This is a genomic window from Arthrobacter sp. 18067 (genome assembly GCF_902706295.1).
Taxonomy (GTDB): Bacteria; Actinomycetota; Actinomycetes; order Actinomycetales; family Micrococcaceae; genus Arthrobacter.
Genome location: NZ_CACSJJ010000007.1, coordinates 106,687 through 164,065 on the forward strand (window position 1 = coordinate 106,687; position 57,379 = coordinate 164,065).

Here is a 57,379-nt window from a genome sequence, read left to right on the forward strand (position 1 = left end):
GATCTCGGCAGTTTCGAACTGCCCAAGCCCCGTGAGATCTTCGACTTCCTGCAGGAATACGTCATCGGTCAGGAACCGGCCAAGCGTTCGTTGGCGGTGGCGGTCTACAACCATTACAAGCGCATCCAGGCAGGCCACGCACCCAAGACCGGGAGCCTGGGTGAGGGATCGCATCACGAGGACGTGGAGATCGCCAAGTCCAACATCCTCCTGATTGGCCCCACGGGTTGCGGTAAGACGTATTTGGCCCAGACGCTGGCCCGACGGCTTAACGTCCCGTTCGCCGTAGCCGATGCGACCGCCCTGACGGAAGCCGGTTATGTCGGTGAGGACGTCGAGAACATCCTGCTTAAGCTCATCCAGGCCGCTGACTACGACGTCAAGAAAGCCGAGCAGGGCATCATCTACATAGATGAGATCGACAAAATCTCCCGGAAGAGCGAAAACCCGTCGATTACGCGTGATGTATCCGGCGAAGGTGTGCAGCAAGCACTCTTGAAGATTCTTGAGGGAACCGTTGCGTCGGTACCCCCTCAGGGCGGCCGTAAGCACCCGCATCAGGAATTCATCCAGATCGATACCACCAATGTCCTCTTCATCGTTGCCGGCGCCTTTGCAGGCCTCGAGGACATCATTGGTTCGCGGTCCGGGCGCAAGGGCATCGGCTTCGGTGCGCCGCTCAACGAGGCCCGTGACAATGTGGACACCTACGGCGAAGTAATGCCTGAGGACTTGCTGAAGTTCGGGCTTATTCCGGAATTCATTGGCCGCCTCCCCGTGATCACTACGGTGTCCAACCTGGACCGGCCTGCCCTGATCCAAATTCTGTCCACTCCCAAGAACGCCTTGGTGAAGCAGTACCAAAAGATGTTCCAGCTCGATGGCGTTGACCTGCAGTTTGACGACGACGCCTTGGATTCCATCGCGGATCAAGCGCTCGAGCGCGGCACCGGTGCGCGTGGTCTCCGCGCCATCATGGAAGAAGTGCTGTTGCCGGTCATGTTCGATCTCCCCAGCAGGGACGACATCGCCACCGTAGTCATTACAGCCGACGTCGTAGCGAAGAAGGCGCAGCCGACCATGATCGCCCATGACGTCGTAGCCAAGCGCCGGAATAAGTCGGCCTAGCCTCCTGTTGGCCTAAGCGAGGAGCGGTTCCGCTGGGACCGCCTGCCATGCCATATTTCCCACCCTTCCGAGGAGTTCCCTGTGCCCGATCAGATCGTGTCCGAAGAGACCGTCAACAAAGCCGACTTCTGGTTTGATCCTGTCTGCCCTTTCGCTTGGATCACCTCCCGTTGGATCGGCGAAGTGGAGCAGGTGCGGGGGATTCAGACCGAGTGGCACGTCATGAGCCTTTCCGTGCTGAACGAGGACCGCGATCTTCCAGCCGATTACAGGGCGATGATGGATGACAGCTGGGGACCGGTCCGCGTGATTATCGCCGCACAGGAATTGCACGGCAGCACGTACGTCAAGCCGCTGTATGACGCGATGGGGGAGCAGATCCACCATGAGGGCAACAAGGACCGTGCTTCGGTGATCCAGAAGGCCCTTGCCGAGGTTGGCCTGCCGGCTGACCTGGCACGCTTTGCTGTCTCGGATGAGTACGACGCACAATTGCGCACAAGCCACGAGGCCGGGATCTCCTTGGTGGGGCAGGACGTCGGTACCCCCGTTGTGGCCTTCAATGGAACGGCGTTCTTCGGTCCTGTACTTACGCGTATTCCGCGCGGCGAAGAAGCAGGAAACATCTGGGACGCGACGGTCACTCTGGCCGGATACCCGCACTTCTTTGAGTTGAAGCGCAGCCGCAGCGAACGCCCGGAATTCAACTAGTCCAAACGGCAGCCAACGCTACTTCAAGAAGCGCGACGTCCGACGGTCGGCGAGTATCTTCCCGTTGGTCTGGCAAGTGGCGCAGTATTGCAGGGAGGTGTCCGCAAAGGACACCTCCCTTACTGTGTCCCCACACACCGGGCAAGGTAGCCCGGTCCGGGCATGCACCCGGAAGTTGCTGCGTTTGGTGTCCTTCAGCTCACTGGACGGTTTGCCCGCCGCAGCGTTGACAGCTCCTACCAGGATCTCCTGCATGGCTGCGTAGAGCCGTGCGACTGTCTGTTTGTCCAGCGACTTGGCGCTGGCGAAGGGAGAGATCTTTGCGGCGTGCAGGATTTCGTCACTATAGGCGTTGCCTATGCCGGCAATGACGCCCTGACTGCGAAGCAGTCCCTTGATCTGCTGGGAACTTGCCCCAAGGATCGCCGCCAGCGCGTCAAGGTCGAAGTCGGGGCTGAGGGGCTCCGGACCCAGGGTTGCTATCCCTGGGACGTCCTGCGGGTCCTTGACGACGTAGATTGCCAGGCTTTTCTTGGTTCCGGCCTCCGTCAGGTCGACACCGATGTGGGCATCATCCGCGGGGCGGTGGAGCAGGAGCCGTGCTGAGATGTTGCTCTTTCCCATTCGCAAACCGGCCGAGGACGGATGCTCCGTGTAGCGGACCCAGCCGGCCTTCGCCAGGTGGAACACGAAGAACAGACCGTCAACGTCAACACAGACGAACTTCCCGAAGCGTTGGACACCTTGAACAGTCCGGCCTTCCAGAGCGGTATAGGGAGGGTCAGCGGTCTTGAGTGCTGAGAAGGAATTGATGCGGACCTCGGTCAGCACAGCTCCATGGAGTTGGGTGTCCAAATACATGCACAGGCCGTGCACTTCGGGGAGTTCCGGCATGGACAACACTTTGCCACAGGTAGGTCCTTGGCCGCAGGAAAACTACAGGATTGTAGTTCGTCCGGAAGCCTTGTGCATCTCCGTCAGCGGGACAACAATGGTTCTTACCCACTTCGAAAGAAGAGGGACACGGAAACCAAAGATTCAGTGATATGCAACCAACGCAGCCTTTGGCAAAGTTGGAAGCAAGCTACCAGTGACGAGGTAGGAAGACCTGAAATTCCAAGGATTCCGCCAGACTGTCAAGACGTCACCAGGCAGCCGAAAAGTCGAAGCCCCACCAACGGCAAAACGCTGATGGGGCTTCCCCTTTGCCCAAAATCGTTGGGCTACATACTCCCGCTGCCGGAAAAGGCTAGGACGCGGGCGTTTCCTCGGCCGGTACCAGGACAACATCGCTGACTGTCAGCTCACCTTCGCCGGACTGGAGCGTGATCTCCTGCGCGTTGGCGGCAGCCTTCAAGTCGCCTAGGCCGGCCTTCAACTGGGCGACCAGGACCTCCGAGGCGGTGATGGATGCAGACAGCACCTCTGTGCGCTGCTTGACCTTGGCCTCTGACTTTGCCTTGCGGATACCGCTGAGCGCGATGCCCACAGTGCCCAGCATGGTGGTGTCGCCGTCGGTGATTTCCAGGGCGGCGGGCCACTCTGCACGGTGGACGGATCCTGTGCGCCACCAGCCCCAGACCTCTTCAGTGGCGAAGGGCAGGAACGGGGCGAACAGGCGCAGGAGCGAGTCGAGGGTTGTTGCCAGCGCTGCCAGAACGGAAGCCTGCTCGGTCTCGCCTGCGGCACCATAGGCGCGGTCCTTGATCAATTCCACGTAGTCGTCAGTGAACTGCCAGAAGAACGACTCGGTGATCTGGAGTGCGCGCGCGTAGTCGTAGTTTTCGAACGCCTTGGTGGACTGGGCGACGACGTCGGAGAGTTGCGCGAGCAACGCACGGTCCAGCGGGTTGGTCAGCACCGAGAGGTCGCCGGACACCACGGAGTTCTCGGTGGCGCCAAGGTTCAACACGAACTTGGAGGCGTTCAACAGTTTGATGGCCAGGCGGCGGCCGATCTTCATCTGGGCGATCTCGTACGCCGTGTCAGCGCCGAGCTTGGCCGATGCTGCCCAATAGCGGACAGCGTCTGAACCGTACTCGTTGAGCACATCCGTGGGAACAACAACGTTGCCCTTGGATTTGGACATCTTCTTGCGGTCCGGATCCAGGATCCAGCCGGAGATGGCCGCGTGCTTCCACGGAGCGTTCTTCTGCAAGGCGTCGGCTCGGACGGCCGAGGAGAACAGCCAGGTGCGGATGATGTCGTGGCCCTGGGGACGGAGGTCGAAGGGGTAGACCTTGGAGAACAGGTCCTCGTCACGGCTCCAGCCACCGACAATCTGCGGGGTCAGTGAGGACGTGGCCCAGGTATCAAGGACGTCGGCGTCGCCCGTGAAGCCGTTGGCCTGATCACGCTGGGATTCCTCGAACCCGGGTGCGGCATCCGCGGCAGGGTCTACAGGCAGCATTTCGTCCGAAGGCAGGATGGGGTGGTCGTAGTCCGGATTGCCCTGGGCATCCAACGGGTACCAGACGGGGATGGGCACGCCGAAGAAGCGCTGGCGGGATACAAGCCAGTCGCCGTTCAGGCCGGCGATCCAGTTCTCGTAGCGGGAGCGCATGAAGGCCGGGTGGAAAGTGATTTCCTGGCCACGGCCGATCAGGCGTTCACGGCGTTCTTCGTCGCGGCCACCGTTGCGGATGTACCACTGGCGGGAGGTAACTACCTCGAGGGGCTTGTCACCCTTCTCGAAGAAGTTCACCGGATGCATGATCTTCTTCGGTTCGCCATCCAACAGCTCCGCTGCCTTGAGCAGTTCAACCACGGCTTCCTTCGCGGAGAAAGCGGTCTTGCCGGCGATCGCGGCGTAGGCTTCCTTGCCGGCGTCGGTGGTGATCCAGTCAGGAGTCTCGGCAATGATGCGGCCGTCGCGGCCCATGATGGCCCGGGTGGGCAGCTGCAGTTCACGCCACCAGGTGACGTCGGTCAGGTCACCGAACGTACACACCATGGCGATGCCGGAGCCCTTGTCCGCCTTGGCGAGCGGGTGGGCCTTGACCTCGAGCTCCACATCGAACAGCGGGGACTTCACGGTCTTGCCGAACAGCGGCTGGTACCGCTCGTCGTCGGGGTTTGCCACCAGGGCCGCGCAGGCAGCCAGCAGCTCAGGCCGCGTGGTCTCGATGAAGATCTTCTCGCCGTCTTCGGTGAAGAACGGGTAGCGGTAGTAGGCGCCGGCAACTTCGCGGTCCTCAAGCTCAGCCTGCGCTACAGCAGTGCGGAACGTGACATCCCACAGGGTGGGTGCCTCGGCCATGTATGCATCGCCGGCAGACAGGTTGGCCAGGAAGGCGCGCTGGGACACCGCGCGGGACGTGTCGTCGATGGTGCGGTACGTCAGGTCCCAGTCCACGGACAAGCCAAGGGTCTGGAACAGGTTCTCGAAGACCTTCTCGTCCTCCACGGCGAGTTCCTCGCACAGTTCGATGAAGTTCTGGCGCGAAACGACGTCGAAATCGCGCTGGTTCTTGGCGGGCTGTGCAGGCGGAGCGTAGTCGGCCTTGTAGGGGATGGCGGGATCGCAGCGCACACCGTAGTAGTTCTGGACCCGGCGCTCGGTGGGCAAACCGTTGTCGTCCCAGCCCATGGGGTAGAAGACATTCTTGCCCGTCATGCGCATGTAGCGGGCCTGGACGTCGGTCTGGGTGAAGGAGAACATGTGGCCCACGTGGAGCGAGCCGGATGCCGTGGGCGGGGGAGTGTCGATCGAGTAGACCTGCTCCCGGGTGGTGTCCGGGTTGAACTTGTAGGTTCCTTCTTTCAGCCAGCGCTGCGTCAGGGCAGCCTCGAGGCCTTCAAGGGCCGGCTTGTCGGGAACGTTGATGGGGGCGGTGGCGGGCGTGTCTGTACCCTGCGTTGATTCAGCCATGGACCAATTGTTTCATGGCCTGGCGTTACAGCATGCCGCGGGAGGAGTCCACGCCCCCGATAAGGTGGTGCCATGACTTTGGCAGCGCACAACACCTCCGCAGGACAGAACAAGACGGCCGTCGTTACCGGTGCCAGCACCGGCATCGGCGAAGCGACCGTGAGGGCTTTGGTCTCTACCGGATGGACGGTCTTTGCCGTTGCCCGCAGGGCTGAAAGGCTCGGGGCCCTGGGGGCCGAAACCGGCGCGGTTCCGTTCCCGGCAGACATCACCGACGACGACGACGTTGCAGCGTTGCTCGCGGCCGTCACCAAAGCCGGGGGTGCTGACACGCTGATCAACATCGCCGGCGGCGCACGGGGCGCGGACACCATCGCGAACGCAGACACGGACGACTGGGAATGGATGTACCAGGTCAATGTCCTGGGCACCATGAAGATTACCCGCGCTTTCCTGCCGATGCTCCGGCAGCACGGTGAAGGTACGGTCCTGAACCTCACATCAACGGCCGGGCTCTCGGCCTACGAGGGCGGTGCCGGCTACAACGCGGCCAAATTCGCCCAGCACGCCATGACCAATGCCCTGCGCCTGGAAGAGGTAGGGAACAACATCAGGGTCATTGAGGTGGCTCCGGGGCTCGTGCACACCGAGGAATTCGCCCTCAACCGGCTAGGTGACAAGGATGCTGCCGCGAAGGTGTATGCAGGCGTTGAGAAGCCGTTGACTGCCGCGGACGTCGCGGACGTGGTGAAGTACGCAGTCTCCCTGCCGCATCACATCAACCTTGATGAAATCGTGGTCCGCCCTGTCGCGCAGGCAGCCAATCACAAGTTGGTTCGCAAGGAGGGCTAAGGACGGGCAGTTAGTTGGCGGGGATGACCAGTGTCGCCATGATGGCTGCGTGATCGCTGCCGGGCACCTGGTGAACCGAGTAGTTGCTGCTGCTGATCCGGGGCGTCGTGACCATATGGTCGATGACGATTCCCGGCAGCGGCGGCCCCTCCATCGGCCACGTGGCGGAGAACCGTCCGTTGGAGGCCGTCCCGACATCCACGAGTTTCGATCCACCCTGTGTTGCGCCCGCAGGTACGGAGTCCAACAATTCCCTGAACTCGGAGTGATCAAACGTCGAGTTGTAGTCGCCCATCAGCAGTTGGTTCCCGGGACGTGAAGCCTGGCGGGCCACCTTGGTGAGATCGCTGCGCCACTGGGCGATGCGTTCGTCTACCGGCGGAAGCGCGTGGACATTGGTGAGACTCAGCGTGGCCGTGGACCCAGTCCCGGAGTCCGCCAACTGTACCCGCGTGACGTCCATTCGGAAGGGCGTATCAGGCAAGAGCCCCGCCGCTTCCAGCGGAAATGCGGAATAGACCGCACCCCCGGATGCGTCATCATTGGGTTCGCTCACAAGGTTGGGAAGCATTTCTTCCAAGCCTTCGGAAAGAAGGCGGTCCTCCAGGCTCTGTGTGTGTTCCTGAAGGGTCAGCACTTGGACGCCATTGTCACGGACTAGCCTCACGATGGTGGCCGGGTCCGCCTCGCCATACTCGGTGTTGAGGCTCATGACCTTTACGGAGACGGAGGCAGTCCCTGGAGGCAATGGCTGCACGTGTCCGGTGTCCAGCGGAAACAGCCAGTACAGCTGCACAGCCAGCAGGGCCGCCGTCGTGATAATCGCCCACAGGCGACGACCCAGGGCCGCAAGAATCACTGCCAAGGCCGCAGGCACCACCATCCAGGGCGTGAAGGACAATAGTTGCACCACGATCAGTGGCCACTCCGTTGGGATTGCCCGGAACATCGATACCCCCGCAACTGGCAACACAACCAGCAAAGCGAGCACAGACCACGCCAAGGATGCGCGTCGCCTCGGAGGGCGGGCGTCGGGGATGGCCGGAGCGGGGTGCGTCATGGGGTCGAGTCTATGCATCGCGCGGCGGGCCGGACTCCACCCGGAGGATGAACTCCCGAGTAGAGCCAGACGGCGCGCTGCCGCTAGACTTGGAGGACCAGCTTTGAACCGGCCATCACCGGTGAGCTTCCGGAAGAACAGCACTGATCGCCTATTCGGCGGCCATGGCCCACTAGAACCGGACGGGTAAGCCCGTCACAGCAGTAATGAGAGGCCGGAATCACGTGTTCCGGTAAGTGAGGTGGTACCGCGGTACCGGTGTTGACGCAGGTCAATACCGCAGCCGTCCTCGCATCCTGACAGTCAACCAGCTATCACAGGATATGAGATGACCCACTACCCCAAGGCCTCAGCGTCTTCGTCCGGCACGCACGGCGTGTCCGCCTCCGTGAAGTTCCCGGAAATCGAAGAGCGCATCCTCAAATACTGGGATGAAGACGGTACCTTCCAAGCCAGCATCGACCAACGCGACAGCGACCTTCCGGGTGGGACAGCCGGAAGCAACGAATTCGTCTTCTACGACGGCCCTCCCTTCGCCAACGGCCTGCCCCATTACGGCCACCTGCTGACCGGCTACGCCAAGGACCTCGTCGGCCGTTATCAGACCCAGCGTGGAAAGCGCGTGGAGCGCCGCTTCGGCTGGGACACCCACGGCCTGCCGGCAGAGCTCGAAGCCATGAAGCAGCTGGGCATGACGGACAAGACCCAGATCGAAGCCATGGGCATCGACAAATTCAACGACGCCTGCCGCGCCTCCGTGATGAAGTATGCCAACGAGTGGAAGGCCTACGTCACGCGCCAGGCCCGCTGGGTTGACTTCGAGAACGACTACAAGACGCTCAACGTCGAGTACATGGAATCCGTGCTTTGGGCCTTCAAGCAGCTGCACGAGAAGGGGCTGACCTACAACGGCTACCGTGTTCTTCCATATTGCTGGAAGGACGAGACGCCCCTGTCCAACCACGAACTCCGGATGGACGATGACGTCTATAAGAACCGCCAGGACCAGACAGTTACGGTGACGTTCCCCATCAAGGCGGGGGACTCCGGGCTCTCCAAGGCACTTGACGGCGTGCAGGCGCTCGCCTGGACCACCACGCCCTGGACGCTGCCCACCAACCTGGCGCTCGCCGTCGGGCCCGAGATCTCCTACGCAGTCCTGCCTGCAGGACCCAACGGCGTGAAGGCTGCTTCCGCCGAAGCGCCTGTAACGGGCACCTTCCTGCTCGCGGCTGACCTTGTGGGGTCCTATGCCAAGGACCTGGGGTACGACGACGCCGCTGCCGCCACGTCCGCTGTTGTGTCCACCCACACGGGCGCCGAATTGGCCGGCCTTGAGTACGAGCCGCTGTGGAACGACTTTGCCGACGCTGAAAAGTACGGTACCCAGAACGCCTGGCGTTTCCTGGTGGCCGATTACGTCACCACCACGGACGGCACTGGCATCGTCCACCAGGCTCCGGCCTACGGTGAGGATGACCAGAAGGTCTGTGAAGACGCCGGTATCCCCGTGGTCCTCTCCGTGGACGAGGGCGCCAAGTTCCTGCCTCTGTTCGCGCACGGTGAGCTTGCCTCCATCGTGGGCCTGCAGGTCTTTGATGCGAACAAACCCATCACCCAGGTGCTCCGCGCCGATGGTCGGTTGGTCCGCCAGGCCAGCTACGAACACAGCTATCCGCACTGCTGGCGCTGCCGGAACCCGCTGATCTACCGTGCCGTGTCCTCCTGGTACGTGGAGGTCACCAAGTTCAAGGACCGAATGTCCGAGCTGAACCAGGAGATCAACTGGATCCCCGGAAACGTGAAGGACGGCCAGTTCGGCAAGTGGCTGGAAAACGCCCGCGACTGGTCCATCAGCCGTAACCGCTACTGGGGTTCGCCCATCCCGGTGTGGCAGTCGGATGACCCCGAGTATCCGCGTACTGACGTCTACGGATCGTTGTCCGAGATGGAAGCCGACTTTGGCCGCCTCCCGGTCAACAATGAAGGGCAGGTGGACCTGCACCGCCCGTTCATTGACGAGCTGACCCGGCCGAACCCGGACGACCCCACGGGTAAGTCGACCATGCGCCGCGTCGAGGACGTCCTGGACGTCTGGTTCGACTCCGGATCCATGCCGTACGGACAGGTGCACTACCCGTTCCAGAACGAGGAATGGTTCGACACCCACAACCCCGCGGACTTCATCGTGGAGTACATCGGACAGACACGTGGTTGGTTCTACATGCTCCACATCCTGTCGACGGCGCTGTTCGACCGCCCTGCGTTCCGCAATGTCATCAGCCATGGCATCGTGCTGGGCTCCGACGGCCAGAAGATGTCCAAGAGCCTGCGGAACTACCCGGATGTTTCCGAAGTCCTGGATCGCGATGGTTCCGACGCCATGCGCTGGTTCCTCATGTCCAGCCCGATCCTCCGCGGCGGCAACCTGGTGGTGACCGAGCAGGGCATCCGCGACGGCGTCCGCCAGGTCATCCTGCCGTTGTGGAACGTATATAGCTTCTTCACGCTGTACACCAACGCTTCGAACGTAGTGGAAGGGACAGCGTCCGGATATGAAGCGAAGCTGCGCTATGACGGCTACGCAGACACGCTGGACCAGTACCTCCTGGCCAACACCGGGGACCTGGTCCGCAACATCACTGCCAGCCTGGACAGCTACGACATCTCGGGTGCCTGCGATGAACTGCGCAGCTACCTGGACATGCTCACCAATTGGTACGTCCGCCGCAGCCGCCAGCGCTTCTTTGATGAGAACGTTGACGCCTTCGACGCGCTGTACACGGCCCTTGAGGCAGTGTGCCGGGTGTCGGCTTCCTTGCTGCCGCTTGTCTCGGAAGAGATCTGGCGCGGTCTGACCGGTGGCCGTTCAGTTCATCTGGCTGACTGGCCCGAGGCTTCACTCTTCCCGGCCAACCCTGAGCTGGTGGAGGCCATGGACCGTATCCAGCAGATCTGCTCCACCGGTTCCAGCCTGCGCAAGGCCGCGAACCTGCGCGTTCGCCTGCCGCTGCAGGAACTGACTGTGGTGGCACCCGGTGCCGATGCCCTGGGAGGTTTTGCCGCCGTCGTCGCTGATGAACTGAACCTGCGTTCGGTCCGCCTTCTGGACGCCGCTACGGCGTCGCCCGAGGAGTTCGGAATCGAGCAGAAGCTCGTGGTCAACGCCCGCGCCGCGGGCCCGCGCCTTGGCAAGAACGTCCAGCAGGCCATCAAGGGATCGAAGTCCGGCGACTGGTCCGTGAACGATGCTGGTTTGGTGGTTGCCGGCGGCCTGGAGCTCGAGCCGCACGAATACACGCTGGAGACAGTGGTGGCAGAAGCGGCCGACGGCGGAAGCTCGGCGGTTGCCGTTCTGCCGGGCGGCGGATTCGTTGTCTTGAACACCGAGGTCACTCCGGAACTGGCTGCGGAAGGTCTGGCGCGCGATATGGTCCGCGCCATCCAGCAGGCACGCAAGGACGCAGGACTGAACGTCAGCGACCGTATCCGCACGACGGTGGAGGCCGGGCAGGACGTCGTCGACGCCCTGAAAGCCAACTCGGAACTGGTCCGGACCGAGACGCTGACCCTGGAACTTGAGGTTCTGTTGGCCAGTGTCGACGAACCCCAGGTCACCGTCGCAAAGGCAGGGGCCTGAACCATGACTGACGAATTTTCGGTTGAGAGCGTCTACGCCGAACTCCTGGGCCGTGCGCCGGAAAACAAGATGGAACCGCGTCTGGCTCCGTTGTTCCGTGCCATGGACGTCCTGGGGGAGCCGAACAAGGCCTTCCCGATCATCCACATCACAGGTACCAACGGCAAGACTTCGACGGCCCGCATGATTGAGTCCGGGCTGCGTGCTCATGGCCTCAGCACCGGCCGCTACACCAGCCCGCACCTGTCCAAGGTGACTGAGCGCATCAGCATTGACGGCGAGCCCGTGCCGGACGCTACCTTCGTGCGGATCTGGGACGAAATCCGTCCCTACCTGGAAATCGTGGACAACGAACTTGTTGCCGATAACCAGCCACGCCTGACGTACTTCGAATGCCTGACCATCCTGGGCTTTGCGGTGTTTGCCGATCAGCCTGTCGACGTTGCCGTGATGGAGGTTGGCCTGGGTGGCATCACCGACGCCACCAACGTTGGCGACGGACAGGTCGCCGTCATCACGCCAATTTCGTTGGACCACACGGATCTTCTGGGCGACACCACTGAGGACATCGCCTACGAGAAGGCCGGCATCATCAAGCCGGGAGGGTTCCTGGTGAGCGCGGCCCAACCGGTGGATGCGGCGCAGGTCCTGTTGGAGAAGGCCCGCGAAGCAGACGTACCCTTCCGTTTTGAGGGGGTTGAGTTCGGTGTTGAGTCCCGCGCCGTTGCTGTTGGGGGCCAGGTGATCACCATCCAGGGTCTTGCCGGCCGGTATGAGGATCTGCTGCTGCCGCTGCATGGCGCCCACCAGGCTGAGAATGCGGCAGTGGCCGTTGCTGCCCTGGAAGCCTTCTTCGGTGGGGGAGAGAAGGAACTCGACGCCGAGGTACTCAAGGAAGCGTTCGGTTCCGTGACGTCGCCAGGACGGTTGGAAGTGGTCCGCACGGCGCCTACCGTTGTGGTGGACGCTGCGCACAATCCCGACGGCATCAGGGTTTCGTCCGAGGCGATCCAGGAAGCCTTCAGCTTCAGCAAACTCGTAGTGGTAGTGGGCGTGCTGCGGGAGAAGGACGCTGAGGAAATCCTCAAGACGCTCAAGGAGTCCCTTGGCGGCCTGGCCGGCGAATTCTGCTTTACGCAATCGAACTCTGCCCGTGCCGTCCCCGCAGGAGAACTCGCAGAGCTGGCTGTGGATCTCGGCTTTGGCGAGGACAACGTCCACATCGCGGAGAAGCTCGATGACGCCCTCGAATGGGCCGTGGAGCGCGCGGAATCCAACGACGACCTCGCAGGCGGTGTCCTGGTGACGGGCTCCATCACGGTAGTGGCCGAGGCGCGGATCCTGCTCGGAAAGGCGAGTGCCTAGTATGGCGAAAATGACCAAGGCGCAACGCGAATGGCGGCCGGGAATGCCCAAGAAGCGCCGGTCGACGAAGGTGATGTTTGCCTCCACCGTGCTCCTGCTCGAAGCCTTCGTCGCGTTCTTCGGCACCCTGGCGGTCTTCGGCCTGAAGCGTGGCCAGGTGGACCCCGCCATCATTCTGGGGTTCGGCATCGCCTTGACCGTGGTGCTGGTTTTGGCCTGTGCTGTCTTGTCCAAGCCATGGGGCATCGCGGTCGGCTGGGGCTTGCAGTTGGTGCTGATCCTGACGGGCTTCGCCGAGCCGACGATGTTCATTGTGGGCATCCTGTTTGCCATCTGCTGGTGGTACGGGATCAGGGCGGGTATGAGGATCGACCGCGAAGTTGCCCAGCGCGACCGTGAGCAGGCGGAATGGGACGCAGCCCATGGTGACGAAGCAGACCCGCAAACCCCGTAAACTGGCTGGGAAAACCACCGACCAACCACATTGGAGCAACTGTGAGCATTGAACGGACCCTTGTCCTGGTCAAGCCCGACGGCGTCGCCCGCAACCTTGGCGGAAGCATCCTCGCCCGGATCGAAGCCAAGGGCTACACCCTGGCGGAGCTGAAGAAGGTCAACGCGACCCGCGAGCTGCTGGAGCAGCACTACGAGGAACACGTAGGCAAGCCGTTCTACGAGCCCTTGGTTGAGTTCATGCTGAGCGGACCGGTCATCGCGGCGGTCTTCGAGGGCCACCGCGTGATCGAAGGCTTCCGTTCACTGGCCGGAACCACCGATCCGACGACGGCGGCACCGGGCACCATCCGTGGCGACTTCGGCCGCGACTGGGGCCTGGCAGTCCAGCAGAACCTTGTTCACGGCTCGGATTCCGTTGACTCCGCTGAGCGTGAGATCAAGATCTGGTTCGCAGGCTGATAACGCTTCACCGAAACTACAGAAAAGGCCAATGTTCATCATGAACATTGGCCTTTTCTGTCATCTCGCGAGGGGTTGTTCCTAGGCGGATGACCCCACGAAGACGTGAATGAACGAGAAGAAGATGGTGGCGATGACGGCAACATACAGCAGCGCCACGATAATCCAGCCGGACTCGCCCAACAGCTTTGCCAGGGCCGGTGGCGCCTTGATGACTCCATGGGTGATGTTGCGGATGGTCACCCATACGAACAATGGGATCATGACCGCCCACACCACCATGCAGAACGGGCAGAGTACATGGATGGCGTAGAGGGCCTGCGACCACAGCCAGACAACGAACGCGAAGCCCAGGGTGACTCCCGTCTGGAGGCCCAACCAGTAGCCCCTTGAGTACTTTGCGCCCGCGAGAATGCCCATGGCCGTTGTGATGATGACGGCAAAGGCAACGATGCCAATGAACATGTTGGGGAACCCGAACACGGAACTCTGAGGTGTCTGCATCACGGCACCACAGGAAACCCAGGGATTCACATCGCAGACGGTGACGTGGTTGGGATCCTTGAGTACCTCAAGCTTCTCGAGGACCAGTGCGCCGGACGCCAGCCACCCGATGACGCCGGTGATCAGCAGGATCCAGGCGAAGGGTTTGTCGCGGACCGTCCCAGGGAGGGAATCCTGCCGGGCACCTGGTTGGGCGGGCAGGTCCTCTGCGCGGTTTGTGGCTTGGTTGGCCAGGTTTCCCTTGGCTGTGCTCGGCATCGCGGATGTAGTCCTTTTCAACAAGTGGCCCGGCCTTGCCGGTAACGGCTCTTGGGAGGATTGTAACGCCGGAGGCTGGGCGCTGCCCCCAGCTTCTCCTTGGCTCCGGTCCTCTCGGGCACTGCACGACACAGCGGCCTACCTTGGGAATGTGCAGGGGTGTGAGAGAATGAACATGGCTGGAAGCCGATCCACATTCGGAATCCGGTCCGGTGACTTTGTTCCCAAGACCGCCAGTATGAGCTGGGCATGCCTGGATCACGTGATCCTCGGTAGGCCCGCCATGACAATGGACGGCACCTGGTTGTGGCAGCAGAACAACGGGTTTCAGAATAAAGCCGCCGGCCTTCCAGGGCTGCCGCACCCCAATGATGGTGCGAACCGGAAGGCATACTACCGACTTCTGTCAACGCCCGCGGGTTTTGACAATATTTGCCCCACTGGGCGCCGGATGTGGCGGTGTCGCTGGGGCAGGAGTGTTGCCACATATGGATAATGACCAGGTTGTAGCCGTTAATGACGAGGCAGCTCCCGCGGAAACCGCGGAAGCGCCAAAGAAGGCCACCCGGACCCGGCGCAAGGCTGCGCCCAAGGTTGCTGCAGATGTAGAGGCGCCGGCAGCGGAAGGGCCCGCTGTTGAAACGACGGAGGCCCCTGAAGCAACGGAAGCCCCCGCAGCACCAGTGCGCCGCACCCGGTCCCGCAAGAAGGCAGAGACCGCTGAGCCACTGCCCGGTTTGGGTGACGACGCCACTGCTGCACCTGAAGCCGCCGTGGAAAGCCAGCCCGAAGTTGCAGCCGAGCCTGCCCCTGAAAAGCCGGTCCGTCGTCGTCGTGCTGCCAAGCCCAAGGCAGAACCGGCAGAAGCACCTGCTGCCGAAGAAACCACGACGCCGGATGCACCCTCCCAGCCCGAGGCCCCTGCTGCTGAGGTAACCGCTGAAGAGTCCGCGTCCGAAGAGACTCAGGCTGAAGAGACGTCTGCCGAGGACGCTGCCCAAGCTGCGTCCACGTCCCTGTTCATGGAGCCCGTTTCCATCACTTCCATGATTTTCCAGGCACCGGACCTCACCACGGTCCCGCGCGTTGCTGCCGTGGAAGAAAAGGACGAGGAACCGGAAGCGGAAACCGAATCCGGCGCTGAAAGCGAGCTGGACGATGCCGGCAGCCGGCGTCGTCGTCGGAGCCGTGGCCGCCGGGGGCGTCGCGGAACCGAACGCGAAGAGAACGAAGCCGAGGACGGCAGCGAATCCGACGACGAGGAAGCTCCAGCAGCCGAAACCCTCGATGAAGGCGTGACTTCACGCCGGCGCCGGCGCCGCCGCCGCGGCGACCAGGATCTTGAATTGACCGGCGGGTCGGACGATGATCCGCCCAACACGGTGACCCGTGTCCGGGCTCCCCGCCCGGTGACGGAGACAGCCCCGTCCAACCGTGTAACCAGCGTCAAGGGCTCCACCAGGCTTGAGGCCAAGAAGCAGCGTCGTCGGGAATCGCGCGAGACCGGACGCCGTCGCCAGGTCATCACCGAGGCCGAGTTCCTGGCCCGCCGCGAGTCAGTGGACCGCCAGATGATCGTCCGCCAGCGCGACGACAGAATTCAGATCGGTGTCCTCGAAGACGGCGTGCTGGCTGAGCACTTTGTTTCCAAGACCCAGCAGGACTCCCTGATCGGCAACGTTTACCTGGGCAAGGTCCAGAACGTCCTTCCGTCCATGGAAGCCGCGTTCGTTGACATCGGACGCGGGCGCAACGCCGTGCTGTACGCCGGTGAAGTCAACTGGGACGCGGTCAACCTCGAAGGGCAGCCGCGCCGGATCGAGAACGCCCTGAAATCCGGCGACTCGGTCCTGGTCCAGGTCACCAAGGACCCCGTGGGTCACAAGGGTGCCCGCCTCACCAGCCAGATTTCCCTGCCGGGCCGCTACCTGGTATACGTGCCGGGCGGTTCCATGACCGGCATCTCCCGTAAGTTGCCGGACGTCGAACGTAACCGCCTCAAGCGCATCCTGAAGGACCGCTTGCCGGAAAATGCCGGTGTTATTGTCCGTACCGCCGCTGAGGGTGCGTCGGAAGAAGAGTTGACGCACGATATCAACCGCCTTCGCGCGCAGTGGGAAGGCATCGAGGGGCAGGCTTCCTCGACCAAGGTGCTGGCTCCTGAACTGCTGTACGGCGAACCGGACCTGACCATCAAGGTTGTCCGCGATGTCTTCAACGAGGACTTCTCCAAGCTGATCGTCTCCGGCGACGACGCCTGGGACACCATTGAGGCCTACGTGACCTACGTTGCCCCTGATCTGGTGGGCCGCCTCGAAAAGTGGACCAAGGACCAGGACATCTTCTCCGCGTGGCGCATCGACGAGCAGATCCACAAGGCATTGGAACGGAAGGTCTTCCTCCCGTCCGGCGGCTCGCTGGTCATCGACCGCACCGAAGCCATGACCGTGGTGGACGTCAACACGGGCAAGTTCACCGGCAGCGGCGGAAACCTCGAGGAAACGGTCACCAAGAACAACCTTGAAGCGGCCGAGGAAGTAGTTCGCCAGCTCCGTCTGCGCGATATCGGCGGCATCATTGTCATCGACTTCATCGACATGGTCCTTGAATCCAACCGCGACCTCGTCCTCCGGCGCATGGTGGAATGCCTTGGCCGCGACCGCACCAAGCACCAGGTGGCCGAAGTGACGTCGCTGGGCCTCGTCCAGATGACCCGTAAGCGCATGGGCACGGGCCTCTTGGAGGTCTTCGGTGAGCAGTGCGAGCACTGTGCCGGCCGGGGCGTCGTGACGCACGACGAACCTGTGGAGCACCGCCGCGCCAACGTCGTGGCTGCCGAACACCACCGCCCCCACACGGAGACCCAGCAGCCTGCTGCCCGCACGGAACGCAAGCGTCGCCGCGGCAAGGGCGGGGGACAGCCCGTCGCTGAAGCGCCTGCGCAGGTCCACACCACCACGTCGACGCCGGCTGCACCGTCTGCTCCCGCCGAGCCCCAGGATCCGGCGAAGCAGGCCAAGGCCGAGGCGACCAGGGCTGCTTTGGCCACCATTGCCGCCGCCGCCCATGCCGCGCACCTGCACGACGACGAAGTCCACCGTGCAGAAGAGCAGGCACGGGCAGCTGGCCAGCACGAGTCCGCCGCGCAGTCCGCAGCCTCCGGCGAGGCAGAGGAGGCCGCCGTTCGTGAGGGCAGGTCAACTCCGGTCCTGCGTTTCGGCGGGGAGGAAGTCGCCTTGCCGTTCGGTGAGCACCACGAGGAACCGCCGGCAGCCAAGCCTGCCATGAGCCTTGATCTCCTGGCCGAAGCGTTCTCCCACCTTGGTGCAGCTCCGGAGGAGAAGCCCGAAACGGTCGTTGCTCCAAAGGCGGCCGAAGAGGATCCCGAAGCTGTTCCTGCCTCGCGGGCCCGCCGTGGCCGTCGCAACCGCAGCGCTAGCCGGGCACAAGGTGCGGCCAACGAAACAAGCGTGGAGCACCACGAAGTGACTGCCTCGGCGGGGCATGGAACGGCACACGAGGCCAAAGCACCCGCGGAGCCGGCCAAGAAGGCGGCGTCCGAGGAGCCCATCATCCTGGGGGTTGGGGTACCGGCTTCCGAGCTCTAGCACCACGCACGGACACCCAAGCATGAGGGGCCCTGCACGATCCGCCACAAGCGGGTAGTGCGGGGCCCTTTGCTGTCCGTTCATGCCCGGCGTCGCGAATGCGCTGGTCCGTTGCAGGAACGCGTTGGCGGTCATATCCGGCCAATGGCGTGGCGCGGTTCCCGGGTCCGGGCGCTTCCCGGCTACGCTTGGGGACTGACACGGGGTGCCGGGCGTTGGGCCAGGCTGAGATCCAAACCCGTTGAACCTGTCCGGTTAGCACCGGCGAAGGGATGTCCCCATGACTTCAACGTCGTATTCTCCTGTCTACCCGTTGGCGGTTTCCGGCCGGCAAATACCACGGGTATTGAGCATCGCCGGCTCGGACCCCTCCGGCGGCGCGGGTATCCAGGCTGACCTGAAGAGCATCGCAGCCCAGGGCGGTTATGGCATGGCAGCCATCACCGCCCTGACGGCGCAGAACACTTTGGGAGTCAGTGCTGTTCATGTTCCTCCGGTGGAGTTCCTGCGCCAGCAACTCGAAGCAATCAGCACTGACATTGCCATCGATGCAGTCAAAATCGGGATGCTTGGTGACGCGGCGGTGATCCACGAAGTCCGCGGCTGGCTCGAAGCGGTGCGTCCCGCCGTCGTGGTCCTTGACCCGGTGATGGTCGCCACCAGCGGTGACCGCCTCCTGCGGGAGTCCGCCGAGAAGGCCCTGCGCCAGCTCCTGCCGCTGGCGGACCTCATCACGCCGAACCTGCCCGAACTTGCCATGCTGCTGGGGGAGCCAGAGGCCGCTGACTGGCCCTCGGCGTTGGATCAAGGCAAGCGGCTGGCCGCTGAGTGCGGCAACACCGTGCTGGTGAAGGGCGGCCACCTGGCCGGTTCCGAATGCCCTGATGCGCTGGTGAACACCAGCGGGTTGTTGCGGCAGGATGTGATCGAGGTTCCTGGCCTGAGGGTGGAGACGGCAAACAGCCACGGTACGGGCTGTTCGCTGTCCTCGGCCATGGCCACCGTGCAGGCCCGTACCGGGGACTGGGAGGCCTCACTGCGTGAGGTGAAGCCTTGGTTGAACGAGGCACTGACGCATTCCGACACCCTCGAAGTAGGCCACGGAAGCGGACCGGTACACCACTTCCACCACCATGCGGGCCCGGGGCCGGGAGATTTCGCATCGGCATTATGGAAGGAAGCCACCCCGGAACTTGAAGCAATCTACAAGCTCAGCTTCATTGACGGCCTGCAATCCGGCAGCCTTCCAGAAGCCGCCTTCAATTACTACCTTGCCCAAGACGCCATCTACCTCAACGGGTACTCCAGGGTCCTTGCCCTCGCCGGCGCCCTTGCCCCCAGCGAGGAGGAACAGCTGTTCTGGGCAAAAGCATCACAGCAGTGCCTTGAGGTCGAATCGGAGCTTCACCGGAACTGGTTGAGCACCCGGGAGGCGTCAACGGTAACCGGTCCAGTCACGAAGTCCTACGTGGACCACCTGTTGGCGTCTTCGGCTTCCGGTAGTTATGCGGTGGTGCTCGCGGCAATTTTGCCTTGCTATTGGCTGTACGCAGAAGTGGGCCAGCAGCTCCACGCAGCGTACGTGGACGCCGGGGCTCCAACGGACCATCCTTATGCGGACTGGCTCAAGACCTACGCGGACGAGGATTTTGCTGCTGCTACCAGGAATGCGATCAACTTCACTGATGGTGCCGCACTGGCAGCTTCCGAGGGGGAAAGGACAGCCATGGTGGAGGCTTTTGCCCAGTCCTGCCGTTACGAAACAGCGTTTTTCGATGCTCCACGGCTGTTCGCCTAGCCCGATTCTTGGATCTTTCAGCGCCCGGATATGCGGGCGCCACCGCGCGTCGCGGGCTAAATCGCGTTAATCGTGCCCAAACCCTGTAGGCTGTATGGGCACGGTGCCGGGAGAGTCCGTTACAACTGGTGACGCAAGTCACGTGGTAGCCTCCGGACCCGGCCTCATTTGCAGCTGAAGGTCAAACTAGCGTAATCTTGATCTTCGGTGCTTACGCCAACACTTGGGTTATGCCCCTTGGAATTGTTCATGGGATGACTCGCGGACTTCGATCAGAAGTCCACGGCGTTGAGGCACAGCGCGAACCAAGCCTGATTCCGGTTCAAGGTTCCGCACGCAAATTTAGTTATAAACGTCGAGAGAAGTGAGTACCCAAGTGGTGTACGCGATTGTCCGCGCAGGCGGCCGCCAAGAAAAAGTTTCCGTTGGAGACTACGTAACGCTTAACCGCGTCCCCGGTGGAGCCGGCAGCACGCTTGAGCTGCCCGCCTTGCTCCTGGTTGATGGCGACAAGGTCACCTCCGCAGCTGCGGAACTGGCCAACGTCAAGGTCACGGCTGAGATCCTCGAGGACCTCCGTGGTCCGAAGATCGTCATCCAGAAGTTCAAGAACAAGACCGGCTACCGGAAGCGTCAGGGTCACCGTCAGGAACTGACCAAGATCAAGATCACCAGCATCGCGTAACTTTCGTTACCCGCTGTTCAGGTTTTTCAGTTTCCCCAGAAATTTAGAGGCAGGCATTTCACATGGCACACAAAAAAGGCGCGAGTTCCACTCGCAACGGTCGTGACTCCAACGCTCAGTACCTGGGCGTAAAGCGCTTCGGTGGTCAGGTAGTTTCCGCAGGCGAAATCATCGTTCGCCAGCGCGGAACCCACTTCCACCCGGGTGCAGGCGTCGGTCGCGGTGGCGACGACACCCTGTTCGCCCTGCAGGCCGGTGCGGTTGAGTTTGGTACTCGCCGCGGACGTCGCGTAGTGAACATCGTTGCTGCTGCAGCTGCAGAGTAACAACAAGTTCTGAACCGGTGGAGCGGGCCAATCGGCCCGCTCCACCGTTCTTTTAACCGCATTACAATCGACTAGGGCGCCTCAGGCGCGCTGGTTTTTGCAACAGCGCTGGTAACAGCAACAATCGCTGTAAGACAGCAACTGAGGAGATCCACGTGGCGAGCTTTGTAGACCGGGTAGTCCTGCACGTATCCGGCGGAACCGGCGGCCACGGCTGTGTCTCTGTAAAGCGGGAAAAGTTCAAGCCGCTTGGTGGCCCCGATGGGGGTAACGGTGGCAACGGTGGCGATGTCATCTTGCGGGTATCTGCCCAGACCACCACGCTGCTGGACTACCACCACGCTCCCCACCGCCACGCCACTAATGGTGGCCCGGGCATGGGCGACTGGCGCGGCGGCAAGAACGGCGAGACCCTGATTCTTCCCGTCCCTGACGGCACCGTAGTGAAGACCAAGGACGGCGAAGTCCTGGCCGACCTCGTCGGTGAGGGTACCGAATTCATCGCAGCTGCCGGTGGCCAGGGCGGCCTCGGCAATGCCTCCCTTTCTTCGCAGAAGCGCCGCGCCCCGGGCTTTGCCCTGCTCGGCATCGAAGGCGAATCCAGCGACATTGTCCTGGAACTGAAGTCCATCGCAGATATTGCGTTGGTTGGTTTCCCGTCGGCCGGCAAATCCAGCCTCATCGCTGCCATGTCTGCCGCCCGGCCGAAGATCGCCGATTACCCTTTCACGACCCTCATTCCCAACCTTGGTGTGGTGCAGGCAGGCGAAGTCCGCTTCACTATTGCCGACGTTCCGGGCCTGATCGAGGGCGCCAGTGAAGGCAAGGGCCTTGGCCACAACTTCCTCCGCCACGTTGAGCGCTGCGCCGCGCTCGTGCACGTCCTTGACTGCGGAACGCTCGAATCTGACCGCGATCCTCTGTCCGACCTCGCCATTATTGAGGCCGAACTCGAGAAATACGCGGTTGACATGAGCTACGCCGGAGTTGACGGTGAGGTTGTTCCGCTGAACGAGCGTCCCAAGCTTGTTGTGCTCAACAAGGTGGATCTCCCCGATGGCAAGGACATGGCCGAATTCGTTCGTCCGGACCTGGAAGCACGCGGATACCGGGTCTTCGAAGTGTCAGCCACAAGCCATGAGGGCTTGCGTCAGCTGGGCTTCGCCATGGCGGAAATTGTCAAGGCTGCACGCGACGCCGTCGCGATTGCGCCTCCCAAGGTTGCTGCACCCGTCCTGCGTCCGCGGGCAGTCAACGAGTCCGGTTTCAAGATCCGCCGCGAGGAAAAGAACCTCGAGCCGCTGTTCCGCGTTCTGGGCGAAAAGCCTGTGCGCTGGGTCAAGCAGACGGACTTCACCAACGAGGAAGCCATTGGTTACCTCGCTGACCGCCTGGCCAAGCTGGGTGTCGAAACTGAGCTCTTCAAGGTTGGCGCCAAGCCCGGCGACACCGTTGTTATTGGCGAAGACGATGGCGTTGTCTTCGACTGGGAGCCCACCATGATGGCCGGCGCTGAACTTCTGGCGACTCCGCGAGGCACCGACATCCGTGTTGCGGACATCGGTGACCGTCCGACCCGTTCGCAAAAGCGTGACGAACAGATCGAGCGCCGTGAAGCCAAGGCGGCCGCCCGTGCCGAGCTCGAAGCCGAACGCAAGGCGGGCATCTGGACTGAATCCGTCAGCGGCCGCCGTGCGCAGACCGTGAGGGAAAGCACCCTGGACTCCGGTGATGACGACTAGGACCATCAACGCTCCGGACACGGCTGAGGGCCTTGAACGCCAGGCCCTCGCCACCGCAAAGCGGATTGTGGTCAAGGTGGGGTCTTCCTCGCTGACCAGCATCAAGGGTGGCATCTCCGAGAAGTCCCTTGCCGGACTGGTGGACGCCCTCGCGGATAAGCGGAATGCCGGCACCGAAATCATTCTGGTGTCCTCCGGTGCCATTGCTGCCGGCTTGGCTCCGCTGGGCCTGGCGAAACGGCCCAAGGACCTTGCAACCCAGCAGGCCGCAGCAAGCGTTGGCCAGGGGCTCCTCATGGCGCGTTATACCCAGGCGTTCAGCGCCCACGGTGTCACCGTCAGCCAGGTCCTGTTGACTGCCGATGACCTCATGCGGCGCACGCAGCACACCAACGCTTTCCGTGCCCTGGACCGGCTGCTCAATCTCGGTGTGGTGCCGGTGGTCAATGAGAATGACACCGTGGCAACGCACGAGATCCGCTTCGGCGACAACGACCGGCTCGCTGCCTTGGTGGCACACCTGGTCCGCGCCGATGCGCTCGTGCTGCTCTCCGACGTCGACGCCCTCTATGACGGCCCGCCGTCCCAGGGTGCCAAGCGCATTCCGTTGGTCCGCGGTCCGCAGGACCTCGAGGACGTGACCATCGGCAAGGCCGGCAAGGCCGGGGTCGGAACCGGTGGCATGATGACCAAGGTGGAAGCGGCATCCATCGCCGCCGGCTCGGGTATTCACGCCTTGGTCACCTCAACTGCCAACGCTGCCGCGGCCCTGGCGGGGGAGGACGTGGGCACCTGGTTCGCCGTGAACGGCAACCGCAAGCCTGTCCGCCTGTTGTGGCTGGCCCACCTGGCAACGGTTCACGGACGGTTGATGCTCGACGACGGCGCGGTGAAAGCCGTGCGCGACCGGCACAGGTCACTCCTTCCTGCAGGTATTTCCGATGTCAGCGGTGACTTCGAGGCCGGCGATCCCGTTGAGATGATTGCCCACGACGGAACCGTTGTGGCGCGTGGGCTGGTGAACTACTCTTCGGACGAGCTCCCGCGCATGCTGGGACGCACTACCCAGGAGCTCGGCCAGGCACTGGGCCGGGGCTATGACCGCGAAGTTGTTCATGTTGATGATCTGGTACTCCTGCGGTCGTCCCGCTCATCTAAACTTGGAGCATGACTGAAGCGCTGACTCCCGACGCCCCTGTGATCTCCGACGTGTCCGGTGCCCCCGGCCAGACGCCGGAGAACCCTGCGGCAGGCGGCGTTCCACTGTCCGCGGAGGATGTCCAAGCTGCCGTTCATGCCATTGCCGACCGTTCCCGTAAGGCTGCCCGCCGCATGGGACAGGCCAACCGTGCCTGGAAGGACCGTGCTCTGCGCGCCATCGGAACAGCTCTTGTCGAGAACCGAAAGCACATACTTGAGGCCAACGCCAAGGACGTGGCCGTAGGACGCGCCAATGGCACCTCTGCGGCACTTCTTGACCGCCTCACCCTGACCCCCGCCCGCATCGACGGCCTGGTTGCGGCTTTGGAGAACCTCGCAGGCCTTCCTGATCCCGTGGGGAACGTGGTCCGGGGACAAACCCTCCCCAACGGACTGCGCCTGCGCCAGGTTAATGTGCCTATGGGTGTGGTGGCCGCAATCTATGAAGCCCGCCCGAACGTCACGGTGGATATTGCCGGCCTGGCCCTGAAGAGTGGCAATGCCGTGATCCTCAGGGGTGGGTCTGCCGCCGCGAACACCAACGAGGCATTGGTGCAGATCCTTCGCGAAGCGCTGGATTCCGTCGGCCTGCCTGCAGACGCTGTTCAGACAGTGGATCAGTACGGCCGCGAAGGCGCGAACGTCCTGATGCGCGCCCGGGGGCGCGTGGATGTCCTCATTCCGCGTGGCGGACGCGACCTCATCCAGACGGTGGTGACCAACTCCTCTGTCCCCGTCATCGAGACAGGCGAAGGCAATGTCCATATCTTCATCGACGAGTCCGCCAGTGAAGAGATGGCAGTGGAGATTCTCCTCAACGCCAAGACCCAGCGGCCCAGTGTCTGCAACACAGTAGAGACGCTTTTGGTTCATTCAGGTTCCACCGTGCTGCCGGCCGTTGCCGCTGCCTTGCGTGCGGCCGGGGTCACCCTCCACGTTGATGAAAGGATCGCTGCCGCCTTGGGCGATGCCGTGGACAGCGTTCCGGCAGATGATGAGGACTGGGCCACCGAATACATGGACCTTGACCTGGCAGTGGCCATGGTGGACACCTTGGATGACGCCGTTAACCACATCCGTACGTGGACCACCGGGCACACGGAGGCGATCCTCACGAACAACCTGTCCAACGCCGAGAAGTTCATTGCCGAGATTGATTCCGCCGCGGTGATCGTCAATGCGTCCACACGCTTTACCGACGGCGGCGAACTGGGCCTCGGCGCCGAAGTGGGTATTTCGACGCAGAAGCTGCACGCACGAGGTCCCATGGGGCTTACGGAGCTGACCACCACCAAGTGGATCGTCCAGGGTGAAGGCCAAGTCCGCAGCTAGCAACGCTGTAACATAGAACAGAAGTCCGGAACGGTGGGGAGTCCCGCCGTGCAAAACATTTCAGAACCAACTAGGGGAGAAGATGCTGTTTCAGCAGATCGCCACGTCCATTGCCACCCAAACGGAAGGCGGGCACGAGGAGCTCGCGCCGCTGTGGGCTGAGCCGTGGGTCTTCGGCGTCGTGATGTTCACTTTCCTGCTTGTCCTCATGTTCGTCACCCTCTCCTACACCAATCTGGGTAACCGCCACGAGGCCGTGGAGGAGCACTCCGATCCGCACCGCCAGCACCCCAACAAGCACACCCACGGGCAGGGCCACTAACATTATCGCCGCAACACCGCGTGGGGAGTCGGGGCGCAGGCTTCGGCTGGGCGTGATGGGCGGAACATTTGATCCGATCCATCACGGCCACCTTGTGGCTGCAAGTGAAGTCGCAGCCAAGTTTGGCCTCGATGAAGTGGTTTTCGTGCCCACAGGCCAACCTTGGCAGAAATCGCACAAACTGGTCAGCGAGCCGGAGCACCGGTACCTGATGACGGTGATTGCCACGGCTTCAAACCCGAGGTTCACTGTCAGTCGGGTGGACGTCGACCGGCCAGGGCCCACATTCACCATCGACACGCTCCGCGACCTCCGGGCGCAGCGTCCGGACGCCGACCTCTTCTTCATCACCGGCGCAGACGCTTTGGCACAGATCCTGTCCTGGAAGGACGTGGACGAGTTGTGGTCCTTGGCACACTTCGTCGGCGTAACCCGTCCTGGACATGAACTCAATGATCTTGGACGGACCGATGACGTCAGTTTGCTGGAGGTCCCTGCCATGGCGATTTCCTCCACGGATTGCCGGACCCGCGTCGGTGCAGGGAACCCCGTCTGGTACCTGGTGCCGGATGGAGTGGTGCAATACATCGCGAAATATGGACTGTACGCGGCGCATCCTGTGGCAGGGGAGCTGACGCCCGCTTTGTCCGGATCAGACGACCAAGCACGTACTGAATGAGTTTTGAATGAGCAGCCAGGAACAGCGACCCATCCGCAGCAGGCGCGAGCTTCGCCGCGCCCGGGAAGAGCAGCCGGAGGCGCAGCCGGACACGAAGGTGGAGCCGGACGCGAAGGTGGAGCCGGAAGCGCCCACAAGCCGTAACCGTCGCGTCGCGGATGGGCCGGTAGACGCCTTAGGAACCGCTGCGCAGGAGAGATCCTCGCAGGTCCGTGCCCGCGATCGTGCTGCACTGCGGACCATCAAGGAGCTTGCAGACAAGGAAGAGCAACTCTCCGGCGGTGGGCCCCCCACTCGTCGTCAGCTTCGTCTGCAGCAACTCCAGGCTGAAGTTGCTACGTCAATGAACCCGATCGTTCCAGCGGCCGGCGCCACGCCGGACGCTGGAAAGTCCGAGGCCGCCAAGGAAGCCCCGCAGGACAAGGACGCTTCCAAGGACAAGTCCGCCACAACGGACAAAGTTTCCGGCGGTCCCGCGGAATCCGAAATGTCCGTGGAACAGGCGCTGGCGGTCCGGGAGTTGATCGCGGCCCAGGTTCAAAACCAGACTGCCAAGTTGGAACACATTGCCGAGCAGGATCCGTTGGCCGTTGATCCGGCGGTGCTGGCGGAACAGATTGCCCTGGCCGAACGCGCTGCAGTGTTGAACAAGCGCGCAGCCGCCAAGCAAAAGCTTGCCGAGCAAAACCAGGCTGAGCAAGGCAAGGTGTCCACGGATAGCAAGCCGGCAGGCAACGGCAAATCCCCAGGTGCCACCGCAGGTCCTTCCACGGCCAACAACCTGGCTATGGTGACTCCTTTGGAGTTCGTCAAGGTTCCGGGTGTTGAACGGCCGGTAATGAAGCGTCCCAGCACCACCTTCGTGCCGTTGATCACCTCTGCTGGACCCAAGTTGGACGGCGAGCAGTCACAAGGCAAGAAGCCGGGTTCGCGAGGACGCGCTGGAGTTCTTGCCCGCGCGGAAGCGGTTGCCAGGTCCGCCAGGAAGAAGCCAGTTGCCCAGGCTGAACCCGGCGAAGCAGAGCAGCGGCCCCCGGTCTCTGCCAGCGCTGCCTATGGGCTGGATCCTTTGGACGTCAACACGGCAGGACTGGCCAGGGCTCAACGCAACAGGCTGCTGCAGTTCGGCGTTCTGGCATTGGGCTTGGTAGCGCTCATTGTCGGCATCATCATGATCACCAGCGGCTAGTTCCGCTCAATTACGGCTCACGCCACACATAGGCCACAGGCCACAACAAGGAGTCCCCATGTCTGCACATGAACAATCCATCACCCTCGCCCGTCACGCCGCGCGTGCAGCGGCTGACAAACTCGCCGAGGATATCGTTGCCCTGGATGTCAGCGAGCGTTTGGCGCTCACTGATATCTTCCTGATTGCTTCGGCTCCCACCGAGCGCCAGGTCAACGCAATCGTCGATGGCATCGAGGAAGAACTGCTGAAGCAGGACCTCCGTCCCGTACGCCGCGAGGGACGCTCTGAGGGCCGCTGGGTCCTGCTGGACTACGCGGACATCGTGATCCACGTCCAGCACGCCGAGGATCGTGTGTTCTACGCCCTGGAGCGCCTGTGGAAGGACTGCCCGGTAGTAGACCTCGAGTTGGGTGATGACGCCTCTGCCAAGGCTGTTTCAGCAGAGGATTCCGAGCACTAGAAACGGCGGCAACCGAATATGCTCGATTTGGAATTTTCGGAAATGCTGTTCTAAGATATTTGAGTTGCTTCGGCGCGGATAGCTGAAAATGCTGAACGCGAAGCAGCAAGAATATGGGGCTGTGGCGCAGCTGGTAGCGCACCTGCATGGCATGCAGGGGGTCAGGGGTTCGAGTCCCCTCAGCTCCACCAAAGAAGGTCCTGCTTTCCTCAAGGGAAGCAGGACCTTTTCCCGTATCCGGGGATGTGTCCAAGGGGGCGGCCTCAGTTGGTCGGGCGGGATATCAGGGCCGGCAGCATGAATGCCCACATTTGTTCGATCCTGGGCATTACGTCTTCACGGGCAGTCAAGACCTCGGAAACCATCTGGACGCCGGTGAAGGATGCAATCAAAAAGCGGGCGAACGCTGCGGGATCGAGGTCAGACCTGACAGTGCCATCCGTTTGGGCTTGGGTCAGCAGTTGCTCCGCAGTCTTGATCCAGTCTTGGTAGGGACCGGATACATCAGCTTGAAATGCCGATGATTCAAAGGTGAGGCGGATCCCGCCTTGGACGATCGGTTCGTCCAGCAGGTGCTGCCCGAACATTCTGCAAAGTTGGATGATTTTCTCCAGGGCAGGAATGTCCGATGCCGCTATCTGTGACCCGGCCGCCGATACAATTGCGTGCTGTTCTTCGATGACGGCCAAGGCGAGTTCGCGCTTGGACGTGAAGTGGAAGTACAGGGCGCCCTTAGTCACGGCGGCGCGCTTGGTGATGTCAGCCAAGCTGGCGTTCCCATACCCAATCTCCGCGAAGACCCGCGCGGCACCTTCAATGACGGCAAGCCGGGTTTCTTTCGCACGTTGCTGCATGGGTGGTTGGAACCTCTCGGGTGGTGCCGGTCGCGGGGCGATCGGGCCGCCGCTGAGACCCCATAACGCTATCATCCAGCACACACGAAGAAACCGGCTGGACGGTTTGGTTTATAGCGCCACAGATTCTAGACTTCAACTGGAGCAGCAGCTTTCTGAGTGCTGACTCCTCGGCAGCCGGTTTGGGGGGAGGTGCGGTGGATTCGTCCAACGCACCTCGGCTGCTGGGCGCGTGACGCAGTTCACGTTCGGACGATTTCTCTTCTTGGTGGATTGTGGTTAGTATTGACGAGTTGCTTCGCCGGGAAGAGAAATACTTCCCCTTGAAGTCGGCAAATCCGGGGCTGTGGCGCAGCTGGTAGCGCACCTGCATGGCATGCAGGGGGTCAGGGGTTCGAGTCCCCTCAGCTCCACTTCGGAAAGGACCCCGCTCATTTGAGCGGGGTCCTTTTGTTTGTCCCGAATCGGAGCCCCCTATCCGGGAGGTCGCGCAAATTCGGCGCCGCTGACAAACTCAACGCCTTGGAACGGTTGATCGCCTACCACCTTGGCGTTGTGACCCGGTGGGATCGTGTATGAATCGCCGGCGGAAATACTGATTTGCCCGCCGTCGTTGGTTTCTACTTCCAGATTGCCGGAGACGCAGAAGCCGACGTGGCTCAACTGGCAGGAGTCTGTACCCACCACTGGTTTGATGCAGTCGGCCCATGTCCAACCCGGTTCAAACGTCATCCGGCCGATTGTGTAGTCACCTACGGTGACGAGGTCCAGCACGGTTTTGTCCGGTCGGCGTGTTTCATCGGGAGAGTTGTGGGACTTTACTTCGAGGTTCGTGACAACATTGACACTCATGGCTTCTCGCAGGGGAGAGGGAGCCGAATGATGGGTAGTCCCGGTGCCTGGCTCCGAGGATTCGCGGTGACGTGTGCCTGCGCTGCCGGAATACTTGCCTTCCCGACCAGACAAGCAGGTGTTTGTATGGTGCACCCTCAAGGTTCCTCCCAAGCCCCGCCAAAGTCGAGACAAATACGCAATGAAAGCGAGAACATTAATAGTGACGGCATTGGAGCTTGAAGCCCTGTTCAGCTCATTGTCCAGGCTTCCCGACGTCGAAGCAGACAACTTGCAGGCGTACGACGCTACTGATCGCCTTCTGCTAGAAACGGCGGCGGGTCTTGTCGCCCCCGGCGCTTCTGTGGTTGTCATCGGTGACCGGTACGGCGCCTTGACGCTGGGGGCGTTGTCAGGGCTCGGCGTCGGGCATGTGCGCGTCAGCCAAGACCTCTTCACTGGTCGCCTCGCATTGGCGCGCAACGCCAAAGCAGCCGAACTTGACGGCCGCTTCACCCTGCATGAACTCGGCAGGGAGTTATTGGGCAGCGCGGCCCTGGTACTTGTTCAGTTGCCGAAGTCGCTGGCTGAGCTGGAAGAAATTGCCGACGCCGTTGCCCGGTTCGCGGCGCCGGATGCGGTAATGCTGGCCGGCGGCCGCGTCAAGCACATGACGATGGGCATGAACACGGTCCTGAACAGGTACTTCTCGTCGGTCCAACCCCAGCTTGCCCGGCAGAAGTCCAGGGTTCTCATGGCCAGGGACCCCAAAACAGTTAACGACACGCCACCGTTCCCGGTTGTAGAACCCCTGCCGGAACTCGGAATCAAAGTGTGCGCCCATGGTGCTGTCTTCTCCGGCGCGCACCTCGATATCGGGACGCGATTCCTGCTCACGTTCCTGGATAGCATGCCGGCCGCCCGCCGCGTCGTCGACCTCGGATGTGGCACGGGCATTCTGGCCACGATGTATGCACGTCGCCATGATGGTGCAAACGTGGTCGCAACAGACCAGTCCGCGGCTGCTGTAGCCTCGGCCCGGGGTACTGCAGGGGCAAATGGCCTGGGAGAGCGGGTCTCCGTGGTTCACGATGATGCCATGTCAACACTTGAACCAGGCAGCGCTGACCTCATCCTCCTGAACCCGCCCTTCCATTTGGGCGCCACCGTCCACGCTGGCGCGGCGCTGAAGATGTTCCAGGCCGCCGCGCGGGTCCTGGCACCGGGAGGGGAACTCTGGACTGTGTATAACAGCCATCTGCAGTACCGGGCCGCGCTTGAACGGATTATAGGGTCGACATCGGAAGAAGGCCGCAACCCGAAGTTCACTGTGACGCGCAGCATCAAATCCTGAAGTGGCGTCATCAAGGCACGGTCTGAATGCCCGTCACATAGAATTCAGTGTCATCGTTACCAACCCCTGACTCCGGCGCCAGCGTGTGCTCGTATCGGTGGAGGCGTGGGTATCGTACGATGCAGACACAGACCAATTCGACGAAGTTTTCCGAATGACGAGGGGCATCAGTGACTGAGATCCGGCAGCCGACACCTAGGCGCGGAACGAATCTACCCCGTATGGGGGACTTCAATCTGACCGTCATTCTGGAGGCGATCCGGCGGTCAACGCTCGGGCTGAGCCGTGTTGAACTGGCGCAGATTGTTGGGCTTTCCCCACAGACGATTTCCAATATTTCCCGGCGCCTCCTGGATCAGCAACTGATCGTCGAGGCCGGCAAGGAAGGCTCCGGCCCGGGCAAACCGCGGACCATCCTGCGCCTTAATCCCGCCGGTATGTATGCGGTGGGCGTCCATCTGGACCCCGCTGTCATTACCTTCGTGGTTCTTGACCTTCTGGGCGACGTTGTCAGGCATTCGCGGATGGCAACTCCTGGCGGCGACCCGGCAGGAGTGATCACCAGCATCGCAGGGCAAATCAAGGTTCTCATCGAAGAGTCCGGCGTGGATGAGTCCAAGATCGCCGGGCTCGGAGTGGCTGTCCCCGGCCCGATTGACCTCGACGAGGGCTCCGTCGTGGAACCGCCATTGCTGACTCGGTGGAACCGGGTGCGTATCCGCGAGGCGTTGAGCGAGGCGACCGGGCTGGAAACCCTTGTGGACAAGGACGTAACCAGCGCAGCGGTGGCCGAGACATGGGCAGGTGGCGCCAGCGGTGCAGGCAGCTTTGTTTTCATGTATATGGGCACTGGTATCGGCTGCGGCATTGTGCTCAACGACGAAGTGGTGCGGGGGACGTCCGGGAACGCTGGCGAAATCGGCCACATCGTGGTTGAGCCCGGCGGTCCACTGTGTGATTGCGGACTGCACGGATGCGTTAAGTCTTCCTGCATCCCACAGGTCCTGGTGGCAGAGGCCGAAGCAGCCGGCGTCCTTGACGGTCACCGGGAGGGTGCAGACGGTCCCGAAGTCCAGGAACGCTATGCGGAACTATGCGACAAAGCTGATGCGGGCGACCAGAAAGCCATTGCCATCCTGGATAAGTCGGCAACACTCGTGGCGCGCGCAGTCTCCGTGGTGACCAACACTTTGGACGTGGAGCGGGTTGTCTTCGGCGGTCCGTTCTGGGCGCGGATGTCGCCGTACTTCATGGAACGTGTTCCGGCACTCCTGGACAAGAACAATGCTGCCCGCATGATCCACGACCTCGAAGTAGTAGGAACCGGAGTAGGCGAAGATGTCGGCGCCATTGGTGCGGCATGCCTCGTCCTGGAGCACATGCTGGCACCGCGGGCCCAGCGGCTCCTGCTGGAGGGCTAAGTAAGAGCACCTTTGACGGATTGGAGCACCATGGGCCGCCCAATGAAGTTAGCCGGTTTGACGTTTGCCGTAGTGAAGCCGGCCGCGGTGAAGTTTGCTGCCATGGTTTCCGTCGCTGCGGTCCTTGTGGCAGCGACTTCCTGTTCGCCCACGCCTGAGGCAGCGGAGAACAAGACCCTCAAGATCGTCTATCAGAAAACTGATGCGTTCACGGCCCTTGATGCCGTCATGCAAGAGGCCAAGAAGGAATTCGAAGCCGCCAACTCCGGTGTAACCGTGGAGTTGCAGCCCATTCAGGCCAATGATGATGACTACGGGACCAAACTCGCGTTGGCGCAGCGTTCGCCGGACACGGCGCCGGATGTTTTCTACGAAGACACGTTCAAGGTTCGCTCGGATGTCGACGCCGGGTACCTCCTGAACCTGGATAGTTACCTTGCGAAATGGGATGACTGGTCCAATTTCAATGACGCTGCCAAGGCCGCGGGCCGGGCAGATGACGGCAGTATCTATGCGGTGCCGTTGGGCACGGATACCCGGGCCATCTGGTACAACAAGGCCGTCCTTCAGAAGGCGGGCATTCCCGTTCCGTGGCAGCCCAAGACCTGGGAGGACATCCTGACCACGGCCCGTGCCGTGAAGGCATCGGATCCGAACGTGATCGCGTTCAACATGTACGCGGGCAAGGGGACCGGCGAAGGCACCGTCATGCAGGGTTTCTACGAACTCCTTTATGGGACAGACAGCACTTTGTATGACGAGTCAGCCAAGAAATGGGTTGTCGGCTCCCAAGGTTTCACGGACTCGCTGGCCTTCCTGAAGACCCTCTACGACGAGAAGCTCGCTGTTAGTCCTGCAGAAGCGCTGGACGCGAACGTATGGAAGAAAGTCTTTGGCGAGTGGTTCCCCCAGGGCAAGCTGGCGGCCACAGTGGAAGGTTCCTACACGCCGTCGTTCTGGCAGAAGGGCGGTGCGTACGAATGGGCCGGCTATGAGCAGGACATGGGGGTTGCGATGTTCCCGACCCGGAATGGCCAGGACCCCGGTGGCGTCAGCATGTCAGGCGGCTGGACGCTTGCAGTGGGGGCGAAGAGCAGGAACCCGGACCTTGCCTTCCAGTTCCTCAGCACAGCGCTGAACAAGAAGAACGCGTTGTCTTATGACATCAACAACTCGCAGATCGCCGTTCGTACGGATGTAGCCTCCGAAGCTGAATACCTGGCAGCCAACCCGTTCGTGAAGGATGTTTCGGACTTGGTGGCCGTGACGCATTACAGGCCCGCCACCGCTGACTACCCGAGAATTTCCACTGCTGTCCAGGTGGCCACGGAATCAGTGATCACGGGCAAGCAAAGTCCTGAAGATGCTGCTGCGGAATACGACGCCACGGTCCGGAAGCTTGTGGGGGAGGACAAGGTCCTGGAGAAATGACCATCCGCCGCTTCCTGCGGCTCCTGCCGGTAGTCCCGTCAATACTGCTGCTCCTGCTCTTCCTGCTGGCCCCGGTGGCCTGGTCCTTTTATGCGTCCTTCACCGACGCAGCCCTATCCGGTAAGGCTGCCAGGGATCCGCAATGGGTTGGCGCGGACAACTATGTGCGGATGTTCAGCGACGACTCCTTCCCTCTGGCCGCCTGGCTGACGGTGGTGTTCGTGGCGGCCTCGGCTGTGCTGGGGCAAAACGTGCTGGGGCTGCTGATCGCCGTGCTGATGACAAGATCACGCAGGGTTGTGTCGTCCTTGGTCGGTACGGCAGTCGTGGCGGCTTGGGTACTCCCTGAAATCGTGGCGGCATTTGCCGCTTATGCCTACTTCAACCGGGACGGCACCCTGAACCAGGTGGTGGACATCCTCGGAGGCCAGGGCCTGGACTGGCTGTATTCGTTCCCCCTCGTGGCCATCATCCTTGCCAATACCTGGCGGGGGACCGCTTTCTCCATGCTGGTGTACAGGGCTGCCCTGGCGGAAGTCCCCCGGGACATCGCGGAAGCCGCACTGATGGATGGTGCCCGGGGCTGGCAAAGGCTCGTGTTCATTACCTTGCCGTTGATCCGCAGCAGCATCGCCACGAACCTGATGCTGATCACGCTCCAGACGCTGGCTGTATTCACCCTTATCTGGGTGATGACGGCAGGTGGACCGGCTAACGCCAGCACTACGCTGCCTGTGTTGGCTTACCAGGAGGCGTTCAAGTTCGGCGACATCGGATACGGCACTGCGGTGGCGTCCGTGCTGATCCTGTTGGGCATGGTTTTCGGTGCTGTCTATGTACGGCTCCTGCGGGAGCAGCGCCCATGACCACCAGCAGCCTGCGAGCGCGGGATCGGACGGAAGGCACGACGGCGGGTGGCAGCTCGAGCTTTAAGGCCAGGCTGGGTGCAGACATCGCCCTTGCGGTGATCGGGATCTGCTTCCTGGCGCCTTTGCTGTGGTTGCTGCTGGCCGCCGTCGATCCCCAGGCCGGCTACCAGACCAAGGTGCCATCGGCGCCGTCGCTGGCGAACTTCCGCGCCGTGCTGACACCTGAGCTGTTGATCCAGCCGTTGGCCAACAGTTTCTTGTTGTCCACTGGCACGGCAGTGGTGAACCTGATTGCGGCGGTGCTCGCCGCGTACCCCCTATCCAGGTACCAGTCCCGGTTCAACAAACCATTCATGTACACGGTCCTGTTTGGTACGTCGTTGCCGGTGACCGCAATCATGGTGCCCGTCTACGGGTTGTTCGTCCAACTGCAGATGCTGGATTCCATGGCGGCCACCATCTTCTTCATGGCAACCACTACTTTGCCCATGGCGATATGGATGACCAAGAACTTCATGGACTCCGTGCCCCTGGAGTTGGAGGAGGCGGCGTGGATGGATGGCGCATCGGCAATGGCGGCACTGCGGACAATCGTCCTGCCTTTGATGCGGCAGGGGCTCGGTGTGGTGTTTATCTTCGTTTTCATCCAGGCATGGGGAAACTTCTTTGTTCCCTTCATTCTGTTGCTTTCACCGGGCAAGCAACCGGCTGCGGTGTCCATTTTCAGTTTCTTTGGCCAGCATGGCGCTATTGCCTACGGCCAGTTGGCTGCGTTCTCCATCCTGTACTCCGTACCCGTGCTGGTGCTCTACGCCCTGGTTTCCCGCGGCATGGGGAACTCCTTTGCCCTTTCTGGAGCCATTAAGGGCTAGCTGGAGCCATGAAGGGGCGGTGGAACCTCAGTCGATGTCTTCGATGATCTCCCCGTAAGGGATGGACTCGTCAACGTGGGCCTGATGCCCGGTTGGCCCCCTGTTGAAGGTGATCCGGACCCCGTGGCGCTCGTCGGCGGCCGATTGCAGGAGAACGGGCCGTACAGCGTCGATGACGTGCTGGTCCTGGGCGGCGAGGTAGGTCTGATAGGCGGCTGGTAGCTGATGCATGGCAAAAGGATAGACCCCGGATGGCTGCATGGGGAGGGGTCCCCATTGCGGCCTTGAGCAGGGAGGGCTTGGATAGAGTGGCCTCTGCAGGCGGAAGCACTTTGTGCCAGGCACCCGTGCCGGCTGCCTGCCGGGAGACAAAGACGCCAGCGAGGGGACCCACGAGTGCAACAGACAACAGCCACGGCCGGTATCGACGCCCCGGACATGGCCCGTGCCCAGCAACTCGTCGGCAGCATCATCCGTAGCTTCGAGAACAAAGTGGTGGGCCAGGCCAGGCTGCGTGAGACCCTGGTCATCGGGTTGTTGACGGGCGGCCACGTGCTGCTGGAAAGTGTTCCCGGCCTTGCCAAGACCACCGCAGCCCAGGCAATCGCGGAGTCGGTCAGCGCGGAGTTCCGCCGGATCCAGTGCACCCCGGACCTGCTGCCCAGCGACATTGCAGGCACGCAGATTTTCGACGCCGCCAAAGGTACGTTTGTCACCCAGTTGGGTCCGGTCCACGCCAATATCGTGCTGCTGGATGAGATCAACAGATCCAGCGCGAAGACGCAGAGTGCCATGCTGGAGGCCATGCAGGAACGGCAGACGTCCATTGGTGGTGAGACCTACCCTTTGCCGCAACCGTTCCTGGTGCTGGCCACGCAGAACCCCATCGAGCAGGAAGGAACGTATCGCCTTCCCGAAGCGCAAATGGACCGTTTCATGCTCAAGGACGTGCTGGACTATCCCAGTCCGGCTGAGGAAGCGGAGGTCATCCGCAGGATCGACGCCGGTGTGTTCACCGACGATCAGAGGCCACCCGCCGCGGCTTCGCTTAACGCAGTGGTGCAGGTGCAGGAGCTCGTGCGGCGCGTCTACATCGACCCTGCCATCGTCAGATACATCGTGGGTCTCGCCTACGTCACCCGCAATGCTTCGCAGTACTTGGAGCCCAAGCTTGCCAACCTCGTGGAGTTCGGTGCCAGCCCGCGGGCCAGCATCGCCTTCAGCCAGGCAGCAAGGGCGCTGGCCTTGCTGAACGGCCGTGACCATGTGATTCCGGAGGACGTCAAGAGCCTTGCCCACCGGATCCTGCGGCACCGCATCATTCTCGGGTTCGATGCTGTGGTTGAAGGTGTCCCGGTGGAAACCGTCATCGATGCCGTCGTGGCGTCTGTCCAGACACCGTAGCGGGGACTACACGTGCCCAGCTTGCTTCGCCGGGTTAAGTCGAAGATGTTCATCTTCGCCCACCGGAGGACCCTGACCCTGCTCGACGGTGAATACGGCTCCGTTTTCAAAGGCCGCAGCCTGGACTTTGATGAGCTGCGGGCCTACGTTCCCGGAGATGAAGTCAGGGATATTGACTGGAAAGCCACCGCACGGCACGGATCGCCCCTGGTCAAGCGGTATGTGGCAGTTCGCCGGCATTCGGTGCTGTTGCTCGTGGATACGGGACGGACCATGGCCGCCAAGGCCCTGTCAGGTGAATCCAAGAAGGACATCGCTGTGCAGGCAGCCGGAGTGCTGGGGTATCTGGCGTGTCGCCACGGCGACGACGTTGGCCTCCTGCACGGGAACGAGACCACGACCCGGTATCTACCTCCCCGCAGCGGCGAGGAGCAACTGGAACGGTTGCTGCAGGAGCTTGATGCGAGCGTCGCCCTGGACGGGCCGGCCAGTTCCCTCGCGGAGCAACTGGACTACGTCCTGAGATACCTGAACGGACGCCTGCTGGTTGTTGCCGTCGCGGACGAGTTCATGCCCGATGCCCGTACTGAGGGCCTCATGCGCAGGCTTCGAGCCAGGCACGAAGTCCTGTGGCTTACCGTGCGGGACGCGAACCTCACACCGGTGAAAGAAAAAGGTGTCACGAACAGTAAGGATGTGGGTACAGGGCAGGGAATTCCCGCGCCGTTGGCCGCCTCCAGCAAGATCCAAGCGGCCTATGAAGCTGCCATGGTGGAACGCGGAGAACACCGCAGCTCCCTCTTCCGCCGATTGGGCATAGCCGAGGAGCAAACCTCAGGCAGCGCGGACGTCTTGCCTGCCGTTTTCGCACTCCTTGAGAAGCACCGTTCGGGCGCGCCAACTGCCAGGGGTACCGCCGGGGGTGGCAACCGTGCAGGATGATGACGGCTTCTACGCGCCGCTTGCCTACCAGCCGCACTGGCTATGGCTTGGGCTGGTGATCTTGCTGGCCATTGGCGGCTGGTATGCCTGGATCTTCCGGCCCGCCCGCCGGAAACCACCGGCCGGACAAAGACCGCCACAGCTGGACCTGGACGCGCTGCGCTCCGCTTGCCTCACTGCCATCAACGCCACAGCAGAAGACGCCGACGCCGGACGGATGCCCGTGCGCGATGCCCACCAAAGACTCAGCTTCCTGGTAAGGGAATTCGCCGGGGCAGCCACAGGGCTACCGGTCACGTCCATGACGCTGGAAGATCTCCGCCGCCAAGGACTCGAGGATCTTGCTGAAGGAATCGCGGGCATCTACCCCAACGAATTCTCCCGTGTTCCAATCCACCCTGTGGGCCACTCAGCGGAGGCAGCGCGACAAGTGGTGATCGGATGGAACTGAGCTATTGGTGGATCCTTCCCCTCGCCGCAGCAGCGGTGGCCATCAGCGCATGGCTGTACCGCCGTCGTCGTCCTCCACAGACCCGGCCCATCGCGCACGGTGACCGCCTGACCGACCTGCCGGAATACCAACACGCACTACGCAGGTACCGCCTGCGGCTGCTGGTGGCAGTCATGCTGGGCGCTGTGTTCCTCGCCGCCACCGCTACAGCCGCCGCCAGGCCCATCCTGCGCACCACGGAACAACCGGAAAGCCGGAACCGGGACATCGTGCTCTGCCTGGACGTGTCCGGGTCCATGACCAGCACCGACGCCGCCATAACCACCGTGTTCCAGGAACTCGCCAAGGAATTCGACGGCGAAAGGATCGGCATGGTCATCTTCGACAGCAGCAGCGTGCAACTCTTTCCCCTCACGGACGACTATGACTACGCCGCCGAACAGCTGGCCGAAGCCAAGGAAGCCCTGGACAGCGGGACAGGTTCCTTCTTCGACGGCACCTGGAACGGTGCAGGCTCTTCATTGATCGGCGACGGCCTGGCGTCCTGCGTGCAGAGCTTTCCCGATGACGCAGGCGCCGCCGATGCCGAGCGCTCGCGGTCCGTGGTGCTGGCCACTGACAACTTCCTCTCCGGCGAGCCGATCTTCAGCCTGGAGGAAGCGGCAGCACTGGCCGCCGACAAAAAAGTGAAAGTCTACGCACTGAACCCCAGCGACATCGACTACGGCAACCAACCTGATGAACCCGGTGCCCAACTCAGGGCTGCCGCTGAGCGTACGGAGGGCGCCTACTTCACCGTGGACAGCGCTGAGGCCGTGCCGGGCATCGTGGGGAAAGTGCAGGACACGGAAGCTACAAGTTACCGTGCAGCTCCTCAGGCGGTGGCAGCCGATGTTCCCGACTGGCCGCTCGGGATCGCCCTGCTTGCTGGAACGGGAATGCTGGTACTCGGCTGGAGGCTGGAATCATGACCTTCGCCCCGATCATTCCGTGGCCCCTGCTGGTTCTGGCTCTCGCCGCCGCGCTGGTGTTCACTGTGCTGGCCCTGACAACGGGGAGACCGAGGAAACCGGGGCGCCCTGGACGGAGCCAACCGCCACGGAACGCGAGGCCAGCAGTGTTGCGGGGTGTCGCCGTCGTGCTGCTGATCCTCGCCATGCTCCGGCCGGGCTGGCCCGGTGGGCAGGCCAACACCGCCACCGCAGAGATGGACGTCTTCTTCGTGGTGGACACCAGTACCAGCATGGCAGCCGAAGACTACAACGGCTCCAATACCCGCCTGACGGGGGTCCAACGCGATGTGATGGCGATAGCCAGGGAGCTCGCCGGTGCCAAATTCTCCCTGATCACGTTCGACAACAAGGCCGCCGTCCGCATGCCCCTCACCCGCGATGCCACCGCGCTGCAGACCGCCATGACCACGCTCCAACCCCAAAACGCCCGATACGCCAAGGGAAGCAGTGTCACCGGTGCAGGACAACTACTCAAAGCCCGGCTTGCTGCAGCCAAGGAGCAACACCCGGGCCGGCCCGCTGTGATCTTCTACGCCGGCGATGGCGAAAACACCAGCGCCGAGCAGCCTCCGGCCCTGGACGCCGCCAACGTAGCCGGGGGAGCAGTCCTTGGATACGGCACCCCTCAGGGCGGACGCATGAAAGAAAGCCCGGATACCGATGCCGGCTACCTCAAGGACCGCAGCTCCGACACCGCGCAGGACGCCGTTTCACGCATCGATGAAGACCAGCTCCGCACCATCGCCGACCAACTCCGCCTCCCCTACGCACACCGGACCGGGACAGAGCCGCCGTCTGACATGCTCGGCAAAGCCCAGCCAGGTGCGCTCGCCATCAGCGACGCGGACACCCCCGGACGCATTGAGCTCTACTGGCTGCTCGCCCTGGCTGCCTTCCTGCTGGTACTGCACGAACCACTGCGCCACCTTGCCGCACTCCTGAACCTCCACCCTGCAGCAGCAAAGGAGCGCACACCGTGACCCACAACGCACGACGACGGCGACTCCGGCTTGCGCTGTGGTCCGCGCCAGCGGCCCTGCTGGCGCTCGCAGTTGCCGCGAAACTCCTCAGCGTGGGCGTCCTGGGTGGTGCAGCCGCGGAGTCCTACGCTGCCGGTCAGGGAAGTGACGTGGCCCGGGCTGCCTCCTGGCTGCATGCAGTCAACGTCGTTGAGCCGCACAAGGCGCCGTTCGCCTCCGGGGACGCCCACGTGCTGGCGGGTGACTTCGCTGCTGCACGGGAAGTCTTTGAGACCGCTTTGCGGCGTGGCCCCGGTGACGACGAGTGCAAAGTCCGGGTCAACCTTGTCCTGAGCATTGAGAAATTGGGGGACGCGGCAGGGGGTGGTGACGCTGCGGCCCGGCTGTTTGCGGACGGACTTGCTGCCGCGGAGGCATCGCCGCCACAATGCCGTGCTGTTGGTCCCGCGAACGCCGCGGGGGAGGGCGCCGCCCTTGACGCCGCGGAGGACCGGCTCACGAACAAAATTGCCGAGGGAAATTCCCAAAGCGGCAAGGCGCAACAGCCTTCCGGCGAATCTCCGGCCACGCCGCCCCAGGAACAGCTCAAACAGTTGGAGGAGAGCGCGCAACGAGCCCAACGGGAACGCTCGGAGGGGCAGGAACGTGGAGAATACCTGCGGAGTCCTGACGATGGACCGCGTGTGGACAGGCCGTGGTGAACCTTTCGGCGAACAAAGAGTCCCTGCGCAACCTCGTCAAGGCAACGCAGACGTTTCGCGGATCGCTGCTCGAAACCGCCAAGTAGCTCAGTAGGAACGACGGCGGCCGGTCACCATAGGTGACCGGCCGCCGTCGTGCGCTGTTCTATCTGTTTACGACTCCCAGAGAATTTCGTCGTCCACCACGCCGTCTTCGTCGGCCGCAACTACCAAGAGCTCGTCCGTGAAATGCGATCCGAGGGTGAAATCCAACACAAAGTACCGCTCCGGTTGACCGGGGTAGATGGCTACGTGGCCGAGTTTGAGGGCCTTCAGGAAGACATCGTTGGTGAGCTGGCCTTTGTCACGGACACCGAAGACCGACTCAAGCTGCTCTTCCTTGAGCTGTGAACTGTGGAAATGCAGGAATTGTTGGGGGTTGGTGCCGTCCTGGTCAAGCTCATCGGCGATCATTTCCCGGACTTGGTCCACGAGCTCCGGCAGGAAACGCAGACGGTAGTCCACCTTGCGCATGGCGGCCTCGTCAAAGTGATCGTGCGCGGTGACGTTGAGGTCCAATTCCAGCTGGTTGCCGGCCAGCTCATGTCTGGCGACGAAGCAATGCTCACGCCCGTGGTTGAGCTCGATCTCCCCAAAATGTTTGCTCGCTACCTTGCCCATGTGATCAATCTAACCCCATCAACCGGCGGGTTCCAGCACTTGGGGATAATTCACCTGCGTCGCTGGAGACCCTTGACAGGCGCGGATTTCAGGGGGTGGAGACCGCTCTTTCCCGACGTTTCCCTGAGGGTGTCGGCAAGCAGTTGTGTGAACAACTGCACTTGGGCTGTGCGCTTTTCATTGATGAGCAGGGCGAACACGTTCCGTGCCAGCCGGATGTCCGGTACGTCCAGGACCACGACGCCGGGTGGTCGGTTTCGCAGCGCCAGTTCCGGGACCAGCGAGGCACCCAGGCCGGCGGCGGTCATCTCCAGGCTCGCGTGAAAGTCGTCGCTGTAGGCCACTACCCGGGGGTGGAGGTTGCAGCTGGCAAAGAGGCGCTCAATCACCAACGCATCGCTGGTGCCGGGGTGGTGGACTATCCAGGGCATGTCCGAAAGATGGGCCGCTTCAATCTCGGCATCCTCGCGGATTTTCCATGATGCCGGCAACACCACGCGGAAGTCGTCGTCGCCGATCCACTGCCTCTCCAACGAATGCGGCCACGCCAGGCCGGATTGCCCCACTTGGTAGACCAGTGCCACATCCAGTTCGCCGCCGCTGCGCAGGCCTTGGATGGTTTGGGCGGGTTCAGCCACGGAGACACGGAGCTCAATGCCCAGCCCTTTCCACCGATCGTTCCGGAGGATCTCCGGCAACACGTAGGTGGCAAGGCTGGGGAAGATACCCAGCCTCAGTTCCTGTGCGGGGGAGTCGTTGGTTCGTGAAGCCGCAGCCATAAGGGCCTCGACGTCGGTCAGTACCTTCGATGCGTGCCGGGTCATGGTCACGGCCGCTTCCGTGGGCACGACGCTCCGCGCAGACCGTTGGAAAAGCTCGACGCCGGTATCACGCTCCAGCGCGGCCATCTGTTGAGAGACTGCCGAGGCTGTATAGCCAAGCTGGGCGGCGGCAGCAGCAAAGGAACCCAAGCGGGTTACTTCCATGAGCGTCCGGAGGTGGAGGAGATTGACCATCAGCAGATTTTAGCTGTTCGCCACGCCACATTTTCAAAGTGTCACGACACGCCGTATCCACGCGACACGCTGGAGATTAAATGTGGCTAAGTAGTCCACAGGGTGTGGATTTCATCTCCCACTTTGGCGGAATCACGGACATTTTGGGGGCCCTTGCCTGTGGACGAGCAGTGGATTGAATGACATACTTGTAATACATCATCTTGGGGTTCCGGCGAGGCGCTTGCACTACATGTAGTATCGATTTACGGATTGAGCGGGAAACCAGCACAAGACTAAATAAGCGTGTTGGCTGCCACAGCAGCCCGCGGGCCGGTATCGGATTCAGAAGTTAGTTCCGGTTGAGCCCGCCAGATACGAAGAGCGACAGACTTCAACTAAGGGGACAGGGATCATGACCGTTACGGTTTACACGAAGCCGGCCTGTGTTCAGTGCAACGCAACCTACCGGGCACTCGACAAGAAGGGCATTGCCTACCAGAGTGTCGACATCTCCCAGGATGCCGGGGCCCTTGAGCGCCTCAAGGCGCTGGGTTACATGCAGGCTCCGGTTGTCGTCACCGAGCAGGACCACTGGTCCGGATTCCGCCCGGACAAGATCGAGGAACTGGCCCAGGCCGTTTCTTCCGTGGCCTAAGTTTCCATTCATACTTCGCCACCACAGCAAACTGAGAATTCCTATGTAGTCGAGGTGACTCCCATGGCACCGCTGGCAGCGGCAAGCGTTCGCGATGCGACCGAAGCTGTCACCACCAGGAGTCACCTCATCTACTTTTCCTCGACTTCCGAGAACACCGAACGATTCGTCCGGAAACTGGGCAGGGATGCGGCTCGTATCCCGCTTTATGCCCACGACGCCCCGCTTCAAGCCCTGGAACCCTTCGTCCTTGTACTGCCCACTTATGGCGGAACAAACGGTGAAGGTTCCGTACCGAAGCAAGTCATCAGGTTTCTGAACGATCCCCGGAACAGGGAACTGATCCGCGGTGTTATCGGAGCAGGGAACACCAATTTCGCGGACAACTACTGCGCAGCGGGAGACATCATCTCCGTCAAGTGCAAGGTGCCGCATTTATATAAATTTGAGCTCATGGGGACGCCGGAAGACGTCGAGCGCGTAAACAATGGATTGGAAGAGTTTTGGACACGACTGTTGCAGAAACAGAAGTAACCGGGGGCGCTGTGGAGACGGCCAAGAAGCCACTGCCTGAGGCCTACAAGGGCTTGGGTTATCACGAACTCAACGCCATGCTGAACCTGTATGGCCCGAACGGCGAGATCCAGTTCGACGCCGATCGCGAAGCTGCGCACCAGTACTTCCTGCAGCACGTGAACAACAACACGGTGTTCTTCCACGACCTGGAAGAGAAGCTCGACTACCTGGTGAAGAACCAGTACTACGAGCGCGAAACCCTCGACCAGTACACGATGAACTTCATCCGCGACCTCTTCAACCGCGCGTACAAGAAGAAGTTCCGCTTTGAGACCTTCCTCGGCGCCTTCAAGTTCTACACGTCCTACACGCTGAAGACTTTTGATGGCAAGCGCTTCCTGGAGCGGTACGAAGACCGCGTCTGCATGGTTGCCCTCCACCTTGCCCGTGGCAACGAAGACCTCGCCAACCGTTTGGTCGACGAAATCATCGATGGCCGTTTCCAGCCGGCAACCCCAACGTTCCTCAACGCCGGTAAGGCGCAGCGTGGCGAACTCGTCTCCTGCTTCCTGCTCCGCATCGAGGACAACATGGAGTCGATTGCCCGCGCCATCAACTCCGCGCTCCAGCTGTCCAAGCGCGGCGGCGGTGTGGCCCTGTCGCTCACCAACATCCGCGAGCACGGCGCCCCGATCAAGCAGATCGAAAACCAGTCCTCCGGCGTCATTCCCGTCATGAAGCTCCTCGAAGACAGCTTCTCCTACGCCAACCAGCTCGGTGCCCGCCAGGGTGCAGGTGCCGTGTACCTGCACGCCCACCACCCGGACATCCACCGCTTCCTGGACACCAAGCGTGAGAACGCTGACGAGAAGATCCGCATCAAGACGCTCTCCTTGGGTGTTGTGGTTCCGGACATCACGTTCGAGCTCGCCAAGAAGAACGAGGACATGTACCTCTTCTCCCCGTACGACGTCGAGAAGGTCTACGGTGTTCCGTTCTCCGATATTTCGGTGACCGAGAAGTACTACGAGATGGTTGACGATTCCCGGATCAAGAAGACCAAGATCAGCGCCCGCGAATTCTTCCAGACCCTCGCGGAGATCCAGTTCGAGTCCGGCTACCCGTACATCATGTTCGAGGACACCGTGAACCGGGCCAACCCGATCGACGGCAGAATCACCATGAGCAACCTGTGCTCGGAGATCCTGCAGGTCTCCTCGCCGTCCATCTACGCCGAGGACCTCAGTTACGAGACCGTGGGTAAGGACATTTCCTGCAACCTCGGTTCCATGAACATTGCCAAGACCATGGACTCGCCGGACTTCGGACTCTCCATCGAGACCTCCATCCGCGCACTTAGCGCCGTGTCGGACATGTCTTACATCAACTCGGTGCCGTCGATCGCCCAGGGCAACGCCCAGAGCCACGCGATTGGCCTCGGACAGATGAACCTCCACGGTTACCTTGCCCGCGAGCACGTTCACTACGGTTCCGAAGAGGGCCTGGACTTCACCAACATCTACTTCTACACGGTGCTGTTCCACGCTCTGCGCGCTTCCAACCGCCTCGCTATCGAGACCGGCCAGACGTTCGGCGGCTTCGAGAAGTCCACTTACGCCAGTGGCGAGTTCTTCGACAAGTACACCGAGCAGGCATGGGTTCCGGAGACGGACCGCGTCAGCGAACTCTTCGCCGGCCACCACATCCCCACCCAGGATGACTGGCGTGAGCTGAAGGCTTCCGTCATGGAGCACGGCATTTACAACCAGAACCTGCAGGCCGTTCCGCCCACCGGTTCCATCAGCTACATCAACAACTCCACGTCCTCGATCCACCCGGTGGCCGCCAAGATCGAAATCCGCAAGGAAGGCAAGATCGGCCGCGTCTACTACCCGGCTCCGTACCTGACCAACGACAACCTGGAGTACTACCAGGATGCCTACGAAATCGGCTATGAGAAGATCATCGACACCTACGCCGCTGCCACGCAGCACGTGGACCAGGGCCTGTCCCTGACGCTGTTCTTCAAGGACACCGCCACCACGCGTGACATCAACAAGGCGCAGATCTACGCATGGCGCAAGGGCATCAAAACCCTTTACTACATCCGTCTCCGCCAGATGGCCCTCGAAGGGACCGAGGTTGAGGGCTGCGTTAGCTGTGCGCTCTAGTCAATCTTCGTTGGTTGACTAATCGCGGCCCCGGCTGCACTCAAAACTAAAGAGCACGACGGCGGGTTTCCACCCGCCGTCGTAGGCTTATCTCAAGAAAAACCATCGCTTAAAGGGGATGAAATGACCGAAAAGGTCAAGCTGCTTAGCCACGTTGAGGCCATCAACTGGAACAAGATCCAGGACGACAAAGACGTGGAAGTCTGGAACCGTCTGGTCAATAACTTCTGGCTTCCGGAGAAGGTGCCGCTGTCCAACGACGTCCAGTCGTGGCACACGCTTACGCCCGCTGAGCAGCAGCTCACCATGCGCGTTTTTACGGGCCTCACCCTGCTGGACACCATTCAGGGCACTGTCGGCGCTGTCTCGCTGATCCCGGATGCGATCACCCCGCACGAAGAAGCCGTGTACACCAACATTGCTTTCATGGAGTCGGTGCACGCCAAGTCCTACTCGTCCATCTTCTCCACCCTGTGCTCCACCAAGGAGATTGACGACGCATTCCGCTGGTCGCTCGAAAACGAGAACCTGCAGAAGAAGGCGCAAATCGTCATGGACTACTACCAGGGCGATGATCCCCTGAAGCGCAAGGTGGCCTCCACTCTCCTGGAGAGCTTCCTCTTCTACTCGGGCTTCTACCTGCCCATGTATTGGTCCTCGCGCGCCAAGCTCACGAACACGGCCGACCTCATCCGCCTCATCATCCGTGACGAGGCCGTGCACGGTTACTACATCGGCTACAAGTTCCAGAAGGGCCTGGAGAAGGTTTCCGAGGCGCGTAAGCAGGAAATCAAGGACTACACGTTCGAACTGCTCTTCGAGCTCTACGAAAACGAAGTCCAGTACACGCACGACCTCTATGACGGAGTCGGCCTGGCCGAGGACGTCAAGAAGTTCCTTCACTACAACGCCAACAAGGCCCTCATGAACCTCGGCTACGAGGCCATGTTCCCGGCTTCCGTCACCGACGTGAACCCGGCAATCCTGTCGGCCCTGTCCCCGAATGCCGACGAGAACCACGACTTCTTCTCCGGCTCGGGCTCGTCCTACGTGATTGGCAAAGCTGTCAACACGGAGGATGAGGACTGGGAGTTCTAGTAGTAGTTGAGAGATCGGAGGCTAGTTGGCGGTTGGCCGACTAGTTGTACTGCCCGGGGAGGTTGGTTGAGGCCGTGTGAGGACACGGTGTGAGATTTCCGGGATGACGAAGGCCTCCCGGTGTGGAGTGGAGCTGTCTAAGAAACCGCTGCACACCTAGGAGGCCTTCGTGTCCCACGCTAACGCAATGTTGACCCCAAAAGCCCGTTTTAAGCTCGCCCAATTGGTCGTTGAACAGCATTGGACGATCACCGAGGCAGCCAAGCACTACATGGTCTCCTGGCCCACCGCTAAACGTTGGGTCACCCGCTACCTCGAACACGGGCCCGAAGGAATGGGTGACAAGTCATCCCGTCCCCGCCGCAGCCCCAACCGGACCCCGGGGAAACTGGTCAAGCGCATCGTTGCCCTGCGATGGCGCAAGCGTCTGGGGCCGGTGCAGATCGCCGGGCGGCTGGGCATTCCGGCCTCGACCGTGCACGCCGTCCTGGTCCGCTGCCGGGTCAACCGGCTGCGGTACATCGACCGGCTCACCGGCGAACCGATCCGCCGCTACGAACACACGGCCCCGGGCGAGATGCTCCACGTTGATGTCACCAAGTTCGGGAACATCCCCGACGGCGGCGGCCACCGCTACCTTGGCAGGGTCGAAGGCGGAAAGAATTCCAGAACCTCAGCAGCACGAAGCGGCTACACCCGCTCCAGCAAACACCCCAGAAACGGCACCGCCTACGTTCACACGGTCTTGGATGACTACTCCCGTGTTGCCTACGCTGAAATCCACCACGATGAGAAGGCCGTCACTGCCATCGCCGTTCTCCAGCGGGCCGTGGCCTGGTTCGCCGGGCAGGGGATCATCACCAAACGGGTGCTCTCGGACAACGGATCCGCCTACGTCTCCAAGGCCTGGAAAGCCGCCTGCGCCGAACTGGACATCACCGCGAAACGCCCCCGCCCCTACAGGCCCCAGACCAACGGAAAAAACGAACGGTTCCACCGCACACTCAACGACGGCTGGGCTTACGCCAAGTTCAACGGCGCCGAAACAACCCGCAGGGAAGCCCTCCCCGGCTGGATTCACTACTACAATCACCACAGGCCCCACACCGCACTCGGGAACAAACCACCCGTCAGCCGGCTAAACAGCCTCCCTGAGCAGTACAACTAGTTGGTTCCGTCGATGTAACATGGCTCAGGCCTCGTTGGATAGGCCCAGGACCTTCTTCCGGAAGTCAGCCAGCCCTTCGCGGTACTTGTCCTGAATTTGTACACTCAATGCATTACCGTCTACCCGGACCACCTACCCGGAGCAACGATGAGTCGATGAAAGCGGCAAGATTTCTCGAAATGCCGCATCAGCAGAATGAGGTCTCTCAAGCTATCACCGGCCAAGCCAGTAGCTAACAACTGCCCTGAGCTTTTCCAGCATCAGACTATGGATCCACCGGCTCTTGGAACGGTGAGAGCTGAGCATGCACGCTGGCGACGGATCTCGCATGGCCAATTGACTAGATGCTCAAATCTCTGAATTGTTTGGTTCTTTGACCGCCGGGTTGCGTGCGATGTAGCTCTGGCCGCTTGCGCACCCCTGTTCCTGGGCATGGCGTGCTGTCTCTTCGGCGTCGATCAGAGTTTGGAGTGACATACTGGACGCGTACGAGTTTAGGGCCATATTGAGCGCTACCCGCGACGTCCGCTCTGCGAAGCTGCGAACACTCGTAAGAGCAGCTGTTGTGAGCGGATTGCCGTGACTCACTGCATTCCGTACCCGGCGATGGCGTCGCCGCCGCGAGCCGTGAGCTCACAGAAGGCCGAATGGTAGCTCTTCTTGTCGAAGCTAACGGTAACCATTTGGCGCCAGGAGTCAGGGAACACGCACTGTCTTCCGTTAGTCCCTCAGCCGTGGCGATTGTCGGTGCAACCAGTATCGACCGTGTCCAGGCAGCGCGAATGGGCCGTAACAGCGACATCCCCCATGCGTACTTCAACTCCAGAGAGTCCGCTCGTGAATGGCTGGCAGGGTTCGCTCGTGCGGATAACTAGGGCAGAAAGCAGGCTCACAAAGATGCCCCGGGTGTTGCCGCCCTGCTTGGCACGTCCGCTGAAACTTGGTGGGCCTTAGAACTCGATGAGGTCATCGATGGCCGAGTGCAACCAGGCGTCGAAGTCTTCGAATTCGCCACGGGCCTCCCACCCGGGGGAGGCGAAGTCGTGCACGATCGCGACCTTGCCGGTGTTCAAATCCCAGCAGGCAGTGTCGTCATTGTCCTGACGCCTGGCGAAGAAGATCAGCCTCCGGTCCGGGTAGCGCACGGCCAGGCCACGGTTGCGGTCCCGGAGCCGATCACCGGTGAGGATCCACCACGGCTCCAATTCGAACAGTTCCAGTTCCACGAGCCGCAGCAGTCCCCGCGGGTAAACGAAACCCTCAGGGAGCTCTTCAGCCGTCAACAGCAGCGGCGTCGGTGACGCATCCTCGACTTCCGCTGTGCTCGCCACTTCCACGGTGATTTCTGGTTCGACAGTGCTCGCCGTTTCTACGGTGCTCTCTGGTTCGACAGCTAGGGCAGGGGCGTGGGCCTTCTTCCGAAATAATCCCATGCTCAGAGGTAACCACAACTTGGCGCTGGTTGCCGACTGCTACATTGTTCCCGATGGGGGCGCACTGGGTACTCCCTGCACTCTTAGAGGGAATCCGTATGAGCCTTCAACTTCCGCGCCCAAGCGACTTACCTTCAGCTGCTCCGCCAACCGCGGACACGAAACAACTCCGCAGGGGACGAACCAGTGTCGGTATCGCCCTTCTTATTGTTGGTGCGTTCAATATCTACAGCATGATCTGGGCGTACTCGACCTACGGGTATCTTCTCGAAACCCTTACCGCGAGCCAAAAGAGCGAAGTCGTCGTTGCGGATGCTCTCGTTGTTCTTCTCATTCTGGCGCTGATCGGGGTGGGAATCTGGAACATTGTCGCCCGGAGAAGCACGTCGTTGGTGCCGCTCATTGCTGCTCTGGTCATCGCGGTGGTCAGCCTGGCGTCTGATCTGTTGAGCATCGTCGACACCCTCGAAGTCAATGGCAGTTTCCCGTACTTCATACTGTTCCTCCAGTTCGGCCTCATCGTGCAGACGATCCGACTCCTGCGGCTCAAACCGGACGCTACCGAACCGGACTCCGGCCGTGGGCAGGCGAGTCAGAACGTTGGATAAGGAACTGCGGGTCTTCTTCTCTACGGCACTTGGTGTCTGGGGAGGGCCGGCCAGAGCCTCCGACGTCTTCGCACGGCAGCACGGCTTTGACGACGCAGATGCCTTCACCGCATGGCGCCAGGACCTCATGGTGCAGCTGGAGGTCGGTGCGGCCCTTTCCCCGACCGAGCTCGGACGGCTAATCCGGATCGCACGCATTGCCGTCTATGACGACTACTACGGGGCAGGCCGGGAGTGGATCCACGTCACGCCTAGCAGTCAGGAGGAAGCCGAGCAACTGCTGCAGCGAGCAGGGACGGAACTGCAAGCACTCGGCAGTCAAAACTGACGCAGGAAAGCCCGCCGATGGGGGACCGGCGGGCTTCCACTTCCAAGCTATGCGTAGCGGATTCCACCATCAATTGGATTCGCTGTCAGGGTCGACTGGAAGTTCATGCGGGTTCTGCGTGGTCTTCCAGCCCTTGCGCATTGAGGCCCGCCAGCATTAGTGCCTCGGCAACGATCGCGTGCTGGAAGTCCTTGATGTCCAAGGATTCGTTGGCGCTGTGGGCCCGTGAATCAGGGTCTTCGACGCCGGTCACAAGAATTTGAACGTCAGGGTAAGCGTCAATGAGATCGGAGATGAATGGGATGGACCCTCCGATGCCCATCTCGACAGGGGTAACGCCCCAAGATTCTCCAAGGGCCCATAGTGCTATGCGGGCAGCTGGGGAGGATGTATCTGTGGAGAAAGAACACCCCTTTTCTCCCGGATGAAAGGTCACCCTGGCCCCGAAGGACGCATGCGATTCCAGGTGCTCCCTGACCGCTTCCATAGCCGCTTCGGGGTCTTGGCCGGGAGCCAGACGCATGCTGAACTTAGCCCTAGCCGCTGGAATCAGGGTGTTGGAGGCGAGGTCGACCGCCGGGACATCAATACCGATGATGGAAAGGGCCGGCTTGGTCCAGAGCCGTGAGGCGAGGCTTCCTTGTCCGGCCAGTCGAACGCCATCGAGCACGGAAGCATCAGCACGGTAGTCCTCTTCGGATAGGTCGAGGGCTATTTCGTCCCGCTGAACCAAGTTGGCGATAGCGACATTTCCTGCGTCATCGTGAAGGGTGGCAATGAGTCGAGCCAGCAGGGTGGGAGCGTCCAGAATAGGTCCTCCGTACATCCCGGAATGTACAGCGTGTTCAAGAACCCGGACCTCAAAGGTGCCATCGATGACGCCGCGCAAGCTGGTAGTGAGCGCGGGCACGCCCACTTTCCAGTTGCTGGAGTCAGCAACGACGATCACGTCTGCGCGAAGGAGCTCCCGGTTCTCGTCAAGGAACCGGCGGAAGGTAGGTGAGCCGGCTTCTTCCTCGCCTTCGAAGAAGAAAGTTACCCCCAACCCGAACTCGTCGCCAATGACTTTGGCTGCGGCGCTGTAAGCGGCTAGATGGGCGAGAACTCCCGCCTTGTCATCTGCAGCGCCGCGCCCGTAGAGGCGGCCGTCGCGTTCGTGTGCTGCAAATGGCGCTGAGTACCAGAGCGCAGAGTCTCCAGGCGGTTGTACGTCATGGTGTGCGTAAAGCAGGATGGTGGGCTTGCCTTCGCGGGAAGGGCGCCGTCCTATAACTGCAGGTCCTCCGGGTGTGCCGTCTTCCCTGTTCGAGCGAATGATCCGGACATCATCTATGCCTGCGGCCCTGACGAGTTCCGCCACAGCCTCTGCACTTCGCTCAAGCTCACGTGGGTCGAAGCTGGGCCAGGCTATCCCCGGTATGCCCACCAACTGCTTCAGTGCCGCCACCGTCGTGCTGAAGGCGCCCTCAACGGCCTCAGTGAGGTCGTTGACGCGGATTACGTTGACTTTTGGTGAGCTTGTCTTTTGAGGCGTAGCCGGTGCCATCAGTTGTTTGCTCCTTCCACTGCCCGTTGGAGTGCGTTCCCGAAGCACAGCGTGAAGTAGTCCCTGTCCGCGGGCCGGAGGCGATCCAGGGAAAGGTATGGGTTCAGGTCTTCGAGTTCAACCAGGAGGAGACGCCCGTCCGGCAAGCGGCAGGCGTCGATGCGCTGTACGCCCCGTGGCATGGAGTTCCACTCGAGGAAGGTGCGGGCGAACCTGATGTCCGAAGCAGAGGGGGTGAAGGGCTGCATACTCCAACGGCGGTCGGTGTCCGGTGCCCACATGGCGTACACGAGTTCATCGTCGACAAAGTAGAAGGAGACCTCATGATCGAATCTGACCCATGGCTGGACAAGCCAGGATCCTGCCAAGTCAGGACTCAATGCGGACAGTTCTTTGAGCGGTACTACGTCCATGCCGATGGAATCGGCCCCATCTTTCGGTTTGACGACATAGCGCGCGACGCGGGGCAGGGACTCAATCTCGTCCGGGTGGTCCACGGTGGGGATGACGGGCATTTTTTGCTTGGTCATCTCAATCAGGTATTCCTTGCCGGCCATGTCGCCCCGACCCACGAGGGGGTTGTACACATTCCAGGATTCGTTGTGGGCGGTCTCCAAGAAGTCGGCCCACAGCGTCCGGTAGTTCAGGACGGGCCCGCTATTGCGGATAACCACTAGGTCGTGGTCGTGCTTTGACTTCGTCGCCGCTTGCGGGGTGCAGGCTTCGATCTCGAAGCGGTCGCTAAGGGAATCGATGAGTCTTCTGTCCTCTCCGCCATAGTCCCTTCCCGGTGACTCGTAGGAGAAATCTGTGACGAAGAGGATTTTAGGGTGTGCGCGTGGCATGTGATCTCCGATGAATGAGTGGATAGGCCATCACATCTGGTCCTTCCAGCCAGGAAGGAACTAGTTCGGCTTCGATGAGCATAAGTGATGTCGTCTTCAAAACTTAAGACTTGACAAGTTTCTTTGCGTCCTACATTCTTGAGGAACTTCAGAATGTTTCCTAGATCACATGGAGGGCCTGAGATGTTGCCGTCGACAGAAACCGACAAGGACATGACCGAGATGGGCCTGCGCCAACGTAAGGCAGAGCGGACGCGGCAGGCCATTCTCAATGCGGCGTGGCTGCTGTTCACCCGTGACGGTGTGGCCGCAACATCCATCCGGTCAGTTGCAGAACTGGCGGAGGTTTCGGAAGTGACCCTCTACACCTACTTCGGAAGTCGCCAGCTGCTGGTAGACGAAGTGATGTCCAAGCATGCGTCGATGGACCGCATCCTGGCCGCGATCGCCGAGCGACCCGCTTCCGAGGGGCCGATCGAGGTACTTCGCGCTATAAGCCAGCATCAGGGTGACATGCCGGATGACCAGTTCCAGGTGTCGGTCAGGATCATGAACCTGATCAACAATGACCCGGTGATGAGAGGTGCCTATCAGCGTCTTCTCGGTGGCTACATCGAACAACAGGTCGACTCGCTTGCCGAACGTGCCGAAGCGATCGGAATGAGCCGCCGCGAACTCAAGATGCTGTGCTATGCCTTCAGCGGGATGGTTGATGCTCTTTCAGAAGAGCCAGAAGCAGTGGCTTCAGCCAAGGCTTGGGCGGACGCTACGGACGAGGTGCTGCTAATGCTTGAACGAGGCTGGGGTCGAACACCGTGATCCCGGTTGAACCTGTAGCTTCGGTCAGGCGCTCCCTGTACATGGGGGCATCCCCCGGCCGCCGGCCGCACCTGATTTTGCAGCACTTGTCCTCCATCGTCACTGAAGAGACCCCAGCGTTTGGAAAGGGAAACCTCGTCGCGGTCCTTGAGGAATACGTAGCAAACCTCCTAGGCAAGGAAGCAGCACTCTTTCTTCCCACCGGCAAGATGGCCCAGCAGATCGCCTTGCGGCTGAACGCCGACGAAACCGGACGCAAAAGCTTCGCAGCGCATCCGACAGCCCACCCTGTTAATTACGAACTGGACGGATATTCGGAAGTTCACGGGTTGGAATTTCTGCCCTTGTGCGATGCGCGGAATGTCCCGACTCGTGATGATGTCGAAGCAGTGGCATCCAAAGTCGGAACAGTGATGTGGGAGATGCCACTGAGGGAACTTGGCGGCCTGCTCCCAGCGTGGGCAGACATCATTGACCAATCGGATTCCGCCCGTAGAGGTGGTGCACGCACTCACATGGACGGCGCCCGGCTCTGGGAAGCCCAAACCTTCTATGAAACTTCGTTCAAAGACATTGCCGAGCCTTTCGACAGTGTCTATGTCTCCCTTTACAAATCCTTGGAGTCACCCAGAGGAGCGGTCCTTGCCGGCAGCCAGGACTTCATCGCTCGGGCGTTCAAATGGGCTATCCGGCTCGGAGGCGAATCAATCGGTAACTGGCCGCTCGCAGCGGCAGGTCTCTACGGACTGAAGCACGTCCTGCCGGAAATGGCCGAATTCAAACAACAGGCTCTCCGGATCGCCGAATCGCTGAAACTATACGGCATTAATACAGTCCCGGCCCCACCGCAGACTCCTTTCTTCTTCGTCGAACTGCCTGTCCCTGCCGAGGCCGCGGCCCGTGCCCATGCCCAGCTTGCACAAGAAACCGGGCTGGAGCTTTTCAGATTCCTCAGACCCGAACCCGACGGCCAGAGGTGCACCTTTGAGGTTTCGGTCGGCCCGGCCGCCATGGAATTAGGGGCCGAGGAAATTGCAGAGGCTGTGGCCCGGGTGATCGGCAAGGCCGCCTTCGAACCAGCGGTCCCTAGTGAGCTCCTCAATTCCTGAAAAAACTCAAATCCCATCGGCGTGTACATCGGTGTACGACGCTGTGAATCGCGGACCCGAAAACGGTGCGCCCAAGTGAAGGACCAAACATGACCAACCCCAACATTGATCTAGCGTTGCGGAAACCCCAAGGCGACGCCACTCGACGGCTGAAGCAGGCATCCGTTGTCGGTCTCGCCGCGACAGTTCTGGTGCTCGCCGGATGCTCGGCCGGCGGCAGTGGACCGACCGAGTCGGTAAAACATGAGCAATACACCTTCGGGGTCCCGGTCGATCTGCCCTCCTTCGACCCGTACGCCAGCAACGCTGGAAGCGGCGAAATGTCCTTCCTGTCCTTCCTGGCATACGACTCCCTTGTTACTCAGAATCGTGACGGAAAGATCGTTTCCGGCCTGGCTGAGAAGTGGTCCACTGACCCGCACACGACAACATTCGTTCTACGGCCCAACATCACCTGTTCGGACGGTTCGGCATTGACACCGGCGCAGGTCGCCGATGCCTTGAACTTTGTTGGAGACCCCAAGAACCTCACGCCGTACTACATGCCCGTTCCCTACAAGGCATCCGGTGAAGATTCAACGAGAACCGTCACCGTGACCACTGAACAGCCATTCGGTCTGATGCTGGACACCCTCTCGACCGTGCCGATCGTTTGTTCCCCCGGGCTCAAGGACCGCGAAGCCCTCGCGACCAAATCCATCGGAACCGGGCCTTGGGTGCTGAACGCCTCCGACCAAACCACCTACACATTCGCTCCACGCGAAGGCTACGATTGGGGTCCCGACGGCGCTAAGCTCGAAGGCGGAATCCCCGAGAAGCTGGTCCTCAAGGAGGTCACCAACTTCACCACAGCCGCTTCGCAGATCCTCTCCGGAGATCTCAACGGGGCACGCATCAACGGCCCGGACGTCTCACGGTTGACCGCGGCCAAGCTTCCCTTGTCCACCGTGCCTTATCAAAAGGCCGCGTTGATGTTCAACCACCGCCCGGACCGCGTGACCTCCGATCCCGCCGTGCGTCGCGCACTCTACCAAGCTATTGACGCCTCCTCCGTAGCTCAGGTCATCGATGGCCAAAAGGCTAAAGGCCTGAGGGCTGGAGAACCGCTTTCATGCCCGGGTGCCTCGGTGGAATCCGAACTGCCCGGCTTCGACGCCGAAGGTGCAGGCAAGGCACTGGATGCTGCAGGCTGGAGCAAAGGCTCCGACGGCATCCGACAGAAAGACGGGCAGAAACTGACCGTCACCGTGTACTTCCAGAGTGACGACAACGTCCTTGAACTGGTGCAGAAATATTGGAGCGAGATTGGTGTTGATGCTCAGCTGCACAGGACCACATCGCAGGAAGCACAAGACATTTACTCCAAGGGAACAGGTGACTGGGACGCCAGCTACGGTGGTTTCGTTCTGCCGCTGCCCGCCTCCATGCAGCCCTACCTCTCCGGGGACCTCCCCCCGGCCGGCTTCAACTACGCGGCGGTGACCAACCAGGACTATGACCGGCTCGCAGCTGATGCCGGTGCCCAGGTCGGAGAGGCCGGATGTGAAACATGGGTCAAGGCAGAAAACGCCGTTCTTAAGCAGGCAGACTTCACACCCATAGCAGACGGAAAGATCAACGTCTTCGCAAGCAAGGACGCCAACGCTGAAGCAACTAGCCTCCGCATCCCCGTACCGACGAGCCTGACCTTCAAATAATGAACAAATCAGCAATAAAGAGTCAGCCCTCCACCCAGAAGGGGTGGGGGGCCCGGCGCTCGACCGAAACAACTTTGAGCTCAAGACTGATGATGCGCCGGATAGGGCGCAGGCTCCTGGGCTTCGCGGGCGGCATTTGGCTGCTGCTGACCCTGGGGTTCCTGATGATGCATCTCGTCCCGGGCGATCCTGTGAGAGCTGCCCTCGGCAAGGGCGCCTCGGAAGAGATGGTCCGCCAGCAACGCGAAGCACTCGGCCTTGAAGACCCCCTTATAGTCCAGTACGTCCGCTTCATCTCTGACGCTGTCAGGGGCGAGTTCGGAACATCACTGTTCACCGGACAAAAGGTCACCGACGCCATCAGCGAGCAGTTCGGTGCCTCCCTTCAACTGGCCCTGTTGTCCTTCGTTGTGGTGATCCTGATCGCCATACCCCTGGGAGTGGTCTCAGCGGCTTTGACCAAGGGAGGACGCCGACGCCACTTCGAGCTGGGATTCACGACCAGCACGGTGGTGATTGCAACAGTTCCTTCGTTCATCCTGGCTCAGGTCCTCGTCTACGTTTTTGCAGTCCAGCTGCAGTGGCTGCCGATCGCGGGCAACGATGGCTGGGAGTCACTGATCCTCCCGGTCATCTCCTTGTCGGTGGCACCGGCAGCAATTCTGGCCCGCATCGTCCGTGTCGAAGTCCTCGCAGTCCTCGGAGAGGACTTCATCCGGACTGCACGCGCCAAACGCATGCCGGGCATGTGGATATACCTCCGTGAAGCTTTGCCGAATGCCATGACCGCAACCTTGACCATCGCGGGTTTGATGCTCGCAGGTCTCATTGCAGGAACCGTCCTTGTGGAGAGCGTCTTCTCATGGCCGGGAATGGGTACATCAATGGTGACCTCCATCCGCCAGAAGGACTACCCCATGGTCCAGGGCATGATCATCGTTTACGGGCTGGGAGTCA

The 57,379-nt window shown here is 61.5% G+C and carries 52 protein-coding genes, 2 tRNA genes and 1 riboswitch (2 of these 55 running past the window's edge); of the genes, 42 read left to right on the plus strand and 12 right to left on the minus strand.

Annotation, left to right across the window (positions count from 1 at the left end; genetic code table 11):
- Positions 1-1,128 carry the 3' portion of an ATP-dependent Clp protease ATP-binding subunit ClpX gene (clpX, locus tag GVL04_RS09015; protein WP_144651484.1) on the plus strand. The gene continues 162 nt to the left of window position 1, outside the view, so only the last 1,128 of its 1,290 coding nucleotides appear in the window; the start codon falls outside the window, past its left edge; its stop codon occupies positions 1,126-1,128.
- 81 nt (positions 1,129-1,209) lie between these two features.
- Positions 1,210-1,839 (plus strand): DsbA family protein, encoded by a 630-nt coding sequence (locus tag GVL04_RS09020; RefSeq protein ID WP_159702818.1) that lies wholly within the window; start codon positions 1,210-1,212, stop codon positions 1,837-1,839.
- Positions 1,840-1,857: 18 nt separating this feature from the next.
- Here GVL04_RS09020 and GVL04_RS09025 read toward each other — a convergent pair whose 3' ends face one another.
- Together GVL04_RS09025 and valS are read right to left on the minus strand one after the other, a co-directional pair.
- Positions 1,858-2,733 carry an Fpg/Nei family DNA glycosylase gene (locus tag GVL04_RS09025; protein ID WP_159702821.1) on the minus strand — a complete coding sequence of 292 codons (876 nt, stop codon included), beginning with the start codon at positions 2,731-2,733 and terminating at the stop codon, positions 1,858-1,860.
- A gap of 355 nt (positions 2,734-3,088) precedes the next feature.
- Positions 3,089-5,710: a valine--tRNA ligase gene (gene valS, locus GVL04_RS09030; RefSeq protein WP_159702824.1), complete on the minus strand. Its 2,622-nt coding sequence runs from the start codon at positions 5,708-5,710 to the stop codon at positions 3,089-3,091.
- A 72-nt stretch (positions 5,711-5,782) separates the two neighbouring features.
- Here valS and GVL04_RS09035 point away from each other — a divergent pair, with 72 nt between their 5' ends.
- A complete protein-coding gene (locus GVL04_RS09035; RefSeq protein WP_159702827.1) occupies positions 5,783-6,562 on the plus strand; it encodes an SDR family oxidoreductase in 780 nt (259 codons plus the stop codon).
- A gap of 10 nt (positions 6,563-6,572) precedes the next feature.
- Here GVL04_RS09035 and GVL04_RS09040 read toward each other — a convergent pair whose 3' ends face one another.
- A complete protein-coding gene (locus tag GVL04_RS09040; protein WP_159702830.1) occupies positions 6,573-7,622 on the minus strand; it encodes an endonuclease/exonuclease/phosphatase family protein in 1,050 nt (349 codons plus the stop codon).
- Between the two features lie 328 nt (positions 7,623-7,950).
- Between GVL04_RS09040 and ileS the strand changes: the two genes are divergently transcribed.
- The 4 genes from ileS to ndk are packed head-to-tail and all read left to right on the plus strand — an operon-like array spanning position 7,951 to position 13,542.
- Positions 7,951-11,262: an isoleucine--tRNA ligase gene (ileS, locus tag GVL04_RS09045; protein WP_159702833.1), complete on the plus strand. Its 3,312-nt coding sequence runs from the start codon at positions 7,951-7,953 to the stop codon at positions 11,260-11,262.
- Between the two features lie 3 nt (positions 11,263-11,265).
- Complete coding sequence (locus GVL04_RS09050) at positions 11,266-12,627, plus strand: folylpolyglutamate synthase/dihydrofolate synthase family protein (RefSeq protein ID WP_159702836.1); 1,362 nt, start codon at positions 11,266-11,268, stop codon at positions 12,625-12,627.
- Position 12,628: 1 nt separating this feature from the next.
- On the plus strand, positions 12,629-13,081 hold the full coding sequence (locus GVL04_RS09055) for a DUF4233 domain-containing protein (protein WP_159702839.1): 453 nt from the start codon (positions 12,629-12,631) through the stop codon (positions 13,079-13,081).
- A 41-nt stretch (positions 13,082-13,122) separates the two neighbouring features.
- A complete protein-coding gene (gene ndk / locus GVL04_RS09060) occupies positions 13,123-13,542 on the plus strand; it encodes a nucleoside-diphosphate kinase (RefSeq protein WP_159702842.1) in 420 nt (139 codons plus the stop codon).
- Between the two features lie 81 nt (positions 13,543-13,623).
- Here the strand turns inward: ndk and GVL04_RS09065 are convergent, their stop codons facing one another.
- Positions 13,624-14,304, minus strand: a complete 681-nt coding sequence (locus GVL04_RS09065) for a vitamin K epoxide reductase family protein (RefSeq protein ID WP_159702845.1) — start codon at positions 14,302-14,304, stop codon at positions 13,624-13,626.
- A gap of 488 nt (positions 14,305-14,792) precedes the next feature.
- Here GVL04_RS09065 and GVL04_RS09070 point away from each other — a divergent pair, with 488 nt between their 5' ends.
- The 12 genes from GVL04_RS09070 (at position 14,793) to GVL04_RS09125 (ending at position 27,839) form a co-directional block, all read left to right on the plus strand.
- Positions 14,793-17,912: an Rne/Rng family ribonuclease gene (locus tag GVL04_RS09070; RefSeq protein WP_200846798.1), complete on the plus strand. Its 3,120-nt coding sequence runs from the start codon at positions 14,793-14,795 to the stop codon at positions 17,910-17,912.
- A 191-nt stretch (positions 17,913-18,103) separates the two neighbouring features.
- Positions 18,104-18,202: riboswitch (TPP riboswitch) on the plus strand.
- The gene (gene thiD, locus GVL04_RS09075; protein ID WP_159702851.1) at positions 18,193-19,710 is read left to right on the plus strand and encodes a bifunctional hydroxymethylpyrimidine kinase/phosphomethylpyrimidine kinase; all 1,518 of its coding nucleotides are present in this window, start codon (positions 18,193-18,195) and stop codon (positions 19,708-19,710) included. It overlaps the preceding riboswitch by 10 nt.
- Positions 19,711-20,086: 376 nt before the next feature.
- Positions 20,087-20,395 (plus strand): 50S ribosomal protein L21, encoded by a 309-nt coding sequence (gene rplU / locus GVL04_RS09080; protein ID WP_018777818.1) that lies wholly within the window; start codon positions 20,087-20,089, stop codon positions 20,393-20,395.
- Between the two features lie 62 nt (positions 20,396-20,457).
- The gene (gene rpmA, locus GVL04_RS09085) at positions 20,458-20,721 is read left to right on the plus strand and encodes a 50S ribosomal protein L27 (RefSeq protein WP_003803426.1); all 264 of its coding nucleotides are present in this window, start codon (positions 20,458-20,460) and stop codon (positions 20,719-20,721) included.
- A 155-nt stretch (positions 20,722-20,876) separates the two neighbouring features.
- Positions 20,877-22,463, plus strand: a complete 1,587-nt coding sequence (gene obgE / locus GVL04_RS09090) for a GTPase ObgE (protein WP_159702855.1) — start codon at positions 20,877-20,879, stop codon at positions 22,461-22,463.
- Entirely contained in the window at positions 22,453-23,634 is a 1,182-nt protein-coding gene (proB, locus tag GVL04_RS09095) for a glutamate 5-kinase (RefSeq protein WP_159702858.1), read from the plus strand. Before obgE ends, proB begins: the two co-directional genes overlap by 11 nt.
- Positions 23,631-24,995 carry a glutamate-5-semialdehyde dehydrogenase gene (locus tag GVL04_RS09100; RefSeq protein WP_159702861.1) on the plus strand — a complete coding sequence of 455 codons (1,365 nt, stop codon included), beginning with the start codon at positions 23,631-23,633 and terminating at the stop codon, positions 24,993-24,995. Before proB ends, GVL04_RS09100 begins: the two co-directional genes overlap by 4 nt.
- Positions 24,996-25,077: 82 nt before the next feature.
- A complete protein-coding gene (locus GVL04_RS09105; protein WP_159702864.1) occupies positions 25,078-25,317 on the plus strand; it encodes a hypothetical protein in 240 nt (79 codons plus the stop codon).
- 4 nt (positions 25,318-25,321) lie between these two features.
- Entirely contained in the window at positions 25,322-25,996 is a 675-nt protein-coding gene (nadD, locus tag GVL04_RS09110) for a nicotinate-nucleotide adenylyltransferase (protein WP_268825368.1), read from the plus strand.
- A gap of 7 nt (positions 25,997-26,003) precedes the next feature.
- Positions 26,004-27,185: a hypothetical protein gene (locus GVL04_RS09115; protein ID WP_159702867.1), complete on the plus strand. Its 1,182-nt coding sequence runs from the start codon at positions 26,004-26,006 to the stop codon at positions 27,183-27,185.
- Positions 27,186-27,243: 58 nt separating this feature from the next.
- Positions 27,244-27,648, plus strand: coding sequence for a ribosome silencing factor (gene rsfS, locus GVL04_RS09120; protein ID WP_091553904.1), 405 nt, complete (start codon positions 27,244-27,246; stop codon positions 27,646-27,648).
- A gap of 115 nt (positions 27,649-27,763) precedes the next feature.
- A tRNA-Ala gene (locus GVL04_RS09125) sits at positions 27,764-27,839 on the plus strand.
- Positions 27,840-27,911: 72 nt separating this feature from the next.
- On the opposite strand, the gene GVL04_RS09130 is transcribed toward GVL04_RS09125, so the two are convergent.
- Positions 27,912-28,502: a ScbR family autoregulator-binding transcription factor gene (locus GVL04_RS09130; RefSeq protein ID WP_159702870.1), complete on the minus strand. Its 591-nt coding sequence runs from the start codon at positions 28,500-28,502 to the stop codon at positions 27,912-27,914.
- A gap of 340 nt (positions 28,503-28,842) precedes the next feature.
- Between GVL04_RS09130 and GVL04_RS09135 the strand changes: the two genes are divergently transcribed.
- Positions 28,843-28,915 (plus strand) — tRNA-Ala (locus GVL04_RS09135).
- A 61-nt stretch (positions 28,916-28,976) separates the two neighbouring features.
- Here GVL04_RS09135 and GVL04_RS09140 read toward each other — a convergent pair.
- A complete protein-coding gene (locus tag GVL04_RS09140) occupies positions 28,977-29,354 on the minus strand; it encodes a cupin domain-containing protein (RefSeq protein ID WP_159702873.1) in 378 nt (125 codons plus the stop codon).
- Positions 29,355-29,556: 202 nt separating this feature from the next.
- Between GVL04_RS09140 and GVL04_RS09145 the strand changes: the two genes are divergently transcribed.
- From GVL04_RS09145 to GVL04_RS09165, 5 genes are all read left to right on the plus strand, one after another.
- The gene (locus GVL04_RS09145) at positions 29,557-30,687 is read left to right on the plus strand and encodes a class I SAM-dependent methyltransferase (RefSeq protein WP_235036220.1); all 1,131 of its coding nucleotides are present in this window, start codon (positions 29,557-29,559) and stop codon (positions 30,685-30,687) included.
- A gap of 221 nt (positions 30,688-30,908) precedes the next feature.
- A complete protein-coding gene (locus tag GVL04_RS09150) occupies positions 30,909-32,108 on the plus strand; it encodes an ROK family protein (RefSeq protein WP_235036221.1) in 1,200 nt (399 codons plus the stop codon).
- Between the two features lie 42 nt (positions 32,109-32,150).
- A complete protein-coding gene (locus GVL04_RS09155; protein WP_159702879.1) occupies positions 32,151-33,539 on the plus strand; it encodes an extracellular solute-binding protein in 1,389 nt (462 codons plus the stop codon).
- Entirely contained in the window at positions 33,536-34,405 is an 870-nt protein-coding gene (locus tag GVL04_RS09160; protein ID WP_159702882.1) for a carbohydrate ABC transporter permease, read from the plus strand. Before GVL04_RS09155 ends, GVL04_RS09160 begins: the two co-directional genes overlap by 4 nt.
- Positions 34,402-35,280 (plus strand): carbohydrate ABC transporter permease, encoded by an 879-nt coding sequence (locus GVL04_RS09165; protein ID WP_159702885.1) that lies wholly within the window; start codon positions 34,402-34,404, stop codon positions 35,278-35,280. The genes GVL04_RS09160 and GVL04_RS09165 overlap by 4 nt, the downstream gene beginning before the upstream one ends.
- Positions 35,281-35,307: 27 nt before the next feature.
- Here GVL04_RS09165 and GVL04_RS09170 read toward each other — a convergent pair whose 3' ends face one another.
- A complete protein-coding gene (locus GVL04_RS09170; protein WP_235036222.1) occupies positions 35,308-35,511 on the minus strand; it encodes a hypothetical protein in 204 nt (67 codons plus the stop codon).
- Positions 35,512-35,676: 165 nt separating this feature from the next.
- Between GVL04_RS09170 and GVL04_RS09175 the strand changes: the two genes are divergently transcribed.
- Genes GVL04_RS09175 through GVL04_RS09200 form a run of 6 tightly spaced genes read left to right on the plus strand, consistent with a single transcriptional unit; the run spans position 35,677 to position 40,771 of the window.
- Positions 35,677-36,684, plus strand: a complete 1,008-nt coding sequence (locus GVL04_RS09175) for a MoxR family ATPase (protein WP_159702891.1) — start codon at positions 35,677-35,679, stop codon at positions 36,682-36,684.
- Positions 36,685-36,696: 12 nt separating this feature from the next.
- Positions 36,697-37,626 (plus strand): DUF58 domain-containing protein, encoded by a 930-nt coding sequence (locus tag GVL04_RS09180; RefSeq protein WP_159702893.1) that lies wholly within the window; start codon positions 36,697-36,699, stop codon positions 37,624-37,626.
- On the plus strand, positions 37,616-38,077 hold the full coding sequence (locus tag GVL04_RS09185) for a hypothetical protein (RefSeq protein ID WP_159702896.1): 462 nt from the start codon (positions 37,616-37,618) through the stop codon (positions 38,075-38,077). The genes GVL04_RS09180 and GVL04_RS09185 overlap by 11 nt, the downstream gene beginning before the upstream one ends.
- Entirely contained in the window at positions 38,068-39,048 is a 981-nt protein-coding gene (locus tag GVL04_RS09190) for a VWA domain-containing protein (RefSeq protein ID WP_159702899.1), read from the plus strand. The genes GVL04_RS09185 and GVL04_RS09190 overlap by 10 nt, the downstream gene beginning before the upstream one ends.
- Positions 39,045-40,070 carry a VWA domain-containing protein gene (locus tag GVL04_RS09195; protein ID WP_200846800.1) on the plus strand — a complete coding sequence of 342 codons (1,026 nt, stop codon included), beginning with the start codon at positions 39,045-39,047 and terminating at the stop codon, positions 40,068-40,070. Before GVL04_RS09190 ends, GVL04_RS09195 begins: the two co-directional genes overlap by 4 nt.
- Positions 40,067-40,771, plus strand: coding sequence for a hypothetical protein (locus GVL04_RS09200; protein WP_159702902.1), 705 nt, complete (start codon positions 40,067-40,069; stop codon positions 40,769-40,771). Before GVL04_RS09195 ends, GVL04_RS09200 begins: the two co-directional genes overlap by 4 nt.
- A 153-nt stretch (positions 40,772-40,924) precedes the next feature.
- Here GVL04_RS09200 and GVL04_RS09205 read toward each other — a convergent pair whose 3' ends face one another.
- Both GVL04_RS09205 and GVL04_RS09210 read right to left on the minus strand, forming a co-directional pair.
- Positions 40,925-41,431: a DUF2004 domain-containing protein gene (locus GVL04_RS09205; protein ID WP_159702905.1), complete on the minus strand. Its 507-nt coding sequence runs from the start codon at positions 41,429-41,431 to the stop codon at positions 40,925-40,927.
- A 50-nt stretch (positions 41,432-41,481) separates the two neighbouring features.
- Positions 41,482-42,447 carry a LysR family transcriptional regulator gene (locus tag GVL04_RS09210; RefSeq protein WP_159702908.1) on the minus strand — a complete coding sequence of 322 codons (966 nt, stop codon included), beginning with the start codon at positions 42,445-42,447 and terminating at the stop codon, positions 41,482-41,484.
- A gap of 394 nt (positions 42,448-42,841) precedes the next feature.
- Here GVL04_RS09210 and nrdH point away from each other — a divergent pair, with 394 nt between their 5' ends.
- The 5 genes from nrdH to GVL04_RS09235 all read left to right on the plus strand — a co-directional run bounded on the left by nrdH (position 42,842) and on the right by GVL04_RS09235 (position 48,037).
- Positions 42,842-43,084, plus strand: coding sequence for a glutaredoxin-like protein NrdH (gene nrdH / locus GVL04_RS09215; protein ID WP_159702911.1), 243 nt, complete (start codon positions 42,842-42,844; stop codon positions 43,082-43,084).
- A 63-nt stretch (positions 43,085-43,147) separates the two neighbouring features.
- A complete protein-coding gene (gene nrdI, locus GVL04_RS09220; RefSeq protein ID WP_159702914.1) occupies positions 43,148-43,618 on the plus strand; it encodes a class Ib ribonucleoside-diphosphate reductase assembly flavoprotein NrdI in 471 nt (156 codons plus the stop codon).
- Between the two features lie 11 nt (positions 43,619-43,629).
- Positions 43,630-45,771 (plus strand): class 1b ribonucleoside-diphosphate reductase subunit alpha, encoded by a 2,142-nt coding sequence (gene nrdE / locus GVL04_RS09225; RefSeq protein WP_268825369.1) that lies wholly within the window; start codon positions 43,630-43,632, stop codon positions 45,769-45,771.
- 123 nt (positions 45,772-45,894) lie between these two features.
- Positions 45,895-46,869 (plus strand): class 1b ribonucleoside-diphosphate reductase subunit beta, encoded by a 975-nt coding sequence (gene nrdF, locus GVL04_RS09230; protein WP_159702917.1) that lies wholly within the window; start codon positions 45,895-45,897, stop codon positions 46,867-46,869.
- A 169-nt stretch (positions 46,870-47,038) separates the two neighbouring features.
- Positions 47,039-48,037, plus strand: a complete 999-nt coding sequence (locus tag GVL04_RS09235) for an IS481 family transposase (RefSeq protein ID WP_159702920.1) — start codon at positions 47,039-47,041, stop codon at positions 48,035-48,037.
- 950 nt (positions 48,038-48,987) lie between these two features.
- On the opposite strand, the gene GVL04_RS09240 is transcribed toward GVL04_RS09235, so the two are convergent.
- Entirely contained in the window at positions 48,988-49,470 is a 483-nt protein-coding gene (locus GVL04_RS09240; protein ID WP_235036223.1) for a hypothetical protein, read from the minus strand.
- Between the two features lie 98 nt (positions 49,471-49,568).
- On the opposite strand from GVL04_RS09240, the gene GVL04_RS09245 reads away from it, so the two are divergent.
- Complete coding sequence (locus tag GVL04_RS09245; RefSeq protein WP_159702923.1) at positions 49,569-50,078, plus strand: hypothetical protein; 510 nt, start codon at positions 49,569-49,571, stop codon at positions 50,076-50,078.
- Positions 50,071-50,406 carry a hypothetical protein gene (locus GVL04_RS09250; RefSeq protein ID WP_159702926.1) on the plus strand — a complete coding sequence of 112 codons (336 nt, stop codon included), beginning with the start codon at positions 50,071-50,073 and terminating at the stop codon, positions 50,404-50,406. Before GVL04_RS09245 ends, GVL04_RS09250 begins: the two co-directional genes overlap by 8 nt.
- Positions 50,407-50,509: 103 nt before the next feature.
- Here GVL04_RS09250 and GVL04_RS09255 read toward each other — a convergent pair whose 3' ends face one another.
- Together GVL04_RS09255 and GVL04_RS09260 are read right to left on the minus strand one after the other, a co-directional pair.
- Positions 50,510-51,952, minus strand: coding sequence for a dipeptidase (locus GVL04_RS09255; protein WP_159702929.1), 1,443 nt, complete (start codon positions 51,950-51,952; stop codon positions 50,510-50,512).
- Positions 51,952-52,797 (minus strand): hypothetical protein, encoded by an 846-nt coding sequence (locus GVL04_RS09260; RefSeq protein WP_159702932.1) that lies wholly within the window; start codon positions 52,795-52,797, stop codon positions 51,952-51,954. The genes GVL04_RS09255 and GVL04_RS09260 overlap by 1 nt, the downstream gene beginning before the upstream one ends.
- 213 nt (positions 52,798-53,010) lie before the next feature.
- On the opposite strand from GVL04_RS09260, the gene GVL04_RS09265 reads away from it, so the two are divergent.
- The 4 genes from GVL04_RS09265 to GVL04_RS09280 all read left to right on the plus strand — a co-directional run.
- On the plus strand, positions 53,011-53,616 hold the full coding sequence (locus GVL04_RS09265) for a TetR/AcrR family transcriptional regulator (protein ID WP_159702935.1): 606 nt from the start codon (positions 53,011-53,013) through the stop codon (positions 53,614-53,616).
- 41 nt (positions 53,617-53,657) lie between these two features.
- Entirely contained in the window at positions 53,658-54,725 is a 1,068-nt protein-coding gene (locus GVL04_RS09270; protein ID WP_159702938.1) for a low specificity L-threonine aldolase, read from the plus strand.
- Between the two features lie 89 nt (positions 54,726-54,814).
- Positions 54,815-56,422, plus strand: a complete 1,608-nt coding sequence (locus GVL04_RS09275) for an ABC transporter substrate-binding protein (protein WP_159702941.1) — start codon at positions 54,815-54,817, stop codon at positions 56,420-56,422.
- A gap of 89 nt (positions 56,423-56,511) precedes the next feature.
- Positions 56,512-57,379, plus strand: partial view of an ABC transporter permease gene (locus GVL04_RS09280; protein WP_159702944.1) — the 5' portion only. It continues 83 nt past the right edge of the window; the window shows 868 of its 951 coding nt (coding positions 1-868); it begins with the start codon at positions 56,512-56,514; its stop codon lies off the right edge, out of view.

Bases quoted from the DNA above. Each gene is read 5' to 3' on its own strand.
- GVL04_RS09055 (WP_159702839.1), top strand. From the start codon at position 12,629: ATGGCGAAAATGACCAAGGCGCAACGCGAATGGCGGCCGGGAATGCCC.
- nrdI (WP_159702914.1), top strand. From the start codon at position 43,148: ATGGCACCGCTGGCAGCGGCAAGCGTTCGCGATGCGACCGAAGCTGTC.
- GVL04_RS09065 (WP_159702845.1), bottom strand. From the start codon at position 14,304: ATGCCGAGCACAGCCAAGGGAAACCTGGCCAACCAAGCCACAAACCGC.
- GVL04_RS09255 (WP_159702929.1), bottom strand. From the start codon at position 51,952: ATGGCACCGGCTACGCCTCAAAAGACAAGCTCACCAAAAGTCAACGTA.
- GVL04_RS09265 (WP_159702935.1), top strand. From the start codon at position 53,011: ATGACCGAGATGGGCCTGCGCCAACGTAAGGCAGAGCGGACGCGGCAG.
- GVL04_RS09245 (WP_159702923.1), top strand. From the start codon at position 49,569: ATGAGCCTTCAACTTCCGCGCCCAAGCGACTTACCTTCAGCTGCTCCG.
- GVL04_RS09070 (WP_200846798.1), top strand. From the start codon at position 14,793: ATGGATAATGACCAGGTTGTAGCCGTTAATGACGAGGCAGCTCCCGCG.
- GVL04_RS09260 (WP_159702932.1), bottom strand. From the start codon at position 52,797: ATGCCACGCGCACACCCTAAAATCCTCTTCGTCACAGATTTCTCCTAC.
- GVL04_RS09115 (WP_159702867.1), top strand. From the start codon at position 26,004: ATGAGCAGCCAGGAACAGCGACCCATCCGCAGCAGGCGCGAGCTTCGC.
- GVL04_RS09195 (WP_200846800.1), top strand. From the start codon at position 39,045: ATGACCTTCGCCCCGATCATTCCGTGGCCCCTGCTGGTTCTGGCTCTC.
- GVL04_RS09205 (WP_159702905.1), bottom strand. From the start codon at position 41,431: ATGGGCAAGGTAGCGAGCAAACATTTTGGGGAGATCGAGCTCAACCAC.
- nrdH (WP_159702911.1), top strand. From the start codon at position 42,842: ATGACCGTTACGGTTTACACGAAGCCGGCCTGTGTTCAGTGCAACGCA.
- GVL04_RS09050 (WP_159702836.1), top strand. From the start codon at position 11,266: ATGACTGACGAATTTTCGGTTGAGAGCGTCTACGCCGAACTCCTGGGC.
- GVL04_RS09275 (WP_159702941.1), top strand. From the start codon at position 54,815: ATGACCAACCCCAACATTGATCTAGCGTTGCGGAAACCCCAAGGCGAC.
- GVL04_RS09160 (WP_159702882.1), top strand. From the start codon at position 33,536: ATGACCATCCGCCGCTTCCTGCGGCTCCTGCCGGTAGTCCCGTCAATA.
- GVL04_RS09150 (WP_235036221.1), top strand. From the start codon at position 30,909: ATGGGGGACTTCAATCTGACCGTCATTCTGGAGGCGATCCGGCGGTCA.
- proB (WP_159702858.1), top strand. From the start codon at position 22,453: ATGACGACTAGGACCATCAACGCTCCGGACACGGCTGAGGGCCTTGAA.
- rpmA (WP_003803426.1), top strand. From the start codon at position 20,458: ATGGCACACAAAAAAGGCGCGAGTTCCACTCGCAACGGTCGTGACTCC.
- thiD (WP_159702851.1), top strand. From the start codon at position 18,193: ATGACTTCAACGTCGTATTCTCCTGTCTACCCGTTGGCGGTTTCCGGC.
- GVL04_RS09130 (WP_159702870.1), bottom strand. From the start codon at position 28,502: ATGCAGCAACGTGCGAAAGAAACCCGGCTTGCCGTCATTGAAGGTGCC.
- ileS (WP_159702833.1), top strand. From the start codon at position 7,951: ATGACCCACTACCCCAAGGCCTCAGCGTCTTCGTCCGGCACGCACGGC.
- GVL04_RS09270 (WP_159702938.1), top strand. From the start codon at position 53,658: ATGGGGGCATCCCCCGGCCGCCGGCCGCACCTGATTTTGCAGCACTTG.
- rsfS (WP_091553904.1), top strand. From the start codon at position 27,244: ATGTCTGCACATGAACAATCCATCACCCTCGCCCGTCACGCCGCGCGT.
- GVL04_RS09165 (WP_159702885.1), top strand. From the start codon at position 34,402: ATGACCACCAGCAGCCTGCGAGCGCGGGATCGGACGGAAGGCACGACG.
- GVL04_RS09190 (WP_159702899.1), top strand. From the start codon at position 38,068: ATGGAACTGAGCTATTGGTGGATCCTTCCCCTCGCCGCAGCAGCGGTG.
- GVL04_RS09100 (WP_159702861.1), top strand. From the start codon at position 23,631: ATGACTGAAGCGCTGACTCCCGACGCCCCTGTGATCTCCGACGTGTCC.
- GVL04_RS09105 (WP_159702864.1), top strand. From the start codon at position 25,078: ATGCTGTTTCAGCAGATCGCCACGTCCATTGCCACCCAAACGGAAGGC.
- GVL04_RS09025 (WP_159702821.1), bottom strand. From the start codon at position 2,733: ATGCCGGAACTCCCCGAAGTGCACGGCCTGTGCATGTATTTGGACACC.
- GVL04_RS09040 (WP_159702830.1), bottom strand. From the start codon at position 7,622: ATGACGCACCCCGCTCCGGCCATCCCCGACGCCCGCCCTCCGAGGCGA.
- GVL04_RS09240 (WP_235036223.1), bottom strand. From the start codon at position 49,470: ATGGGATTATTTCGGAAGAAGGCCCACGCCCCTGCCCTAGCTGTCGAA.
- GVL04_RS09170 (WP_235036222.1), bottom strand. From the start codon at position 35,511: ATGCATCAGCTACCAGCCGCCTATCAGACCTACCTCGCCGCCCAGGAC.
- GVL04_RS09140 (WP_159702873.1), bottom strand. From the start codon at position 29,354: ATGAGTGTCAATGTTGTCACGAACCTCGAAGTAAAGTCCCACAACTCT.
- valS (WP_159702824.1), bottom strand. From the start codon at position 5,710: ATGGCTGAATCAACGCAGGGTACAGACACGCCCGCCACCGCCCCCATC.
- GVL04_RS09210 (WP_159702908.1), bottom strand. From the start codon at position 42,447: ATGGTCAATCTCCTCCACCTCCGGACGCTCATGGAAGTAACCCGCTTG.
- nrdF (WP_159702917.1), top strand. From the start codon at position 45,895: ATGACCGAAAAGGTCAAGCTGCTTAGCCACGTTGAGGCCATCAACTGG.
- GVL04_RS09155 (WP_159702879.1), top strand. From the start codon at position 32,151: ATGAAGTTAGCCGGTTTGACGTTTGCCGTAGTGAAGCCGGCCGCGGTG.
- GVL04_RS09035 (WP_159702827.1), top strand. From the start codon at position 5,783: ATGACTTTGGCAGCGCACAACACCTCCGCAGGACAGAACAAGACGGCC.